Here is a 57671-nt window from a genome sequence, read left to right on the forward strand (position 1 = left end):
CAGAAGTGAAACGCAATAGCGCCGATGGTAGTGTGGGGTCTCCCCATGTGAGAGTAGGTCATTTCCAGGCGCCTAATAAACGATAAAGCCCGTTGCTAACGCAACGGGCTTTTTTCGTTTTTAGCCTGGAAAGATGACCACTCGAACATGGGGAAAGTAAATAGCGCATGCGAAGCATGCCACATATCCATTTGATAGTAGGGCGAATATCGCGGTAGCGATGTGCTTATGAGCGCGAAGCTTTAGCGTAGCTGACCATGACAGGCGCCTTCGCTTTTATCTATTAAACAACTAAAGCTGTATGACCGATAATTGCTTCACGGCTATGGCCCACTGCTTTGACCTACCTCGTATATCCATTCCATTCTGCGTTATTGTTATTAACTACCTATGATATTCAGGATATACACACGTCCTAATTCTTAGTTGCCGCGGGGGATACAAGCTTCGCGGGTGAAGCACGCTCCTACAGAGGACAACACATTATCGTCATACATTGGGGGAAGGCATTGTTCGCTTCTGTAGGACCGGCTTTAGTCGGGAATGGCTCATTTGTAATATAAGCATCGCGGCTAAAGCGCGCTCCTACACAGGAGAGGGGCATTTCCGCCATCTGATGTTTAGGATTAACAAATGCCTTGATGGCATGGTCAATGATGTTCCCCACATCATAATGACATTTATCACATACCTATGGATCTGATGCTGAAGAAAGGCCATGGCGGTCAGGGACTATATCTTCCACCAATATTCTAAGCCGATCATGACAGGTGTCTCCGTTGCAGGTCACAAGCTAAGCAGAACATGAACTTGGCCTTGGGTATGATTTTGTTGTACAGCTTGTTGAAGTACTCTGACAGGTTAGGAAACTATATCACTCATATGCTGTTACTGCGGAAGCGTGTTTTATATCGTGCTATAGCTGAAACAGAGTGAGGTTAGTTTAAAAAATGTTGGTTAAGATCAGTTAGTAGGTGGAAGAGCCTAAGTCAGTTTAACATTAGGCTCTTAATGGAGTCATAGAGATAGAAGTCTATCGATAATCGGTGTGTTGGCGGCAGGAAACTCATATTGTTGCAGGGTATTTAACTCTGCCCACAATACTTCTTGTCCTTCCAGGCCCTCAGCATCACCTGCAAAGCTTTTTACAGTATGGATATCTAAGAGTACTTCTTTATCTGGATAGTCATGTGAGATTGCCATTAAGGGGCTTGTATCGAAAACTGTCAGGTTCACTTCCTCTTTCAGTTCTCTTCTTAAAGCCTGTGAAGTTGTTTCACCAGTTTCAACCTTGCCACCGGGAAACTCCCACTTTCCACCTTGGTGTAAGTGAGAAGGTCGTTTTGCTAATAAAACTTGATTACTATCGTTAAGGATAACGCCTACGGCGACATGTATCCGTTTCATTGATCATTGATCCTTAAAGAAGTCAGCTTCATCGTAGCCTAAATCATCGAGTGTCTCCGGATCGAGCTCTGGCTTTACAGGGATGGCGTGTTTTTCTGCGGCCCAATCTCCCAGATCAATAAGCTTGCATCTTTCGCAACAGAATGGTTTAAATTTGGATTCGCTGTTCCAAATGACCTCTTTTTGACAGGTTGGACATTTTACTATTGTTGTCATCTTTACTTCTCTTGAACCGAATCAGCGACTCGCTATGTCGACTCTTTTTAATTCCAGTAGATATGACAATAATACTGACTTTAAGAACAGGTGGCTAATTGGAATTCGATACTTTTATCAGAATGCTTTTGCTGGTCAAATTGTACGAAATGGATAGCATAGCGGTTTTTATGACCGCTGATTGTAGGATAGCAGCCTTGCTGTGAGTCAATCTTCACCCTTATCAGAGATAAAGCAAGGTTACTGTTACCCTGATAAAAGCCCGCCGTAGCGACGGCATCGGTATATTCAGTAGTATCTCTTGTTAATTCAAGCAGTAATTTTATCGGGGTAAGTAAAGCGCTGAAGTGGGCGATCCACTGTGAGTATTCCTGCTGGCGAGTTTCCCAGGGCTTGGCAAGCCAATAGTGGAGCTGAGGAAGATCAAAGTTACAGCAGGCCCCTGGCATATTAAATCTTTGCCTTATTGCTGCTAAAAATCGATTAAGTTTAAGTTGACTACCGGGTCTTTCACAAGAGCCAAGGGCTTCCCGCGCCTGAGTTAGCTGGGATATGTAACTGCCTATTTGTGCTTTATCTATATGGGGGAGGTCTTGCCAGGAGGAGAGTTGCTGTAGCTGTTTATCTATATCTTTTAGTACTTCACCACGATAATCACAGCGCTCGGTTAACTCACAGAGTGAAAAAAGCGGGTAGAAACATCTATGCTGATGATCATGAGCTAAATTTGTCTGGAGTTGCTGATCGAGATATTCCAGTCGCAAATAGCTTCTTGTTTTCTCGTTCAAAGGCTGTTCATAAATTAGTTCAGTCATGGCGTTATTCAAGCATTATTGGCTAATTTTAAATAATTATTATGTAAGCTAATTACCTTCCCTTTCAGTGCCGATATCTTTCCATGATTGTCTATAACATCATCAGCTTTCGATAGCCTTTCTGCCCTGGGGACTTGGCTATCTATTATGTTTTTTATCTGTTCAGAAGAAACCTGATCTCTGGTGATTGTTCTATCTAGCTGTTGTTCAGGCGAAATATCAACCAAAAGAGTTAAGTTTACTAACCTATCTAAACCGTTCTCAAATAGCAAGGGAGCGACTAAAATTGCGTAGGGTGAAGTTGCGGAATTGAGACGTTTGTGGATCTCACTTCTGATCATTGGGTGCATTAAGTTGTTCAACCACTCTCTTTTGTCGGGCTGGCTAAAGATGATCTCACGCAGTTTCGACCTGTTTAAACTTTGATCTTTGTTTAAAATACTTTTGCCAAAGTGAGCCGTGATTTTGTTTAATCCCTCGGAGCCAACCTCCACCACCTCTCGCGCAATGATATCTGCATCGACAAGTTGTATTCCCAGCTCTGCAAAAATATTCGCGACGGTTGTTTTACCGCTGCCGATTCCACCTGTCAGGCCAACAATAAACTTAGACATTATATCTATCCTATGTTCTACACTTTTAATTTCAGGAAGGAGGCTATAGTGTAGATAGATACCAACTGGTGATATCGCTGCCCCAGATCATCGCTATCCAGCCGGCAGCTGCAATATAGGGCCCAAACGGAATGGGATTGGTTTGGTCAATTTTTTTAGTCACAATCATGAACACTCCAACGAGTGCACCCACCAGGGAGGAGAGCAGGATGATCAGAGGTAACATCTGCCAGCCAAACCAGGCACCGAAAACGGCTAACAGTTTAAAATCGCCATAGCCCATCCCCTCCTTGCCGGTTAGTAGTTTGAAGGCCCAGAAGACGCTCCATAGGCTCAGATAACCGGCGGCAGCCCCTATCACAGCATCGGTAGGGCTGGTGAAAGTACTATTGAGGTTGAGCAGTAAACCTATCCAGAGCAGTGGCAGGGTCAACTGATCCGGCAGTAACATCTCATCGAGATCTATCCCAGTTAAGGCAATCAAAACAAAAGTCAGGCCTGTCGCGAATATAAACTCCCAACTTGGGCCATAATGATAGGCAAGCAGGGCAACAGCAAGACCGGTAAGAAGCTCAATAACCGGGTATCTTGCCGAAATACTCGTACCACATGTGGCGCACTTCCCTTTGAGCATCAGCCAGCCGACTATAGGTAGATTATGCCAGGGTTTGATGTTGGTTTTACACTTGGGGCAGGCGGAGGCCGGAACGATTAAATTGTATTTTTCGGGGTAGTCATCTATTGGCTCGTTAAGTTGCTTCGAGATAGGGGCTATCAGCTCTTGATGGTACTCGTTAAGATACTGATTACATTCCTGTTGCCACTCCCGCTTTAGCATCACTGGAAAACGGTGTATCACAACGTTTAAAAAGCTCCCTATGACAGCGGCAAATATAAAACTGATGATGCTGAAGAGCCAAAGGTTCAGGCTCAGTAGTGAGATAAATTCTGCCATTATTTTTATTCTTAAATGCTAAATATGAGTATAGAAAGAGTTCGTTAGCCTACCACGTTACCCATTTCGAAAATAGGCAGGTACATGCCGACAATCAAACCACCGACCACGGTGCCGATAACCACCATCATTATGGGCTCGATAAGGCTTGATAGGCCATCGACGGCATCGTCGACCTGCATCTCATAGATGTTGGCGACTTTGTTGAGCATATTATCCAGCGAGCCTGACTCCTCACCGATCATCACCATCTGGATAAGCATATCAGGGAAAAGACCTGTGGTGCGCATGGCCACATTCATCTGCATCCCCGCCATCACCTCAGTTCTTACCTTAGTCAGCGCTTTGCGGTAGACGGCGTTGCCCGATGCCCCGGCGGCGGACTCAAGACCATCGATCAGAGGGACACCCGCGGCAAATGTCGTGGCTAAGGTTCTGGCGAATCTTGCCATGGCACCTTTATGGAGAATGTCACCTATGGCTGGGATTTTTAACACAAATTCATCGACTCGGTCGCGAAAAATTTGTGAGTTGAGATGGGCTCGTTTAAAGCTCCATACGGCGACGATGATGGCGATAACAAAGATATACCAGGAGGCCTGCAGCCAGCGAGAGATAGTAATAATCAGCTGAGTGAAAGCGGGAAGCTCTGCGCCGAAACCGTTGAAGATATCTTCAAATTGAGGGACTACAAATAGCAGTAGTAGTGCTGTAACCAGTACCGCAACAATAACAACCGCAGTGGGATAGAACATCGCCTTCTTTATTTTCGATTTAAGGGCCTCGGCTTTCTCCTTATAGAGGGCGATACGATCGAATACCGCATCCAGTGAGCCGGAGTGCTCACCCGCCGCGACAAGATCTACATAGAGGTCGTCGAAGTATTGCCTGTGGGGGCGGATGGAGTCAGAAAGCGGGATACCCGCCTGAACGTCGGCGACTATTACCCCGAGCAATTCCCTCATTTTAGGTTTTTCATGGCCGCGCCCAAGCATCTCCAGGGTGGTCACTATGGGGACACCCGCCATCAACATAGTGGCTATCTGTCGGGTGACCATGGCGATATCCATGGCAGTTATTTTCTTATCACTCTTGAATAAAGACTGGGCCTTTTTCTTGACTAGCTTAGGGTTGATTCCCTGAGACTTCAGCTGACTTTTTATTTCTGCAATTGTTTGCCCTCTCAGCTCGCCGGAGGTCTTCTTGCCGTCGCGGTTAACGCCTTTCCACTCGAAGGTGAAGACCTTGGGCTGTGGCTTGGCATTGGTCTTCTTGGATTTCTTGCTTTTATTCGCTGTTGCCGTTGCCATAGCCGTTTTCCTTTATCTTAATTTTTTGCTTTGAATACAGTAACTATAGGTGATTAAACAGCCTATATAGCAATTAGAAACTGGTGACCCGGTTGATCTCTGCGATGCTGGTCACGCCCTGGACCACCTTAAGTAAGCCTGAGTCTCTCAGATCACGCATCCCTTGTTCCTTTGCCTGATTGGCTATCTGTAAAGAGTTTCCTCCCTCCATGATAGTACGGGCAATCTCATCTGACATCTTCATCACCTCATAGATGCCCACACGGCCCTTGTAGCCGCCGGAGCAGAGTTCACACCCAGTTGGTTTATAGACAGTGATGCCGGCCTCGATATCTGCAGGATTGAACCCCAGTTTTTTCAGTTCGTGTTCAGGCACCTCTTCGGGCTGTTTACATTCGCTGCAGAGGCGACGCGCGAGACGCTGAGCGATGATCAGGTTGACCGAGCTGGCAATGTTGTAGCCGGGTACCCCCATGTTGATGAGACGTGTGAGGGTTTCAGCTGCCGAGTTAGTGTGCAGAGTCGAGAGTACCAGGTGGCCCGTTTGCGCCGCCTTGATGGCGATCTCTGCCGTTTCAAGGTCTCGGATCTCACCTACCATGACCACATCGGGGTCCTGGCGAAGGAAGGAGCGCAGGGCCGACGCAAAGGTGAGGCCGGCCTTGAGGTTGATATGGACCTGGTTAACCCCCTCCAGGTTGATTTCTACCGGATCCTCGGCGGTGGAGATATTGCGCTCTTCGGTGTTGAGGATGTTGAGTCCGGTATAGAGAGATACAGTCTTACCGGAACCCGTGGGGCCGGTGACCAGAATCATCCCCTGTGGTTTTGCCAACATCTCCTCGTAAAGCTCTCGTTGGTCATCTTCGTAACCTAGCTTCTCGATGCCCAGTTGTGCCGATGAGGAGTCGAGGATACGCATCACTATCTTCTCGCCCCAGATGGTGGGGAGGGTGCTGACACGAAAATCGATTGACTTGGTGCGGGAGAGCTTCATCTTGATACGACCGTCCTGAGGGACGCGGCGTTCGGCGATATCCAGCTTTGACATCACCTTGAGGCGCGCCGAGATACGGCCGGAGAGGTTTACCGGCGGTTCTGATACTTCGTGCAAGATACCATCGATACGAAAACGTATCCGGTAGCGCTTTTCATAGGGCTCAAAGTGGAGATCCGATGCGCCTTTACGTATCGCATCGGTCAGAATCTTATTGATATAGATGACGATCGGTGCGTCATCGTTGCCGTCACCGTTCTGCTCTTCCTCTCGCTTGCTGGTGTCTTCGACCTCAATGCCAGCTAATGATTCCTCATCTATGCTGCCGATATCCAGCGCTGAGATATCCTCCTCCAGCACCTTCTCCAGCGCCCTGGTCAGCTTATCGTCTTCCACCAGTATGGCTTCGGCGTGCAGGCCTGCGCTGAACTGAAAGTCCTCAAGCGCTGCGATATTTGTTGGATCTGAGGTGCCGATATAGAGGCGGTTACCACGCTTAAAGAGTGGCAGACACTTGTGCTTCTCGATCAGCTTCTTATTGAGAAAGCTCTCAGGGATGCTGGCAACATCGAACTCATCGAGATCCAGCAGCGGCGTACCATACTCCTCGTAACAGAGCTCGGCTATCTCGCGGGCGGAGATCATCTGCTCGCTGACTATGGTGGAGACGAGAGACTGCTTGGATTGACGGGACTTAGTGATTGCCGATGCGATCTGCTCTTCGCTGAGCAGCTGCTTACGAATGAAGAGGGTAGATAAACCTAGATGTAGACCCGTTGTAGGCATATAGATGAAACCTATGGTTTAAACTAATCACTCTAACAGTAAAACCCAGAAGCGTAAAACGCCTCTGGGTTTTTTTAATTTAAATATTTACTTACACCAGCCTTTAGCTACGCAAGTACCAGTAGTGGCCCAAGTGAGAACACCCGTTGTAGCATTTGCTGTTGGAGTGAGAGTCATTGTTACGCCATCTACTTCTGTTGTAGAGCCTACAGCTTTAATATCTGCCGCAGTAGTTGTTAGACTGGCTAAAACACCAGTTCCGCCTGATACATCTGCAGGTATTCCACGGTAGCCACCTATACAGTTAGTCAGAGCTCCTTCCTCCTGGAAACAGATAGTAACGGCACTTCTTGCTGCACCAACAGCTGTTACAACTTCAGCAAATTTCGCTTTTTTCGTGTAATCCTGATAAGCAGGCAGTGCAATTGCGGCGAGAATACCGATGATTGCAACAACGATCATTAATTCAATAAGGGTGAAACCCTTAGCTTTATTCATACTTTTATTTAAGTTAAGACCTTTCATTTTCTATCTCCAGTGGCACCGCTTACTTTAGTTTAGTCCATGTTACTTAGCCGTGTTGCTCCTGCGCTAGCTAATCTGTCCGTAATTAAATCTTGTTACTAAATCTCTTCGTTGCTGTCTAGTTATGGCAACGATGAAGGGGTAACTAAATTTGTAACTTATGTAGCTTATGTTGCTTAATGTAACAATAGCTAAAGCTAATCTAAAATATGCCTGTTTCTGCCATTATGCTAAATGTTAAAAGTGTGTATCTGTCCATTGTTGTTTCGGCAAACCGCACCCTGTGATCTCCTCCTACTCTTTGCTAAGAATTTATTAGCTTCGAAAGGTTGATCGTCTACCTACTGGTGAGGTTGGCCGAAATGGCCATCTCGCCTAAGTCCAAAGTTAGTACAAAGTTAAGGGAATTGGAACTGCAAATTACAACAAAGTACTAATTTGACGATGAATTCGTCTAATGAATGTTTTTTTATGTTAAAAAAGTTCTAACATTTTTTTGGCCCTGTATCGAAAACTGGCGCTTTGGTGGCTTGTGTCAATTTTTAGGCGTTTTTAGATTCGAAAATTCTGTCGATTTTATCGCCTGTAGTTTTTTGTTTTGTTCAGATGTTGCGCAGATGTTTTGGGGGAGAGGGTGTACGCTATAGAAGTGTCAGGGATGGTGCTTCGGATAATGGTTATTCGAAGCACCAGCTAATTTATATGAAGTGATTATTATGGATAGCTAATCGTTTTTAAGTCGAAGTGACAGATCCAGAGCCCTGACGTGCTTGGTCAAGGCCCCGACTGAGATGTAATCGACTCCGGTTTTGGCATAGCTTGCTATGGTCTGCAGAGTGACATCACCCGAGACCTCGAGTTTAGTCTTATTGCCCGCATGAGTATCACCTAGCTGAGCATAAAAGCGGTTATTCAGCTCTACCGCCTCAAGCATCATGGTGACGTCGAAGTTATCCAGCATGACGATGTCAGATCTGGCCTCCAGTGCCTGTTGAAGCTCCTTGATATTTTCAACTTCGACCTCTACCGGTTTACCCGGAGCAAGCTCTCTGGCCGCTGAGATCGCTTTGGGGATACTGCCGCAGGCCATGATGTGATTCTCTTTAATAAGAAAAGCGTCAAACAGGCCTATACGATGGTTTTTCCCCCCACCGCAGGTGACAGCATACTTCTGCGCGGTACGAAGACCGGGAATCGTCTTGCGGGTATCGAGCAGCTTAGTGTTTGTTCCTGCAATCTTGTCTATGTAATGTTTAGTGTGGGTCGCAACGCCGGAAAGTGTCTGAATGAAGTTCATTGCGGTGCGCTCGCCTGTGAGTATGGCTCTGGCGGGGCCTGATAGTTCACACAATAACTGGTTGGCTACGACGAGATCTCCATCGTCAACATGCCAGTGGAGCGCGACCTCTCCACCTAACTGGTTGAATACCTGTTCGGCCCAGGCTTTACCACAGAACACGCCCTCTTCACGGGTAATCAATGTTGCTTGTGCATATCTATCGGCGGGAATCAGCTGGGCCGTAATGTCAGCGCATGCCTTATCTTGCCCGGAGCCTGCTGCATTATCATGATAACCTAGATCCTCTTCGAGGGCGCTTTTGACAGATAGTCTAATGTCATTTTCCAACATATTGGTGTCCTTAATCGACTACAGCTGATTCACTGGGTGTATTTATGTAGAAATTTAGCTGTTTGATATAATTATACTATCAAACTTAATTTCGAAAGTAGAGAATTAGGCTGGACGAAAGCTATAGTTTGTAACGGGTTAGGGTGGATGTTTTATATACCTTGCTAGTCAGGAAATGTCACTTCTCTGCCGCTAAACGCCCTCCGGCTCTACTTGGTTTATGGTCGGCTTTTCACTGTAAGAGTGAACTGATAGAGTGTATTTAGTTCATGTAATCATTAATTTAATATCTGAGATATCTCTGTTATGTCTTCACGCACAAATGCACCGCTCATTCACACTGAGTTATTACAAGAGAGCCAGGCCGGTGCTCAGAAGGCTGAAAAGCGCTGTATTAACGGTTGGGTAAGCGGTGCGCGGCGCTGTGATTCTCCACACTTTAACCTTCGCCCCCACAACGAGGTCAGCCTGCTGGTTATCCATAATATCAGCTTACCTGCCGGTTGTTTCGGGCTGCCCTATATTGAGCAGCTGTTTATGGGGTGTCTGAATACCGATGCGGAGCCTGATTTCTCGGATCTTAAGGGGCTTGAGGTCTCTGCTCATTTCCTGATCCGGCGCGATGGTGAGCTGGTACAATATGTTTCATGTGATCGGCGTGCCTGGCATGCGGGTATCTCCAGCTTCGAAGAGCGGGATGGCTGTAATGACTTTGCTATCGGCATTGAGCTGGAGGGGACCGACAGTCAGGCTTATACCGAACTCCAATACCGGGAATTAAAAGCGCTTACTCTTGCCTTGTTTGAGGCATATCCTATGCTAAATGTTGACAGGGTCGTTGGCCATTGTGATATCGCACCAGGCCGTAAAACAGATCCGGGTGAAAGCTTTGATTGGAAAAGATTTAAAAAAGATTTAGGCTAAATAATCGCACATTTTCAGGCAGACCACTGCAAAGAGATAGTGGATAAATTGAGCTTGGTATATAGTGAACTAGTGTCGAAGTTGTGAGCGTTAATTGAAGAGCTTTTAAGCTGACCCCACCTTATGAAAGGATACTCAAATGGCATTGTTTTCTTTGTTAGTGGCTATCATCGTTGAGCGATTAAAACTGTTACCTAATAGTTGGCAGCTTGAGTCTTTTCTGAGAGTGTACTCAGATAACCTTTTTGGCAAGAAACAGCTTAAGTCCGAGACTATGATGGCTTTGGCTCTTGTATTACCGGCTGTAGCCGTACAGGTTGCTACATGGGCCGTTTCCGGTGTGTTTTGGGGCTTACTTAGCCTGCTGCTTTGGGTTGGGATCTCGATTCTCTGCTTCAGCCATCTGAAGCAGAGGCAGACATTTAAACGTTACATGCAAGCCGCGTGTCGGGGGGATTCTCAGGCATGCTATCACTTTGCCGATGAACTGGATTGCAACAAGCCTATAGAGGCGGTTTCAGAGGGAGATCTCGGGGCTAAGGTCGGACAGAGTGTTGCCTGGCTTAATTATCGTTTCTATGGTGCCGTTGCGCTCTATCTTATCTTCTTCGGCCCAGCCGGAGCCGTATTTTACTGCACGGTTCGTTACTTTTCAGATGAGAACCTTCAACAATCTCTGCAACATCCCCTGGTTAGTCAGGTGCTGACGCTGCTCGACTGGTTACCGAGTCGTATCTTTTCGTTTGGTTACGTACTGAGTGGGCAATTTTCTCAAGCCTTTTCCAGTTGGATGGAGTTCGGCTTTAGCCTGAAGTACAGTGCCAGAGAGATTGTCACTCAGGTTGCCTTGGCGGCAGAGCCGGCTCCCGAACCTCTGGCAAAGCCGATTTGTGTGCAGGCTACACTGGCACTGCTACAATTGAGCAAGCGTAACTTTATACTCCTGCTTACGACTTTGTCTCTGTTGACGATATTCGGTGTCGTGGCATAGAGAAAGTATGTCGGTATTGATAATGGTCTGACCCCTTAGGTCGGTTTTTTCGTTATGCTCACAGTTCGGGAGCATACATGATGTAGATCACAAGCTGGACATTCAAAATGTGATTTGATAAAGTGCGCTCAGTCGACTAAATTGGTAAGACCAATTTACAATAGGAGCTGAGGGCCATATGGCTTATAGCAAAATAAACCAGCCAAAAATTTCTGATGTCATCATGGGGCAGTTGGAACAGATGATTCTGGAAGGGAGTCTCCAACCGGGTCAGAAACTTCCCCCTGAACGCGAACTTGCACAGCAGTTCGAAGTCTCCCGTCCCTCACTGCGTGAAGCCATTCAAAAGCTCGAAGCTAAAGGGCTGCTCTTGCGTCGCCAAGGTGGTGGTACCTATGTCAAGGAGCAGCTATGGCAGAGCCTGGCTGATCCCATTGTCGAACTGATGCATAGCGACTCTGAGAGTCAGTACGATCTACTGGAGTTTCGTCATGCGACTGAAGGGATGATGGCATATTTTGCTGCGCTACGTGGTACCGACGCCGATATGCAAAATATCAAGCGCACGATCATGGCGGTTGAGGCGGCAACTGAAATTGAGCAGCAAGCGGAAGCTATTGTACGTTTCTATCGCGCCGTAGCAGAGGCCTCTCATAACGTGGCCATGCTACATCTTGTCCTAAGTTTATCCCCTGTGCTGCATAAAAACGTGGCACAGAACCTGGAGCTTCTGAATCGAAGAGAGGAAGCCTCTAAAATGGCAAACGATCACAGGCTGGCTCTGCTTGCCGCCATCGTTCGCCGAGATCCCGAAGCAGCAAGAGAAGCCTCTAATGAACACTTGAGTTACATTGAGGAAGTCATGCTGTCTGTTAGGGAAGAAGATAGCCGGTTGCAGCGTAGCCTGCGCCGTTTAAAGAGCGGTGTGTAAAGCCGGGGCTTTACACCAGAAAATATTCTGTAATTGAACATTTTCATGATGACTATTATTACTACGTATGGGGAAGGACTGCGAAATGTCTGAACATATGCTACAAGACTTAGATCCACTGGAGACCCAAGAGTGGGTCGATTCACTGCAGGCTGTACTCGAGCAAGAGGGTCCTGAGCGCGCACATTACCTTCTGGAAAAGTTAATCGACAAAGCACGCCGTAATGGTACGCATCTGCCTTATAAGGCAACAACAGCTTATCTCAATACTATTCCGGCCGGACAAGAGCCTCATATGCCGGGTAACCAGGAGATGGAACGCAGAATCCGTGCCATCGTTCGCTGGAATGCGCTGGCCATGGTTCTTCGCGGTTCCAAGAAAGATCTTGAGTTGGGTGGTCATATCTCAAGTTTCGCGTCCAGCGCCACTATTTACGATGTCTGCTTTAACCACTTCTTCCGTGCGCCAAACGAAAAAGATGGTGGCGACCTGGTTTATTTCCAGGGGCATATCGCTCCGGGGATCTACTCGCGTTCCTTCCTTGAGGGACGCTTGACAGAAGAGCAGATGAACAACTTCCGTCAGGAGGTCGATGGTAAAGGCCTGCCTTCATATCCGCACCCTAAGTTGATGCCTGACTACTGGCAGTTCCCTACGGTATCCATGGGTCTTGGCCCGATTCAGGCTATCTATCAGGCTCGTTTCCTCAAGTATCTTACCGATCGTGGCTTGAAAGATTGCTCTGAGCAAACGGTATATTGTTTCTTAGGTGACGGTGAGTGTGATGAGCCGGAAACTCTGGGTGCCATCGGCCTTGCGGCACGTGAAGAGCTGGATAATCTGGTCTTCATCGTGAACTGTAACCTACAGCGTCTTGACGGTCCTGTACGTGGTAATGGCAAGATAATTCAAGAGCTTGAAGGCGAGTTCCGCGGTGCAGGTTGGGAAGCGGTTAAAGTTATCTGGGGTCGTTACTGGGATCCATTATTGGCTCGTGACACAAGCGGTAAATTACTTCAGTTGATGGAAGAGACCGTCGATGGTGAGTATCAGAACTGTAAGGCTAAAGGTGGCGCCTATACCCGTGAGCACTTCTTCGGTAAGTATCCTGAAACTGCCGAGATGGTTGCTAACATGTCTGATGATGACATCTGGCGTCTGAACCGTGGTGGACACGATCCAGTTAAGATATTTGCTGCACTTCAGCATGCTAAGAATACGAAAGGTCGCCCGACGGTTATCCTGGCAAAAACCGTGAAAGGTTATGGTATGGGTGATGCCGGTGAAGGGAAGAACATCGCTCACAACGTGAAGAAGATGGGGGTCGATTCGCTGAGGTACTTCCGCGATCGTTTCAATATCCCTATCTCTGATGAAGAGTTAGAAGATATTCCTTTCTACCACCCGGGTGCAGACTCTGAAGAGGTTAAATACCTTAAAGAGCGTCGCGAGGCACTACATGGCGCCATGCCTGCCCGTCGTGAAAACAGTTCACAAGAGCTTGAAGTTCCACCGCTCAAGACATTTGATGCTGTGCTAAAGGGCTCTAATGGCCGTGAAATTTCAAGTACCATGGCATTTGTTCGCATACTCACGGCACTGCTTAAAGATAAGAAGATAGGTAAAAACATAGTGCCTATCATTCCTGATGAGGCGCGTACTTTCGGTATGGAAGGGCTGTTCCGTCAGGTGGGTATCTATGCTCACGAAGGGCAGAAATATGTTCCACAAGATTCTGATCAGGTTGCCTATTATCGTGAAGATAAATCTGGTCAGGTATTGCAGGAAGGGATTAACGAGTTAGGTGCTATGTCATCCTGGGTGTCGGCAGCGACCAGTTATTCAGTTAACGACACACCAATGATCCCGTTCTACATCTACTACTCAATGTTTGGTTTCCAGCGTATCGGTGATATGGCATGGGCTGCAGGCGATATGCGGGCACGTGGTTTCATGGTGGGCGGTACAGCAGGACGCACCACGCTAAACGGTGAAGGCCTGCAGCATCAGGATGGTCACAGTCATGTACTGGCTAACACCATCCCAAGCTGTATTACCTATGACCCGACTTATGGCTATGAGATTGCCGTTATCGTTCAAGATGGTATTCGTCGTATGTATGGCGAACAGGAAGATGTTTTCTATTACCTGACGACAATGAACGAAAACTATGTTCAGCCGGCGATGCCAGAGGGTGCCGAAGAGGGTATCGTTAAAGGTATATACAAGCTTGAGAGTGTCGAAGGCTCCGGCAAGGGTAAGGTTCAGTTGATGGGTTGTGGCACCATCCTTGAGCAGGTACGCAAGGCTGCTCAGGCATTGGCTAAAGACTTTGGTATCTCATCTGATGTATTCAGTGTGACCAGCTTCAACGAGCTGACTCGTGATGGACAGGCGGCAGAACGTTACAACATGCTGCACCCAACGGAAACTCCAAAAGAGGCTTACATCAGCCAAGTCATCTCCAGCGAGTCTCCGGCTATTGTCGCTACCGACTATATGAAGATATATGGTGAGCAACTTCGTGCTTATATACCTACAGATTACAAGGTATTAGGTACCGATGGTTTCGGTCGCTCTGACAGCCGTGACAACTTACGTCATCACTTTGAGGTTGATGCGAAATTTATTGTGATTGCATCACTTAAGTCACTTGTTGATCGTAATGAACTACCCGTCGATGTGCTAACCAAGGCCATTAGCGAGTATGGTATCGATGTCGACAAGATCAACCCGCAGTACGCGTAAGAGGGAAATAAAATGTCTGAATTAAAAGAAGTTTTAGTCCCCGATATTGGTGGTGACGAAGTTCAGGTAATTGAGATCTGTGCAGCGGTTGGTGACCAACTTGCAGCCGAAGAGTCAATTATCACCGTTGAAAGTGACAAGGCGACCATGGATATTCCGGCGCCTTTTGCCGGAAAGTTATCCGAGTTGAAAGTTGCTGTCGGCGACACTGTCTCAGAAGGTACCTTGATCGCTATGATGTCTGCGCAAGATGCCGCAGATGAAGCCGTACCACAGGCTCCTGTTCAAGAGGCTGCTCCGGCCTCGGCTGCAACACCTGCTAGCCCGGCTCCAGCCCCGGTATCAACCGGAACTGAAGTCATCGAGGTCAAGGTTCCCGATATCGGTGATGCGGCCGATGTCGATATCATCGAAGTGCTGGTGGCCGTAGGTGACAGCATTGATGTGGATACCGGGTTGATCACTCTTGAGACAGATAAAGCCACCATGGAGGTGCCAGCACCTGCTGTCGGTGTGGTGAAAGAGTTAAGTGTTGCTGTCGGCGATAAAGTTTCTGAAGGTTCACTTGTACTTTTATTGGAAGTCGGTGCCTCAGCGGTAGCTGAAACCTCTACTCCTGTCGAAGCGCCGGTTGCAGCACCTGCACCTGTGAGTGTAAGCGAAGTTAAAGAGGTCGCCGTTCCCGATATCGGTGATGCGTCTGATGTCGATGTGATTGAAGTTCTGGTTGCTGTGGGTGACACGGTTGAGGCCGATCAAGGTCTGATCACCTTAGAGACTGACAAAGCGACAATGGAAGTACCGGCCCCATTTGCAGGTAAGCTTGTTTCGCTATCGATTAATGTTGGTGACAAGGTTTCTCAGGGAACGTTAATTGCGACCATAGAGACTCAGTCTGCCGCTCCGGTTATCACCGAGGCTGTGCAAGCTGCTCCAGTTGCTGCGGCTGTACCGTCGCCAACTCCGGCTGCGGCGGCAAGCAAGCCTCCGGTTCCGCACCATCCAAGTGCAGGCAGTAAGCCTAGCACCGGCGCGGTACACGCTTCACCCGCGGTACGTCGTATGGCTCGGGAGTTTGGTGCTGATTTGGCCTTAGTTAAAGGGACAGGCCGTAAAGGCCGTATTCTTAAGGAAGATGTGCAGGCATACATCAAGTATGAGCTGTCTCGTCCTAAGGCTACTGCAGCAAGCAGTGTTGGTGCAGGAGAGGGAGGGTTGCAGGTCATCGCCGCACCTAAAGTTGATTTTGCCAAGTTTGGTGAAATTGAAGAGGTGCCGTTAACACGCATTCAGAAGATCTCAGGTCCAAACCTTCACCGCAACTGGGTCACTATTCCTCATGTGACACAGTTCGATGAAGCCGACATCACTGAGATGGAGGCTTTTCGTAAGCAGCAAAATGAGCTTGAAGCTAAGCGTAAGTCAGGTATTAAGATCACGCCGCTTGTGTTTATGATGAAAGCAGTGGCCAAGACTCTGCAGGCATTCCCGGTATTTAATGCAAGCCTGAGTGCCGATGGTGAGTCTTTAATTAAGAAGAAGTACTACCATATTGGTGTTGCGGTCGATACGCCAAATGGCCTGGTGGTTCCGGTTGTTCGTGATGTGGACAAGAAAGGTATCCACGAACTAACTCAGGAGCTGGCAGAGATCTCTGTTAAGGCGCGTGAGGGTAAGCTGAAATCTGCAGATATGCAGGGAAGCTGTTTCACCATCTCCAGCCTGGGCGGAATCGGTGGTACGGCATTTACACCTATCGTAAATTACCCGGATGTGGCAATTTTAGGTGTATCTAAGTCAGAGATTAAGCCTAAGTGGAATGGTAAAGATTTCGAGCCTAAGCTGATGTTGCCGTTATCTTTATCTTATGATCACAGGGTGATCGATGGTGCTATGGCTGCCCGCTTTAGCGTGACACTGTCAAGTATGCTGTCCGATATACGTACGCTTATTTTGTAATGATGAAGGCTACTCATGTTGAGTAGCCTTTTGTTTATTCCAATTGAGGGTTAAAATGCGGCCACCTTACAGAATAAAATTCGATAGCTGGCGTCATTTACCGTTTCGCGAAATATTCGCCAACGGAATGAAATAAAAAGAATAGAGGAAAACATGAGTAAAGAAATCAAAACTCAGGTATTGGTATTAGGCGCAGGTCCTGCTGGTTATTCGGCGGCCTTTCGTGCGGCTGACTTAGGTCTGGAAACCGTCATCGTTGAGCGTTTCAACACCCTTGGTGGTGTTTGTTTGAATGTTGGCTGTATCCCTTCGAAAGCGCTGCTTCACGTATCTAAAGTGATCGAAGAGGCGAAAGCCGTCGCGAGCCATGGTGTTGTTTTTGGTGAGCCACAAATTGATCTGGATAAGCTTCGTGGCTTCAAAGAGACTGTGATCAGCCAGCTCACTACCGGCTTAGGCGGAATGTCTAAGATGCGTAAGGTTGATGTGGTAAATGGCTTTGGTAAGTTTACCAGCCCGAATACCATAGAAGTTACCGGTGAAGATGGCGTAACCGTGATTCACTTCGAACATGCGATCATTGCCGCGGGTTCACGCCCTATTCAGCTGCCATTTATCCCCCATGAAGATCCACGTATCTGGGATTCTACCGATGCACTGGAACTGAAAGAGGTGCCAGGAAAGCTGCTTGTTATGGGCGGTGGTATTATCGGTCTGGAAATGGGTACCGTATACTCGTCGCTGGGCAGCGAGATCGATGTAGTTGAGATGTTCGACCAGGTTATTCCTGCGGCCGATAAAGATATCGTTCGCGTTTACACTAAGAAGATTAAGAAGAAATTCAATCTGATTCTACAGACTAAAGTTACCGCCGTTGAAGCTAAAGAGGATGGTATCTATGTGTCTATGGAAGGCAAAAAAGCGCCAACCGAACCTGTACGTTACGATGCGGTGCTTGTGGCGATCGGTCGTACGCCAAATGGTAAGTTAATTGATGCAGAAAAAGCGGGCGTTAATATCGATGAGCGTGGCTTTATCAATGTTGATAAGCAGATGCGCACTAATGTACCAAACATCTTTGCGATTGGTGATATTGTTGGTCAGCCGATGCTGGCACACAAAGGTGTGCATGAAGGCCATGTTGCTGCAGAAGTTATCTCTGGCCTTAAGCACTTCTTCGATCCTAAGGTTATCCCTTCAATTGCTTACACAGACCCGGAAGTCGCATGGGTTGGTTTGACAGAGAAGGAAGCGAAAGAGCAGGGTGTTGCTTATGAAACTGCGACCTTCCCTTGGGCTGCAAGTGGCCGTGCTATCGCGTCTGACTGTAGTGAAGGCATGACTAAGCTTATCTTTGACAAAGAGACTCATCGTGTGATCGGTGGTGCTATCGTTGGTGTTAATGGTGGTGAGCTCTTGGGTGAGATCGGTCTTGCTATCGAGATGGGTTGTGATGCTGAAGACTTAGCGCTCACGATTCATGCTCATCCTACTCTGCATGAATCGGTAGGTCTGGCAGCCGAAGTCTATGAAGGTTCGATTACTGACCTGCCCAACCCAAAGGCAAAAAAGAAGAAGTAATCTTTAACAGATTAAAAAAAGCGCTCTTTTGAGCGCTTTTTTTTATTTGCGTTATAAATTTGTAAATAAGCGGGTGAATTTGATTCGACGAACTGCTACATTCGAAGTAAGCCTACAAGATGTCTATTGAATGCAGATCGCTTACTTAAAAAAATTACTTTTTCCAATCCTGTTACTCCTCTGTTGCCAAGCCTCCGTCATGGCGGGTGATCTGGTGGCGCGTGTTTTTAATGAGCGGGAAGGTCTGACAAACTCCCAGATCAATGATATCAGCTTCGATGAATATGGTTTCGTGTGGCTGGCTACAGATGAAGGCCTCTATAGGTTAAGTAACTCTAAAGTCAGACGGATCGATAAAGTCGAATTTGACCTGCGACTCTCCGATGAATATGTGAATGTTGTCGAGTCTCTGAGTAAAAAACATCTGCTTGTCAGTAACTACTCCGATAACTACCTCTATGACATTCTGGATAACCGGTTTGTTAAGTTCGGCAGTGAGGAGCTGTTTCCTGAGTTTAAGGGCGGAAGCATAGTCGCTCAGACTACACGAGACGATGGTAGCTATCTCTTTCTAACCCGGGAGGGGGAGCTGCTGCAGTATACTTACCAGCCATCTTCATTAGAGAGGATCGTCTTCCTGCCGACGAATGACGATACTCTATGGCATAACCTGGTAGCTCTCGATGATGGTCGCATCATGGTGGGGACCGAGTATGAGCTGCAGTTGAGAGATAGTGATGGTCGGCGGTTGGCGGTTTTTCCCTGGGAGGAGAAAAATGGCCTGATGAAATGGTTGTTTAAAGATGCTAAGGGAAGAGTCTGGTTAAGCTCGACCAATGGTGTCTTTAGGGTCGATGTCGATAACTTGAAGGTAAGTCTGGTGGAGACGCTACCCTACTATACCACCAAAATTGCGGAGGATAATGACGGTAATCTTTGGATCTCGGGTCATGTTGGTTTAATCAAGTGGCGGCCCGGTACTACAGATCATAAGATATTTAAAGAGCAGCTGAAGCAGAGTGCAGATATCGATTATATCAACGATATTGCGGTAGATAACACGGGAATCATCTGGGTTGGCGGCTCGGGGGACGGTTTGGCAGTTCTGGCCGATGATCCCGCTTTCCTTATCGATAAATTTAACAAGTCTGAGCCCTATAACATCAGTAATGAGATGGTATGGGGCGTGTTTGCCGAGGGGGATAATCTTTGGCTGGGGACGGATAATGGCCTCATAGTTATCGATAAAAAGACAAAGCGCTCTAAGACTTTAGTTCCGCAAGGTATCGAGCTGAACGATAGTATCTATAAGATAGATCCCTTGGCACCCGACCTGCTGCTACTTTCAACAACTAATGGTCTGTTCGTGGTAGATAAGGTTAACTTTACAGCCCAACGCTTTGCTCAGTGGACCGGCGGAGCATATTCCCTGGAGCAAAAGATTGTTTATACCAGCTATAAAGATCCCTTGATTGAGGGGCGCTGGTGGTTTCTTACCATGACAGGTCTCTACTTCTGGGAGCCGGGTTTAGCCGAACCGCAGGAAGTGTTAATTGACGCTGTCAAGAGCCGCTCCAGCATGCGGGATCTTAGGGCGCTATTTCGTGATGAGTCGGGTCGGTTATGGGTCGGTGGAGGAAGCTTTTTTGGCTATTTGGATAGTGACGGTAAATTTCATTCAAAGATCGATATTTTCAGCGATGAGGATACCGATGTTGAAGTCAACTACATAAACCTGGTCGAACCGGGTGTACTTTGGCTTGGCACATCTCCCAAGGGACTCATCGAATACACGCCCGCCACGGGTAAGGTTAAATCATTGGATCAGGAGTGGCTGGTAGATTGTTCATCTGTGTTTTTCATTCACCAGGATGATGACTATCGGGTCGTCGGTTGTCCCTATACGATAATCAGGCAGGATATTGAGAATAAAGATATTTTGGTTATCGGTGAAAATGATGGGCTCATCGGAGATGAGTTAAATGACGGTGCCTTTTTCTTTGACCCGGATTATGGCCTCTATCTGGGAAGCCCCGATGGTGCAATGGCATTGGAGATAGATGCACTGACAAATCGCATCCAAAGAGACAATATTTTTCTGGAAGCTGTGTCGGTGCTGTATGACGATGAGACTCAAGTCGATCTCATTCCTCAGGTGGATATGGTTATTCACCCCGGTGCCAGAATGATAAGTTTTCAGATCACAAGTCTTGATTACCTTGACGACACCCCTTTGACATTGCAGTACAGACTTCGTCGTGAGGGGGATAGTGCCGAGAGTCATTACCTCTTGCTGGAGGGACAGTCGCAGCTCAATATCACAGGCTTGAGATCCGGAAATTACCAACTGGACATCTTAAGCCAGGAGAATGGGATCTGGACAACGCAGCCCCATACGTTTGAGTTTAAAGTAAAGCAATATTGGTGGCAGGCTCAGTGGTTTCAGGGACTGATCCTATTCACGGCTCTGTGTATTTTTATTAGTGTCATCGTTTATCGTCAAAGGCAAGTTAAAGCCTTTAAGCGGGTCAATAGCGCATTGGTTGAAAGTGAGGACAGATTACGTCAGTCCCTTAAGGGAAGCGACTCTGAGCTATGGGAGTGGCGGCATGACACCCAGATGTTCAGTCTGGAAAACCGGGGAGCTAAACGAAAAGAGGATCGAAAGAATAAACTGTTAGCTTTGGATGATTTCCCCATTCATCGAGATGAAAAAGATCGTGTTATGGCATCCTGGAACAGTATGATCCATGGTAACAGTGACAGGTTTGATGTCGAATATCGCTATCGTCGAGATGATAAGACATGGGGATGGATCCGTGTACGGGGTCGGGCTGTAGAGCAAGAGCCTGAATCTGGGAAAATCCTGCGTGTAGCGGGAATTTACTCAGATATCACGGCACAACGTAAACTCGAAGATGATGTGAAACTCTTGGCGCAAGCATTTGGTAACACCTCTGAAGGGGTGTTGATTCTGGATGCTAACGAACGAATTAAAGTATCAAATAAAGCGGCTCAGACCATCTTAGGTTCAGATGCGAGAGTCTTAACCCACAAGTACTTTTCCGATCTTGTTGTGGCTAAAGAGGGGCGTTCGGACGAGATCGCGTACCTCCTGGAACAGGGAGTATCCTGGACCGGAGAGCGGGAGTTTGTATGCGCCGATGGTAGTAGCTGTCCGGTTTGGCTTAATGTATCGACCATGCTTGGCGGAAAAGGGGACGTTACCCACTATGTCGCTGTATTTTCAGATATCACTGAGCGAAAGCGCACAGAGGCGGATCTGCGTAGGTTGGCTAATTACGATGTGTTAACGGGCCTTCCCAATCGTACTCTGTTTTCTACGCGTTTAGCGCAATCCATTCATCGCGCAGAGCAAAGCGGTGAGAAGTTAGCACTTATCTTTCTCGATCTGGATAGATTTAAGCATGTTAATGACTCATATGGTCACAGCATGGGGGATGCACTGCTCGTCGAGGCTGCCAGCAGACTGCAGTCATGTATTTCGGAAGAACACACCCTCTGCCGGTTCGGCGGCGATGAGTTTGTACTATTGATCAGAGATGCCGGTAATGTCGACGTTATCAACCATATTTGCAGTGAGTTGCTGGTGCAGATAGAGGCGCCGTTTGAGCTGTATGGAAGGGAGTTCTTTATCTCCACCAGTATCGGTGTCAGCCTGTGGCCTGATGATACCAGACAACCTGAGGTGTTAATTAAAAATGCCGATCAGGCGATGTACCATGCTAAGGAGGAGGGAAGAGGTAACTTCCAATACTTCTCCTCCGATCGTAATGCTGAAGCGCTTTATCATCTACGCCTGGAGGGGGAGTTGCGTAAAGCGATCGAACGGGATGAGTTTGAGCTCCATTACCAACCTCAGGTGGATATCCTCAGGGGGGATAAGTTAATCGGGATGGAGGCTCTACTGCGCTGGCGGCATCATAAGGATGGGTTGATCCGTACCGATATCTTTATCAAGGTGGCAGAGTCATGCGGATTGATTATCGATATCGATCGTTGGGTGTTACGCCAGGCATGTATACAGGGAGCTAAATGGGCTGAGAGTTACAAGGATACCTTTAAGTTATCTGTGAATATTTCAGCGGTTCACTTCCGTCAGCCCGATTTTATCGATGGTGTTAAGGCGATCCTGAAAGAGACCAAGATCCCGACTTCAGCTTTAGGCTTTGAGATCACCGAGGGGGTGTTGATGAAGGAGCTGCACATCGCCAAAGACCACTTGAGGGATCTACGGGAGCTTGGAATTGATGTTGCTATCGATGATTTTGGTACCGGCTACTCTTCACTCGCTTATCTGCGTCATTTCGATGTGGATACATTAAAGATCGATCGCTCCTTCCTCATCGATATTGCTACCAATGAAAATGATCAGGCTATTGCGAGTAGTATCATCGAGCTTGCCAGAAACTTGAAACTCAATGTGGTGGCAGAAGGAGTTGAAACTAAAGAGCAACTCGAGCAGGTGTTCAGTCGTGGTTGCTATGTTATTCAGGGGTACTATTTTTCCAAGCCTTTGACGGTGGATGATATGGAGTCATATATGGGGATATCACCAGCAGGTTGATACCCTGCTTCCCCATGTTTCTATTCATATTTACTCCCTATATATGTTTTAACTATGTTATGTTTATTTTGTTAGAATATGCCCGCCCTGTATCAATTAATAATTAAGAACCATTACCCTATGATACGTAATCTCATTTTTTTACTGGTGATCATTTTCACCTCACTCCCCGTGATGGCCGAAGTCAGGCCGAAAGTTGGTTTGGTTCTCAGTGGCGGTGGCGCGAAAGGTGCGGCTCATGTCGGTGTATTAAAGGTGCTCGAAGAGAACAAGATCCCTGTCGATTACATAGCCGGAACCAGTATCGGAGCCTATGTGGCCGGTATGTATGCCCTTGGATACAGTGCAACTGAGATTGAAAAGGTCATGATGACCGAGTCATGGTCTGATGGGTACTCGGATACGATTCCAAGGGAGTCATTGAGCTATCGCAATAAGCAGCAGAGGGACAGGTTTAATATCCCTGTTAATATGGGCTATAGCGATGATGAAGTGAAAGTGCCTAATGGGCTGTTGCGTGGGCAGACCATGTCTACACTTCTTCAGCGCTCTACCGGGTTGGTCCATCAGTTTGGCCATTTCGATGAGTTAGCCATTCCCTACCGTGCCGTGGCAACGGATCTCGAAACAAGCCAGGCCGTAATTATCAACAATGGTAGTGTCGTTAAGGCCATGCAGGCTTCGGCAACCGTTCCCGGTGCGCTTCAGCCGGTTGAATATGAAGGTAAGCTTCTGGTCGATGGTGGAATCGCAAATAACATGCCGATCGATGTGGTGATGGGGATGGGGGCAGACATCATCATTGCCGTCGATATTGGTTCATCTCTGGTAAAGAAAGCGGAGTTGAACAGTACCGTTGCGGTACTGAATCAGCTATCGACAATGTTGACTAATGCCAGCTCAGAGAGGCAGAAACTCCTTCTTGGTGATGGTGATATTCTTATTCGCCCGGATGTTGGCGAGATGAGCACTACTGATTTCTCAATTATGCCTCAGGCCTATGCCCTCGGAGAGGCTTCCGCACTTGAACATATCGCTCTACTTAAGAAGCTGAGTCTCACCGAGTCCCAATACGCAGATTACCTGCAAGGGAAAAAATCCAGAAGCAGAGCTTGGGTGGATGAGTTTGATCGCCCCTTAGTCGATATTGTTTTTAACAATGAATCGCAAGTGGGTGACTCACTGCTAAGGGAAGCTTTCGGAATTTACCCCGGGGAGGTCGTTACTACAGAACGGCTGGAGAGAGGCATAGCTAACGTATATGCCCTGGATAAGTTTGAACAGGTAAATGCCGAGTTTTCCGATACAGAACAGGGGCGTGTGCTCACATTAAATACCAAGGCTAAATCATGGGGCCCAAATTACTTTCAGCTCGGTTTCAGCTGGGAGGATGATTTCTCTCTGGACTCGGTGGTATCACTGGATCTGGCCTACACACTGACGGATATCACAGATACCGGTGGAGAGTGGCGTAATGAGCTGAGGTTGGGGTTTGAAAAGTTGATCTCTACCGAGTTTTATCAGCCTCTTGATTATGATCAGGAGTTCTTTAGCCGCGCCAAGCTTGCTTATGAGCTAAAAGATTGGGACTTCTATGAGCAGAATGCTAAAACCTTTCAGTTGTCCCAAACTCAATACAGGGCAGATATCGGTATCGGATATAACTATGTTAAAGAGGGGATGGTTGAGCTTGGTATTACCGGAGAAAAGGGGCTCTTAGAGAATAAGGCTTTCTTTGAAGAACTTAAATATGAAACCTACGGCGCTTACTTCAAGTTCGGCTATGACGACCTCAATAGCATCAACTTCCCCACCTCAGGTAATCGATTTACCTTGAACCTCTATTATAGAAACGAGTCGGCCCCCGATCTGTTAGGTTTTCAAAATACCGAAAACTCTTTCCAGATAGAGGCGGATTGGCGCGGGGCATTAAGTGTCGGTAACCATGCATTCGTAGGGATAGCCTCACTGGCTACCGTCGACAAAGATGAGAGTTTCAGCGTACATGTCTCTGAACTCGGTGGCTTCCTCAATCTGTCGGGCTACCACAAAAATGCACTGGTTGGTGCTCATAAGCTGTTTGGTGCCTTCGTCTATCAATATGATCTGGGACGAGACGTGCTGGGGATGACGGATTACCCTCTATACCTTGGTACGAGCATCGAGGCCGGTAATGTCTGGGACTACAGAGATGGGGTGGATCTGGACGATCTCATCTATTCCGGCAGCCTCTATTTTGGAACCGACACATCCATGGGGCCTGCCGCACTCGGTTTTGGTTGGGCCGATGACGGTGAGATGACCCTGTTTATATTCATAGGAAAGAATTGGTAAGCCTGTTTTACAGCCTTAATTCATACAAAGTTACAAAAACTTACTGTAGACCTTTATGGCGCAGTGATAGTGTGTGAGCTCAAAAATTTATAGACAGCTCCACCATAGTGAGACTCTAAAAGGATAGATCGGGGGATGAAAATGAACAGAGTAAGTAAACTGGCGATAGGTATCGCACTAAGCTTAGGCCTGGCCGCCTGTAGCAGCAATGAGCCGACGATAGGTGCCGCTCAGGAGGTGGCTAAGGTATCAGGCGTCGAAAAAGAGAATTTCGATCATAGTGTACGCCATCAGGATGACTTTTATTACAGTGTGAACGGTCACTGGCTGGCAAATACCCCAATTCCTGCCGATAAATCTAACTATGGTGCCTTCTCTGTGCTCTATGAACAGAGCCAGGATGCGTTGAAAAAAATTATCGATGAGGCCGCTGCCAAGCAAGATAAGGTTGAGGGATCCAACGAGCAAAAAGTGGGTGATTTCTATGCCAGCTATATGAACACAGATATCATCGAAAAGTTGGGTATCGAGCCGTTGAGTGGACAATTATCTGCTATCGCTTCCACAAAGAGCCATGAAGATATCGCTGGCATGATGGGCAGCCTGCTGGTGAGCGGCGTTCAGATGCCGTTTGGTTTTTATGTCAATAACGATGCGAAAAACTCAAGTCAATATGCGGTATATCTCTACCAGTCAGGCTTAACACTGCCCGATCGTGATTACTACCTGAAAGATGATGAGAAATTTGTAGCTAACCGGGCTGCATTAAAGAGTTATGTCACAGACCTCATGACACAAGCCGGTAGCAAAGATCCTAAGCGGGTGGCTGCCAGTGTCGCTAAAATTGAGCACTTTATCGCACAGAGTCAATGGAGCCGTGTCGAATCACGTGATGCCAATAAGAGCTACAACAAGATGGACAGGGCCGAACTTCAGGCAACTGTGAGTGACTTTGATTTCGGGCTATTTGCCGACAGTGCCAACATGAGCTCGGTAAACGAAGCTATCGTGCGTCAGCCCTCCTATTTTGAAAAATTTGGTGCCCAGTTTAATAAGTTTACCGTGAGCGAGTGGCAGGATTACCTCTCTTTCCATCTACTTGACAGCTATGGTGAGCTCCTGAGTAAGAACTTTGTCGACCTCCATTTTGCCTTCCATAGCAAGACCCTGATGGGTATCGAAGAGCAGAAGCCACGCTGGAAGAAGGCGGTCGATGCTGCAGATCAGGTCATCGGTGAGCTTGTCGGTAAGGAGTATGTGAAACAACACTTCAAGCCGGAAGCAAAGGAGAAGATGGAAGCGCTGATTCAAAACCTTATCAAAGGCTTTGAGGTGAGCATCAATGAACTGGAATGGATGACACCTGAGACTAAGATTGCGGCTCAAGAGAAGCTCTCTAAGTTTACCTATAAGATAGGCTACCCCGATAAGTGGAGGGATTACACGGATCTTACGATCAAAGCGGATCAACTTGTGGGTAACTATAAGCGTTATGCGAAATTCGAGTATGACACCATGCTGAATAAGCTGGGTAAGCCTATCGATCGCACCGAGTGGCATATGACGCCACAAACGGTTAATGCGTATTACAGCCCAGTAATGAACGAGATCGTATTCCCGGCCGCTATTCTTCAGCCTCCCTTCTTTAATATGGATGCCGATGACGCAGTAAACTATGGTGGTATCGGTGCCGTTATCGGTCATGAGATTAGCCATGGTTTCGATGATCAGGGCGCCAAATATGATGGTGATGGTAATCTTCGTGACTGGTGGACAGATAAAGACCGCGAAGAGTTTAAGAAGCGTGGTGCTCAACTGTCTGCGCAGTACTCATCTTATGAGGCCCTACCGGGGAAATATGTCAACGGTGATCTGACCTTAGGTGAGAATATCGGTGACTTAGGGGGGCTGACTGTTGCGGCCCGTTCCTATCATTTGAGTCTTAATGGTAAAGAGTCGCCAGTTATCGATGGTCTAACCGGTGAGCAGCGTCTGTTTATCGGTTGGTCACAGGTATGGCGTCGTAACTACCGTGATGAGGAGTTGGGGCGTCGTTTGATGACTGATCCACACTCGCCAAGCCATTTCCGCGCCATGGGTACCCCAAGAAACATCCCGGCATTCTATCAGGCATTTGACTTGAAAGAGGGCGATAAGATGTTCCTGGCACCAGAGGATCGCGTTAAGATCTGGTAAATATTTTTACCGGCCAGATAGAGAAAGCCCACCTATATAGGTGGGCTTTTCATTAGGGAGTTTACGAATAAAGTGATAAAACTTAAAACTTTATTTTCCCCTCTAAATACTCCGGAAGCTCGGTGAGGTCATCGAGTTGCTGGTGGGCGATAACCCATTTCGTGTCGAGGCGTTGCTCCTGTGCGGGAATAGCTAAAGCCTGCATATTGGCCGCACGAGCCGCGACGAGCCCGTTAAATGAATCTTCAACGGCTATGCATTCAGTTGGACAAACCACTAACTCCTTGGCGCAGTTAAGGTACACCTCTGGGTGTGGCTTTCCATAAGCTAAGTGCTCGGCAGATTGAACCGAGTCGAAGTAGTGTTTGATATCCAGCTTTTGCAACACGGCATCGACTATTGCATGGGATGATGAGGTAGCCAAACCTATTTTCAACTCCCTTTCCCGGCAGTAATTGAGCGCATCGATCACCCCTGGCATAGGCGCTCCCTCTTTCAGTATATAGCTGGCTACCTGTTCAACTATCTGACCGGCAATGAGGTTATTGTCATAATTATCCCAGGGAAAACGTTGATACCAGTAGCTCACCACCTGGTCGATTCTAAGACCGGTAGTTTGAAGTGTATCTTCAAAACTTATCTCTAACCCCAGATCTCTCATGGTCTGATATTCGGCTTTTTGCCAGGTCGGTTCAGAGTCGATAAGTATGCCATCCATATCGAAAATGATGGCAGAGAGTCGTGAGGCGGTCATAGGGCTCCGGTATGTTCAATATAACTATGGTGAATAGTACTACTAATTATCATCATTTTTACATGATATTGGGAGGGGACAAGTGATTTTATTTTGATTTTTGCCGCCAATTACGGTCCTGCTATAGGCAGTGTTATTTTGCTTAAGGTATTGTTTTTAAGTGTGATTATCAGTTTTTAAAACTATTGTCTAATTTCATTTCTCAGGGGTAACGATTAAATTACAGATCGCTCCTAACAGACAAGTGGATTTATCACCTGTTTATGACTCATAAGAGTGTGATCTGATTCAAACTTTTGTAAACCTGTTGTATAATGCCGAGCAGAAATAAGGGTCGAGCCTGCAGGACTGTGAGCTTCATTTATGAAGACGTGCAGTTTCGTTGTTAGAACGCCAAACAAAGAGGAATGTTGCCGTGCTAGAAGCATACCGTAAACACGTCGAAGAGCGTGCTTCAGAGGGCGTAGTCCCTAAGCCACTAGATGCCCACCAAGTTGCCGAACTCGTTGAGCTGGTTAAAAACCCACCTGCAGGAGAAGAGGAGTTTATCCTGGACCTGCTTGAAAACAGAATTCCACCAGGAGTTGATGAAGCCGCTTATGTTAAAGCGGGTTTTCTCGATGCCGTCGCCAAAGGTGAAGCCAAATCATCTATCCTCTCATCTGCTCGTGCAGTTGAGCTATTGGGAACCATGCAGGGCGGTTACAATATTCAACCGCTTATTGCTCAGTTAGATAATGCCGAGCAAGCGCCACTTGCCGTTGCAGCATTATCGAAGACGCTGTTGATGTTTGACTCTTTCCACGATGTGGTTGAGAAGATGCAGGCGGGCAATGAGTTTGCCAAGCAGGTTGTTGAATCCTGGGCCGAAGCCGAGTGGTTCCTTAACCGTCCTAAGCTTGCTGAAAAAGTGACTCTGACCGTATTTAAGGTGCCGGGTGAGACAAATACAGATGACCTGTCTCCGGCTCCCGATGCCTGGTCACGCCCTGATATCCCACTGCATGCTTTAGCTATGCTGAAGAATGCCCGTGAAGGTATCGTGCCCGATGAGGCCGGTGTGATTGGTCCAATCAAAGAGATCGAGCAGCTTAAGACTAAAGGCTTCCCACTCGTTTATGTGGGTGATGTTGTCGGTACAGGATCTTCACGTAAATCGGCGACTAACTCTGTGCTTTGGTTCATGGGGGATGATATTCCTAATGTGCCTAATAAGCGCGGTGGTGGTTTCTGCCTGGGTGGTAAGATAGCGCCTATCTTCTTTAATACAATGGAAGATGCCGGTGCATTGCCTATCGAGCTGGATGTCAGCAAGATGGCCATGGGCGATGTAATTGATATCTACCCATACCAAGGTGTCGTTAAGCGCCACGATAGTGACGAGGTTATCTCCGAATTCACACTTAAGACAGATGTCTTAATGGATGAGGTGCGAGCCGGTGGACGTATTCCACTGATCATCGGTCGTGGTCTGACTGCCCGTGCCCGTGAAGTGTTAAAACTCGAGCCATCGACTGTGTTCGTACTTCCACAAGATGTAGCCGATACCGGAAAAGGTTATACCCTTGCTCAGAAGATGGTAGGTAAGGCTTGTGGTGTTAAAGGTATTCGTCCGGGGCAATATTGTGAACCTAAGATGACTTCGGTTGGTTCACAAGATACAACCGGTCCTATGACACGCGATGAGCTGAAAGACCTAGCTTGTCTTGGCTTCAGTGCCGATCTGACGATGCAGTCTTTCTGTCACACCGCAGCTTATCCAAAGCCCGTCGATGTGAATACACATCATACACTTCCCGATTTCATCATGAACCGTGGCGGTGTTTCTCTGCGTCCGGGTGATGGTGTTATTCACTCCTGGTTAAACCGAATGCTACTGCCGGATACTGTAGGTACAGGTGGTGACTCACATACTCGCTTCCCGCTGGGTATTTCTTTCCCGGCCGGCTCCGGTCTGGTTGCTTTTGCCGCAGCTACCGGGGTTATGCCTCTGGATATGCCTGAATCTGTGCTGGTTCGCTTTAAAGGTGAGATGCAGCCTGGTATTACGCTTCGTGACCTTGTGCATGCCATTCCCCATAAAGCCATTGAGATGGGTCTGCTAACCGTTGAGAAACAAGGTAAGGTTAACTTCTTCTCTGGCCGGGTACTGGAGATCGAAGGCTTAGAAAGCCTGAAGGTAGAGCAGGCATTTGAACTGTCAGATGCGTCGGCAGAGCGTAGTGCCGCCGGCTGTAGTATCAAGCTGGATAAAGAGCCAGTGATCGAATACCTTAACTCTAATATCGTCATGTTGAAGTGGATGATTGCCGAGGGCTATGGCGATCGCCGTACCATAGAGCGTCGTATCAAGGCTATGGAAGAGTGGCTGGAAAATCCAGAGTTGATGGAGGCCGATAGCGATGCTGAATATGCCGCAGTTATCGAAATCGATCTGAATGAGATTAAAGAGCCCATTCTTTGTGCCCCTAATGATCCTGATGATGCTGTACTGCTATCGGATGTTAAAGACACTAAGATTGACGAAGTCTTCGTTGGTTCCTGTATGACTAACATAGGTCATTTCCGCGCAACCGGTAAGATGCTGGATAAGTTTGCCACGACACTGCCTACACGTCTGTGGATCACGCCTCCAACTAAGATGGATCGTGATCAGTTAACCGAAGAGGGTTATTACGCCATCTTCGGACGAGTCGGCGCTCGTGTAGAGATCCCGGGCTGCTCTCTGTGTATGGGTAACCAGGCGCGTGTTGCCGATGGCGCAACCGTTGTCTCCACCTCGACACGTAACTTCCCTAACCGTCTGGGGACCGGTGCGAATGTTTATCTGGCATCGGCAGAGCTTGCCGCAGTTGCTGCACTTCTCGGTCGCCTGCCAAGTTCAGACGAGTATCAGGAGTATGCTAAGCAGTTAGACGCAACGGCGGCCGATACGTACCGTTATCTGAACTTTGATCAGATGAGCTCTTATACCGAGAAGGCGGGAGAAGTGATCTTCCAGTCTGCGGTATAAAAATCAGAACGGGTCGGGTCCACTGAAAGAATGTGCTTAGAAGGTGGACTTGACCGTTTGCTACCAGTATTGAGAGTTGGTATTTCAGTGCTGTGAAGCAACAAAAAGGCTGGATTCATTGATATGAATCCAGCCTTTTTTTTAAACTTTTTGAACCTAGAACCTTATTATGAGTGCTTAGTATGTAGCACTTCCAGTAGTTGATCTTCTAATTCGAAGCGGGTTTCCATCGCATGGCCCAAAGAGGACAGATCCTTGTCGAGCTGATATAGCACTTTATCATCTACCAATTCGGTATACTTATCGTTGAAATCCAAGGCCGAGTCGGTAGTCTCACTGATGCGTGGAACCAGATTTTGTGCAAGTGCCTGACTCGATACCCCATGTTTTTCACAGGCTGTCACGACACGGTCATATACCTCAAAATGCCCCTCTGAAACATAGTCCATTAAAATATCACAGAACTCTTTGATCGAGGTTAACTCCGGAAGTGACTTTTCAGTCGATTCATAGGGAGGAATGCCTGCTATCTGGCAGTAGTTGACGAGGAGTTTGCGACGGTTGTTCAGCCAATGATCGATAAGTGTGTTAGAACCACCCCATTTTTGTTCGGCTTTCTCTAGTTGTCTTAGCATGATAGTTCCCCTTAAAGAGTTCTTCCCTGACTTCTAATGTAGGTGAGAAACAGGGTAATGATCAACCATTATTCGCTTATTTAGGCAGATATTATTAAATCGAAGAGATGATTATTTTGTATACAGAAATGAGGGGGCTATCAGCGAAATTTTATGGCTGAAAATAAAATGCCCAGCGATAGAATGCTACCGCTGGGCGAGTAAAGGTTTTGCGGGCTCGATGCGACGAGCTTCTTGATTGTTCTTGCTAGCGCAGACTTTTTATACCAAAGGCTGAAGATGTGTGCAACTTTTTTCTGTCATATTGGGAACATTAACACTTAATTTTTGTCAGGTTATTTACATTCTAACTTTCCGTAACTTGGGATTAAACTTGTCGGCATGAAGATGGTGAGTGAGTTATCGCAATGAGGGATTTTGGTGTGAAGAGGGGTTTGTCACATAAATGAGCTGATAGAGGTTACTTTATTCGCGCAAATGCTAAACTACTGACCCAGCGGAAATCAATAAATCTAGGAATAGAGCCACATGGCAGAATTAAAAAATGATCGTTATTTACGCGCCTTACTAAAACAGCCTGTCGACAGAACGCCTGTCTGGATGATGCGTCAAGCTGGTCGTTACCTTCCAGAGTACAAAGCGACACGTGCCGAAGCCGGTGACTTCATGTCGCTGTGTAAGAATAAGGAGCTGGCTTGTGAAGTAACACTACAGCCACTTCGTCGTTATGATCTGGATGCAGCAATCCTGTTTTCCGATATTTTGACTGTACCGGATGCAATGGGTCTGGGTTTGTATTTCGAAACCGGTGAAGGCCCGCGTTTTGAACGTCCAACAGACACGATCGATGCCATTAAGAAGCTATCTATTCCAGATCCTGAAGATGAGCTGGGTTATGTGATGAATGCGGTAAGTACCATTCGTCGCGAATTGAAAGGCGAAGTACCTTTAATCGGTTTCTCCGGTTCTCCATGGACGCTTGCGACCTATATGGTTGAAGGTGGTTCAAGCAAGACATTTGAGAAGATTAAGAAGATGGCATATGAAGAGCCTGCGACTCTTCACATGCTACTCGATAAGCTTGCTGATTCGGTGACACTATACCTGAATGCTCAGGTTGCTAACGGTGCACAGTCTCTGATGATTTTCGACTCATGGGGCGGCGCACTTTCGCATCACGCTTATCGTGAGTTCTCACTGCGCTATATGCAGAAGATTGTCGATGGCTTGACTCGTCATGCCGATGGTCGTCAGGTACCGGTTACCCTGTTCACTAAGGGCGGCGGCTTATGGCTCGAAGCTATGGCTGAAACAGGCTGTGATGCATTAGGCTTGGATTGGACTGTTGATATCGGTGATGCACGTCGTCGTGTCGGCAACAAAGTGGCCCTTCAGGGTAACATGGACCCATCGGTACTCTATGCTTCGCCTGAGCGTATCCATCAGGAAGTGGATCAGATCTTAGCGAGCTACGGTGAAGGTACCGGCCATGTGTTCAACTTAGGTCACGGTATTCACCAGCATGTCAATCCTGAACATGCCGGATCGTTTATTAAGTCTGTACACGAGCTATCGGCTCAATATCACAAGTAAGCCAATAACTTTTGATGCACTTACTGTGTTAATTAAGGCTCGCATATTGCGGGCCTTTTTATTGGGTGTCACTATTTTCAATATACCAATCAAACCCGCTTTCTACTCATAATCCGACTTAGTGTGGACGGCCGCTTGCAGTTAGCTGAGACAAAACGCTCAGTGCCAGAAAGCTCACAGCGGGAGCGTAAGGCCCCTATATCGATTTTTGTTGTGTGACCTCTATCCGTTTTTGGAGTAATACCTGTGCATCAGCAGTATTTTAATGCGCTACATCAAGGCTAATAAAACCAGATAAATGCAGGCTATTGATTACTTTAGCAACGAGTAAAACAAAACGGGTTTTATCCAGCCTTTAAATGCGTTATTTTGCACACCCATGTCGCCATTCCGATAGATAATCGACATATAGATGCTCCTCTCCGGACTTCAGTTGTGTGTTTTTTTGTCGTTGTAATTAGGGGCCGTTTAAAAGTTTACCGATGAATATGTGGCACCGGGAGTGTGCAGGGTTGCAGCATTATCGATTGTGGCGTTCAGGGACTCAACAGACCATCAATCCCCTAAATGAATAGCCTGTCGGCTCTGAGTGATAAAATGTTTACCGAAGATGGAATAAGATGCGTATAGGCAAAAAATTAGTCGTCTTTATTGTGGGCTTCTGCTTACCGGCTGTCATCTCTGTCTCATACTGTTTAAGCATGTGGTTCGATCACAGAGTAGATACGTTCAAAAGCAGTGCAATTAACATCGAGCTCAGCACGATAAAAAATCAGGTAGAAAAAGATATTAACCAACTCAGGTTATTAGCGAATGTCTACGCCCTTCCGCTTTCCAAGCTCTCCATTGAAGATAGACAACTGGTTGATGAGGCCTGGCGTGATAGCCAGATTGCCGAGCATTTAAGTCTGTTTTATCTGAATGATGGTGAACTGCAGCCATTTTCTCCCATTTATGATGACATGATGTCATTTCAATTCGATCCCGTGCCTGTTCAGTTAAAGCATGCGACTCAAGTTCAGTCCGGCATCTATATGCTGCGGGGGAAGAGTTTCATTGTGAGTTTAGTGCCGATCTCTGAGGGGCGTTCGATCATTCTGACCAGAAAGCTTACACCCGAGCACCTCTCAACTTATGGCCTTAAGGGCTTGGTTAGTCAGATCAGAGTGGTACCCGGTGAATCAACTCTGGTTGATAAGGTAAATAGTGATCAACCTATATCGAGTATTAAGGTCCAAAGCTTAGTTTTTGAACAACCGATACACCTTGAGGTTCAGTTTGCTGAAAAGGCGTTTAATCAGGTGAAATTACAATATGACCTGGTAACGTTTTCTATCGTGGGGGTGGGTCTGCTGATCCTCATCATTGGATATATCTGGCTCAAGCTTGGGCTTATTCGTCCCTTTAGAAAGTTGATGACTCAGGTAACCGATATCGATCCTACAGCCAAAACCTACACTCCGCTTGTCGGGAGCGGTTGCTCTGAGCTCGTCGTTATGGCCGACAGGGTCAATACCCTGCTAGCACGAATATTTCAGCAGAAGGAGCGTTTTAAGACGACCTTAGAATCGATAGCTGAGGCCGTTATCTTGACTGATGTGGGGGCGAAGGTCGTCTATCTGAACCCCCAGGCCGAGCGACTACTCGGTGTGAAGAGCGACAGGGCGATAGGTGTTTCGGTAGACGCACTGGTGAAAACCGATAAGAGCATCAAGGATGATCTGTTTGAGTTCATGTTCAGCCAGACTCAGCAACCTGTATTAAGTAAATTAAAGCTGACAACCGATAAGACACGAATATTGGAACGGAGTATCAGTAATTTACTTAACCAGAAGCGAGGAGTGATAGGCAGCGTTATCGTGCTTCGTGATATCACCAGGGAGGAGTTATTTAAACGGCAATTAAAACATAAGGCCAACTTCGACTCCATCACTTCACTGTTAAATCGCCGCGCTTTCGAAGAGAGATTGGATAAATTCAGTCAAGATGCCCAATCGATAGCGATCTGTTATTTCGATCTTGAGCAGTTCAAGCTTATCAATGATTCCTGCGGGCATAGCGCAGGAGACAGCATGTTGGCTATGGTTGCTAAAGCGATGCAATCGTGTTTGAGTAAAGATGAGATGTTAGCCAGGTTAGGTGGAGACGAGTTTGGCTTGGCTATCCGGGATCATAATGCCTTAGAGGTGGCTCAACTTATTAAACGGATCATCTCCAGCGTTTCTCTGCAAGTGCTGCGTGATAATGGTTGCCACTATAAAGTGGGAGTGAGTGCCGGTGTCGCCATTGCCAGGGCTCCTTACATCAGTCCCAAAGAGTTGCTTAAGGATGCCGATGTGGCCTGTATTGCAGCGAAGCGTAAAGGCAGTAATCAGGTACATTTTTATGATGATAATGATAAAGAGTCCATCTATCAGCGTAATGCTCCCATGTGGGCGGTACGAATCGCTCAGGCGATAGAGCACAATGAACTACTGCTTTACTATCAGCCAATTAAAGGGATGGGGCAGGGTGAGCACAAGCAGCGCATGGAGATCTTACTCCGAATTCAGGAGCCTTGCGGGCGTATCCTGCCGCCGGCGCAGTTTATTGAGGCCGCAGAACGTTTTAAGTTGATGAATGATGTGGATAAAGAGGTTATTCGTAAGGCATTTCTCTGGCTTTCGTTGCATGAAGAGATCTGGGATGACCACTGCATCTCGATTAACCTTTCCGGAAATAGTCTCGGTGCCGAAGGCATGGTTGAATACATTGCCGAGCAGTTTAAACGTTTCGAGATCCCGAGCCAGTGTATCTGCTTTGAGATCACTGAGACCAGTGCAATTCAGAATCGAAATCGTGCCATGGATATGCTCAACTACCTACGGAAACTCGGTTTTTTATTTGCATTAGATGACTTCGGAACAGGTTTTGCCTCCTATGGCTATCTGAAAGAGCTTCCTGTCGATTATGTGAAAATTGATGGCTGCTTCGTCAAAAACTTAGCGACCAATGCTAAAGATTTTGCCATCGTTAAATCGATTCATGATGTCTGTGATGTCATGGGGATCGAGACCGTGGCAGAGTTTGTCGAAAATCAGGATATCATCGACAGACTGGAGGGGATTGGCATTAACTATGCCCAAGGCTATGCAATAGGCCGCCCTAAGCCTCTGGATACTTATATAGAGCCTAGACGATCAAAAGGGCAGCCTTTGCAAGCAAAGCCCACACTGGAGCTTATCAGTGCCTGAAGCCTGAAAGAATGGCAAGTCCAATGAGATTCAGACATTCAACAGCTGGCTCAACCTATAAAAAGGCCTGATACTCGACGAGTATCAGGCCTTCAACTTTTATGTTGGCACCGGAGTGATGCGATATAAAACCGTTAGTCTACGGTCAGGTTGACCTTGATAAGCCACCATGCTCTGGCTTGAATATCACCCATTTCGATGACTCCTCCCGAGCGGTAGGGCTTGGCAAAGTGTACTAAGGTGATTGGTTCCTTAGATTGATAGCTGCCGGCAGAGAGGGATGCATTGAAGGCATCATTTTCATCGAAGCTAACCGTCACTTCTGAGCGTGTCGGCTGTTTGAGTCCCGGGCACTGATAAAGGATCTTTGCCCCTACAGGGTAAGCAATTTTACTGCCGTCGGGGCAATGGCTGGTGTTTTGCAGCCTGACAGTGGCTAAGGTGCAACTGTTTAAGTCTGATGGGTTCTCACAAACGGTAACAGTTTGAGTGGCATAGCCACCTGATTGTTGAGTGTCTCCCCCCAGAGCCGTCGCTTCCGAGCGGGTATCGGAGGCCGAGAAGTATGTTACATCTCCAGCGGCCACATCGATGGGAGAGGTGATAGCTAAGTCGCTTCCGTCGAATGTGAGTACGGCCTGCTCGCCGCTCCCCTCTTCGATAGGCCTGACATGAACATCATAATCGACAGAGCTTGGCAGGTAATCATCACCGCCGTCATCTGTGGCAGTTATGCGGACATAAGTGTTAGTACCGGATGAGGGGTATTTGAGTACTCTCAAGGTTCCATTTGGGTTTAACTCATATGTTTCCGGCTTTTCTGTGTGTGTGAACTTATAGCTAAGATCTCCGAATCGGTTGGCCAGTTCAGCAGGTGCCATCTCAAGCCCCGGGTAGTAACTCGCGCCGGGAACCTCTTTCGCAACGCTTAAACCGGGATGCTTAGCCTTAGCTATGTTAACGGTAAAGCTTCGTACCGTATCCTCAAAGTTGCGGCTCTCCTCGGTCACCTGTACCTGGGCCGATCCTGCTCCCTGAACTGTGAGTGCGCCGCTATTTGAGTCGGCAGTGACGACCTGTCTGTCGCCATAGTCGACGTAGTATTTGATCGAACTCTCTGCAGCATTTCCCGATACAGATGGTGAAGTAAGCAGCTTACCCTCCTCAAACACGGTATCGATGAGAGTAGAGTTAAGACTGAAATCAACATTCTCTGCAGCCTTGGCTATCGATACTCTTAACTGCACTCTGCGGGGGGCTATACCGGCATCCCCTGAATCCGTTAGGGTGTAGTGGGTTGTCCCTGCATTCTTGATGGTGACAGTACGGTCAACAATATTGATACTGGCTACGTCGTCCGGCTGGCCGTTCTCCAGCTCATAACTCAGCTCTCCAACGACTCCGGCCACCGGAATCGTGACGACCTTACCGGGAGCATAGCCAGTCGAAACGGCAGAAACCGTAAACGAACCATCGGCGAAACCGACATCGACAATGAAGTCAGTCGTTTGACTGTGGTAGTACTCGTTGCCATGATCGGTGGCGGTTAACCAGCCACGGCCGGCACCGGTCAGTGTGATGACTTTGGTCGTGGGATCCTGTGTTAATACGCCTGGTGTCGATTTAGGAGAGATCGCGTAGGTTACGACGCCCTGAGCTTCTTTGGCTGTGGGTGTATAAACCGTATTTGCCACATTACCGTGCAGATCGTCATCGACAGTAAATTTATCGTTAGTGAGCTTGTTGATCGTCACCAGGAAGTTTGTGGTTTGTGCCGTGTAGTACTGGCCACCATCATCGGTGACAATGATCTCAGCTGTACCTGGTTTGAGGACTGTCATCTGACCCGTTTGTGCATCCAGGCTTACCACATCGGTGGCGCTGCCTTTGGCGAGAGCGAAACTTAGCTTTCCTTGTCTGCTTGCGATCTGCGCCGATATCACCTTGTTTTGCTGATATGAACTTTCAAGATCTACCGAGGAGAGCGGCACCGATTGAACACGTTCGACATTTACCGTAGTAATGATCGTCTTACTCAGGTAGTTGCTGTTTCCCGAGTCTGTGATCATCACCTTAGTCTTTCCGATACCGCTGAAGCGGTATTGTCCGGTTTCATTGTTGATAAAGTTGATCACATCGGTGGACTCGCCATCGACAATCTCAAAGGTGAGTGCTCCCTGTGCCCCGCTTGTTTGTAGTCTTGGCTCATCATCGAACCCGTATGGGATCGTTATATCAGGCGCTTTAAACCTGGTGTTAGCGGCTTTATTTATGCTGACCTTGAAGGTCTGTGTGGCGATATCCTGATGATTATCTTCGGCCGTTTGGGTGACGACGATTTCTGTTTCGCCGGCTCCCTTAATGTTCATTACACCTGTGGCTGGGTGTATCTGTACCACATCCTGATTGGCATTTTCGGCGATAGCGAAGCTTATCTCGCTGCTCGGTGAGCCTGAATATTCCGGAAGCAAGGTGCCACCAATAACCAGTGGTTTATTGGTAATGTCCTGATAAGTGGCAAACTGAGAGTTTGCGGCTTCGACCGTGATTGAAAATTGGCTCTCACTGGCTTGATAGTTACGTCCGCCATCGTCTTTGACAGTGACTTGAGTTTGTCCCTCTCCCCATACAATCAAGGAGCCTGCTATGTCGATTTTGACAACATCAGCGGGATAACCCGGCGTGAGCTCATAAAGCAATTGACCTTTGACGCCGCCGACGCTGACTTTGTGAGTCGCACCAGAGACATAAGGGTAGGAGTAGTTGTTAGTCAGCAGAGGATCACGGCTGGCTCTGTCGACGGTCACATCAAATGAACTGCTCGTTGATTTATACTGCTTGTTACCACTATCGGTAACGATTAGCTTGGTTTTACCGGCATTTAATATGGTCAGGCTGTTTTGATTGATTTGCACAACGTCATTAGCCGCGCCATCGGCTAAGCTGAAACTGATACTTCCAATAGCGTCATTGATTGATGGGGTCAGGCTGCCACCGGGTGAGTATTCAATTCGGATATCAGATAAAGAGAGCCCCGGGTGCGTCATTTTCTCTTGTGGTGTTGTGCTTGCTTCATCACCTCCACCGCCGCACGCGGTAATAAACAAGGTGATTATTAATAACAGGTATCTCATCAGGCCCCCCAGCCAAATTTTTAAAGAGCTGGAGTGTACACAGATGAAAACACTGCAACAATGATGTTTTACAGTGTTTATAGTTTGTTGTATTGGAGAATATTTAATTTTTGCGATGATTATTCATTTTGAAGAGGTATTTGTTCTGCTGCTTTTCTTGAGCCCTTAAAAAATAAAGCACCTGATAAGAGTAAGGTTATCAGGTGCTTTTTTATGCACTAAGTGTGCATGAGAGAATGAGTGTGATCTCAGTCTTATTTTTTATCGGTTATCACTTTATAGGTATCAGCTCTCTCGTGAAATAGCCCGGTAAGCGATATCGGTACGGAAGTAGATATCATCCCAGTGGAGTTTATCGACGAGCCCGTATGCGATCCTTTGTGCCTCGGTGACATTACAGCCCAGAGCGGTAGCGCACAGAACACGACCACCGTTGGTAACCACATGGCCGTCTTTCATGCATGTGCCCGCATGGAAGACCTTTGCATCACTGTTACCCAGATCTAAACCTTCAATCACATCGTGCTTGCGGTATGATTCAGGGTATCCACCGGCTGCGAGCACAACACCTACCGCCGCGCGTCCATCGAACTCTGCTGTGACCTTATCTAATTCGCCACGGGTGGCGGCCAGACAAAGCTCAACTAAGTCAGATTTCAGGCGCATCATTATAGGTTGAGTCTCAGGGTCGCCGAAACGGCAGTTATACTCTAAAACCTTAGCGCTACCATCGGCGGCGATCATGAGACCGGCATAGAGAAAGCCAGTATATACATTGCCCTCTGCCGCCATACCGTCGACCGTCGGGCGGATAACGTTATCGATAGTCCAATCATGGACAGCCTGAGTAACTACCGGTGCCGGTGAATAGGCACCCATTCCGCCGGTGTTAGGGCCATTATCGCCGTTATCGCGTGCCTTATGATCTTGGCTGGTGGCCATAGCGAGAATATTCTTACCGTCGACCATGACGATAAAGCTGGCTTCTTCCCCCTTGAGGAACTCCTCGATTACGACACGAGAGCCCGCTTCGCCAAACTTGTTGCCGGCAAGCATATCTTCAATTGCGGCATCGGCCTGAGCCTGATCTTCCGCGATGATAACGCCCTTGCCCGCCGCTAAACCATCGGCTTTAATCACAATCGGAAAACCGGTGGTTGCTGTGACTTTGGCGACATAGGCCTTAGCCGGTTCAATCTCGACGAAGTTTGAGTAAGCCGCCGTCGGGATATCATGACGGGCCAGGAAATCTTTGGTGAAGGCCTTTGAAGACTCCAGCTGTGCAGCTCCCTGGGTAGGGCCAAAGATAGGTAGACCCGCTTCATTGAAGGCATCGACAACACCGAGGGCCAATGGTACTTCAGGGCCAACAATAGTTAGTTCGATATCTTGCTCTTTGGCGAAGGAGACCAACGCCGAGATCTCTTCGACGTTAATGGCTACGTTTTCCAGTTTAGGCTCTAACGATGTGCCGGCATTACCGGGGGCTACAAAGACTTTTTCGACCTGTGCAGACTGCGCCGCCTTCCAGGCCAAAGCATGTTCACGACCGCCGCCACCTATGACTAATACATTCATTTTTTTTAATCCTTTATAGCTTCTCCATAACCCTTGTACTGCGTCAAACATACTCATTTACTAGCGTACTTACTTGCCAAAAAAAGCGTGTGTTTTCCTTGTTCAAGGGCTGATGGCTTTGCTCTAAGTGTCAAAAACTTTATTCTGATCGAGGTTCGAACCCCGAACCTCGAACTAATTAATGGCGGAAGTGACGCATTCCGGTAAATACCATCGCCATGCCGTGCTCATCTGCCGCGGCAATGATCTCCTCATCGCGAATCGAACCACCAGGCTGGATGATACAGCTGATGCCGGCAGCTGCCGCAGCATCGATACCATCACGGAACGGGAAGAAGGCATCGGATGCCATGACAGAGTCCTGCACCTCTAATCCTTCGTCGGCAGCCTTAATGCCTGCAACCTTAGCACTGTATACCCGGCTCATCTGGCCAGCGCCCACACCGATAGTCATGCTGTTTTTAGCGTAAACGATGGCGTTAGACTTAACGAACTTGGCCACTTTCCAGCAGAACATCAGATCTTTCATTTCGGCTTCGGTTGGTTGACGCTTAGAGACGACTTTTACCTCATCCGGACCTACCATCCCCTGATCTCTGTCTTGCAACAGAAGTCCACCGTTAACGCGCTTGTAGTCCATGCTGGTGGTCTTAGCGCCCCACTCGCCGCACTCGAGCAGACGCACGTTTGCTTTAGCCGCGACAACTTCGCGTGCTTCCTGACTCACCTTAGGGGCGATAATCACTTCGACAAATTGACGCTCAACAATCGCCGTAGCGGTTGCCGCATCAAGTTCTGCGTTGAAGGCGATGATGCCACCGAAGGCCGATGTGGGGTCGGTTTGGAACGCGCGGTTATAGGCTTCCAGCAAGTTCTCACCAATCGCCACACCGCAAGGGTTGGCATGTTTAACGATGACACATGCAGGCTCACTGAACTCTTTCACACACTCGAGTGCAGAGTCAGTATCGGCGATATTGTTATAAGAGAGCGCCTTGCCCTGCAGTTGAGTCGCTGTAGCAACAGAAGCCTCATCGATATTGGTATCAACATAGAAAGCCGCACTCTGGTGGCTGTTCTCGCCATAGCGAAGATCTTGCTTCTTAACCAGTTGAGTATTGTAGGTGCGCGGAAACTTAGAGCCTTCAGCGCATAAAGCGTTCTCATGACACTCATCTTTACTGTGGGCAGGAACCTTAGTGCCGAAGTAGTTGGCGATCATGCCATCGTATGCCGCGGTGTGCTCGAAGGCTGCGATAGCGAGATCGAAACGAGTCTCCAGTGTCGTGCTGCCTTCGTTGGCATTCATCTCGGCAATGACGCGCCCGTAATCGCTAGCGTTAACTATGATGGTGGTGTCTTTATGGTTTTTCGCAGTAGAACGAACCATAGTCGGACCGCCGATATCAATATTCTCGACGGCATCGGCCAAGGTACAACCCTCTTTAGCTACCGTTTCAGCAAATGGGTACAGATTGACGGCAACCAGATCGATAGGTTTGATGTTGTTTTGTTCCATGACGAGTTCGTCGATACCGCGGCGCGCTAAGATACCGCCATGCACTTTAGGGTGCAGGGTCTTAACTCGACCATCCATAATTTCAGGATGTCCGGTATGATCCGATACTTCAATGACAGGCACACCGTTATCAGCCAAAAGGCGGGCGGTGCCACCAGTAGATAGCAGTTCAACACCTTGGGCATGTAGTGATTTTGCAAACTCAAGGATTCCGGTTTTATCTGAAACGCTTAACAGCGCGCGACGAATGGGTCTGGCATTATTCATTTGGGTACAGGGTCCAGTAGTTATTTTTAAGGATCTTTCGGAAAACAGAACAGCACCATAGATTTTTAACGCTTAACCGCTTTCCAAAAGCCCCTCAATTCTAGCTTTTTCAGTAGCTCCCGTTTCGTAGCGCGCGTATTTTACCGTAAAAAGTATCTTCAGGCTGTTTTTTTCTGCGCGATTTCACAATACGCGTAGGAGAACAAGCATAGATGCATAAAGTGACGCACAATAACCCTTGACCTTAGATTTAACTCCAAGGTTTATACTCTTAAGTATTCAGTACTCGTTATGATCATAGGTAAGGGCGATATATGTATCGAATCGGTGAGCTGTCTAAGTTGTGTGAAGTCAAAGCCGACACATTGAGGTTTTATGAGAAGCATGGGCTGTTATCGCCTTCGTCGCGCAGCGACTCAGGCTATCGCTTGTACAATGAGAATGATGCCGACAGGCTGCGATTCATTTTAAGGGCTAAAGCCGTCGGTTTTACCCTGGCCGAGATCACAGAGCTTCTCTCCATCGAGTTAGATAAGTCTAACTGGGCGTGTGCAGATGTTAAGGGCTTAGTGGATAGCAAGCTGACTCAGGTGAATGAAAAAATTTCTGAGTTAAACCATTTTCAGGTCTCACTCCAGCGCCTGTCTGATGCCTGCTGCGGGGGCCCGGAGAGTGCAGAACATTGCTCTATCTTAGAAGCATTAGAGTCGAATACCGATAATATCAAGTGTGAAAATCACGCTCATCATCATGATAAATCACAGTATACAAAAAATTGTCAAAGTAAGGGTTAGGTATGTTGTTAGCAAATTTTATTGACCTGTTTTTAGATTCGGCCCCTTGGTTATTATTGGGCCTGCTATTGGCAGGCATGCTGAAGATGTTTGTTCCTATGGTATGGATGCAGAAACAGCTGGGTGGCCACGGCGTTAAGACTACGGTAAAAGCGGCAGTACTCGGTGCTCCTTTGCCTCTGTGTTCCTGTGGTGTGATCCCCGCGGCGGTAGGCCTGAGACGCTCCGGTGCATCTAAAGCGGCTACGACCTCTTTCCTGGTATCGACACCCGAGACAGGTGTCGATTCGGTGACCGTATCTTATGTGTTGCTAGGTCCATTCATGGCGGTAGTCAGGCCTATTGCGGCGGTCACCAGCGCCATAGTTGCAGGCCTGCTGGTTGGAAGAGATGATGATATTCCTGCAGAAACGCAGCCCAAAGTAAAACAGAGCGATGAAGGTATCCCCTCCTGCTGTAGCAGCAAGAGTGAATCGAGCAGGAAAGCAGTGAGCATGACACCCATGGCTGCAACTGAGCCATTACTAACTAGCGCAAAGCCTGTGTCTACATCTTGCTGTAGCGGGGAGAAAGCTGAGGAGCCAGAAGTTTCATCTTGTTGTAGTAGCAAGGCAAAAGCTGCGGAGCCAGAAGTTTCATCTTGCTGTAGCAGCAAGGCAAAAGTTGAAGCACGCAAATCTTCATGCTGTAGTACGCAAGAGAGTGAAGCTGGTGATAAGAGTGAAAGCTGCTGCGAATCGACCAAAGATGTGGCTACAGAGCTGAAGGGCACTTCGGTTGTCGGCCGTATCGGTAAGGGGTTACATTTTGCTGCAACGGATCTGGTACGTGACACTACGGTTTGGTTATTGATCGGACTCTTCTTCGCTGCTTTGGTACAAACTTATGTGCCGGGGGATTTCATGGCTAAATGGGGAGATGGCATTTTAGCCATGCTGGTGATGGTACTCATCTCTATCCCTATGTATATCTGTGCCACTGCGTCGACCCCTATAGCGGCTGGGTTACTCCTGGCTGGCGTTTCCCCGGGGGCTGTGCTGGTATTTATGCTCGCTGGACCTGCAACGAATATTGCAACATTAGGTGTCGTCACCAAGGAGCTGGGAAAGCGTGCTCTGTTCGGTTATCTCGGTGGGGTGTTAGGTGTTGCTCTGTTATCAGGTGTTCTGGTGAACTATCTGGTAGAAACATATGGTTTCGTGGTGATGCCTCAGATAGGTGAACAGCATAATCTGTTGCCATCTGCCGTGGTGTATACATCTGGTGTTGTGCTGGCGATACTCATGCTTAAGGTACTGCTTGAGAAGTTACCTAAGAACTGGTGGAGAAGGGATTGCTGCTCTTAGGCTTACCCCCAACCTTTTATATTGATTTAGTTTAAACAGGGCCTTCGAAAGGTCCTTTTTTTTTGCCTGATAATCATTATCGGAACGCTTTAAAGGGTGTGGCTTGATACTTGTTAAAAGGCGGCTTGCCAAATGATTTGAACTGGTGAACTTCAACTTATCGTGTTTGATTGTTGCAATTTCCGTTTGTGTGTAACGCAGAGCCTGATGATGTGATGCTAATGCCGGATGATGACTAAGGCACTATTATTCAATCTGTTACCGTTTTTTGTTTGGCCAAATTAATCCTGTTTTCAGTGTACATTAACTGAAACATCTGTGTTTAATGTTGCTCAGCCTTCTCCTTATTGTTTGCTTGTTTTATCGACACTGTTTATGTTCTTGGCGCTGCTCTTTACTGTTTAGTTATCACTCTGATTTTTTCTCTCTACTCCTTTGACTCGGCTCAATAATTCGCCCTCTTTTGGAAAAAATTATCCCTGCAAACGTTAATGTATTTACCGGGGGCGAGAGGATTGCAATCAAAAAATAGTAAAAATCGGGAGTGGCGATGAAAGTATTGAATAAACGTTATCTGGCTTTGGTAGTGGCTGGAGCAGTGGGCGTAACTGCCTGTGGAAGTGATGGCAAAGACGGCGAAGACGGCACGACTCCGCCTCCTCCAACGGTAGGGGGCTCCTTGGTTACCAATGTTGAGGTGCTGTCTCACAGCCTTGAAGAGGGGTTGGTTCGATTCGAATTTGAGATCACCAATGAAGAGGGGGTTTTGATCACCGGACTCGAGCAGGCGAGTGCGGAGGTAGCAGAGTTGACCGAGAAGGGGATTCAGCGTAGCCGTGACGGCTCTGTCGGTGGTAGTGCCAATGTTTCTACCGAAGGTGCCAGCCTTACTATGACTCAAGACGGCCGCTATGAGTTTATCGCTCCCATGGCCGCGGTAAACGCGGGCACCGAAGGCCTTATTCGTCTGGTTGTTGGTGGTGGCGACAATATTGCTAAGTCACGTTATATTGTGGTCGATAAAACCGAGAATATTCATACAACATCTACGGCGACATGCCAGAGCTGCCACGTGGATTTCCTGGCTTCCTCCATCAAGCACTCGAGTTACACGGCGATTAATGCCGAAGGTGAAACCGATCTGGTGGCTGGATGTCTGACCTGTCATAACCATGTCCCGCGCGATGTTGATGATAGCGGCAGCTCATTGAATACCGGTGGCTATGCCAAGAATAGCCTGCAGAAGATTGGTCACATCAATCATCAGAAGTTTGAAAAAGATTTCGCTCCCTCTAACTGTTATACCTGTCACGCAGAACCGATTGAGACGGTTTATTCACAGCAGACATGTATCGATTGTCATGATACTGCAAGTGTTGAAACTTCAAATTTAGCGGCCACCTTCAATGCCTTTAATGAAGGAAGCGATATGCGGTTGTTCCATAAAAAGGTAGGAGAGAAGAAAGCGGTTCATGAACAGCATAGTCTGGCCACCTCTCAGGTTTACAACAATGAGTCTGGTGAGTTCTGTACCGATATCTCTCTGTTCAAGGGGGAGCAGCAGTTAGATCTGCAGAGCTTAACATCGGATGGAACCATCTCTTATATCGGTGCTTATCTGCACGGTTACGAGAATGCGTCAATTGTGGGTCGTGCGGCCCGCTCATATAGCACTACCTTCGATGCTTCCGGCTCAGCAACATTATGTTTTTCATCGCTCGATGAGGTATTCCTGGAGATCATCGCCAGCTCACGTGTGACCTTCAACTTCGGGGAGGATGCGGGATACGATGGCGTAACGCTTCACGGATACTCCGATGCTCTATCCGGTACAGAGTATGCGCGTCGACACTCTGTCACGGCGGACAGTTGTACAACATGTCACACCAATGGTAGCAACTATCACAAAAACGGTAGCTATAACGATGGTGGCTTAGGTTGTATCGCTTGCCATAACAATGGCCAGGACCGCAACGCTAAGGGCTCTGCACCAGGCTTCGGTCCAATGGTTCACAGCATGCACTGGGGAGTCGGTAACACGGCGACAGATCCCGATGGTGAAGCAAATTCTGCTGCTAAGTTAAATGCAGAAAACTGTGTTGCCTGTCATGCCGAAGGTATCGATATCAATTCTATTCCTAATCAATATATCCTGTCGAAAGCCTATAACGGTGGGGAATCGGGTGTGATGACCAGTCCGGTAACCGCTAACTGCTTTGCTTGTCATAATGATGAATCGGCTAAGAATCACATGTTGCAGCAAGGTGGTGAAATCAATGTTGAAAAGCTTGAAGACTGGTATACATTGCCAACTTCGGAGTCGTGTGCAACTTGCCACGCCGAAGGTAAGTCATATGGTATTGAGAAGTTCCACGTGTTTAAACGTTAAGTTAAATGGACTTTCATCTGAGTATGATCTTCGTGAACCAGTGAATTGCTACCCGGTTCCCTGCAGACCGTCGTTTTAAGAGACTGTATAGCGATGTGACAGACCAGATGGAGCTTCAGTTAGCCAAGGGCCCTGAGGGGCCCTTTTTGTTGCCTGACGTTTACACTTGCGGGTGGAAAGGGCGCTACATTGAGCCGACAATTCGCCTTTGTGTTCATTTTCCTCTAGGTTATACCCATCTTAATAAACCTTGGTTGAGAACTGTCAGGGTTAATTATGGTGTGAAGTTTATGGATTTTTGACTAACCAAATATTTGGGATAATTAAAGAGGGAAATATGAAAACGTCTCTTCACCTTAGTGCGATAGCGCTCGCCGTAACCTTAGGTTTAGGTCTTACCGGGTGTTCAAACTCAGCTAAAAACTCTAATGAGCACGCGGTTAGTGACCCGACTGCCGTGCAGGCAAGTGTGCAGAAATATGATGCCAAGACCTTCTTCGAAACTACGACCTATTTTGGTTCCTCCTTTTCGGCGGATGGTCGCTCCATCCTGATGGGATCCGACGAGAGCGGGATCTTTAATCTTTATAAGATGGATGTTGCTTCCGGCAATAAGGTGGCTCTGACCAACTTTAAAGATACCACCTACCCGGTATCCTGGTTTCCTAACGATGATCGTGTACTGCTGACTCAGGATGAGGGGGGCAATGAACTCTATCATCTGTTTGTACGTGAGGTCGACGGGACTATCAAAGATCTGACAAACAGTGAAAATACCCGTGCTAATTTTGTGAATTTTACCAATGACGGCGAGTTCTTCTATGCCACCACTAACGAGCGAGATCCTAAGTTTATGGATCTTTATCGTTACGATGCAAAAACCTATAAGCGTACCTTAGTCTTTAAAAATGAACAGGGTTTTGATATTTCGGAAGTGTCGCCGGATGGGCACCTCCTCTCATTGGCTAAAACACATACCAACAGGGATAGTGACACATATCTGCTGGATCTCAGAACCCGGACTCTTAAGCCAACATTGATCAGCGAGCACAAGGAGCCTGCTAATTACAGCCCGATGACCTTCTCATCCGACAGTAAATCCCTCTATTACAGCACCGATGCCAAGGGAGAGTTTTCACAGGTTTGGCAATACGAGATTGCTACTGGCGAGCATGCTTTAGCGGTGAAAGATGAGTGGAATGTTAGCTTTGTCTACTTCTCTGAGTCGGGCAGATATCGTGTCAGTGGTGTCAATGCCGATGCCAGCACCCGGATCACCATTTTAGATACCGAGTCGGGAGGGGAGGTGAGCCTGCCTCAGCTACCCGCCGGCGATCTGCGAAGTGTGAACTTCTCTAAAGATGAGAGCACCTTATCATTTTATATCAACTCAGATACCTCACCTTCTAACCTCTTTGTCTGGAAGATGGATAGCGGCGCGGCAAGACAGCTAACTCAGGCACTGAATCCTAAGATTAACCCCAGTGACCTGGTGGCGAGTGAAGTGGTGCGCTTCAAGAGTTTCGATGGGTTAGAGGTGCCGGGCTTACTGTTTAAGCCTAAGGGGGCGAGTGCTGAAAATAAGCGCCCTGCGGTGGTGTTTGTTCATGGCGGACCGGGTGGCCAAAGCCGCACCGGATACAGTGCGATGCGTCAGCATCTGATCAATCATGGCTATGCCGTATTTGCGGTCAATAACCGTGGCAGCTCTGGTTATGGTAAGACCTTCTTCCATCTCGATGATAAGAATCATGGTGAAAACGATCTGCAGGATATTGTCTATGGAAAGAGATACCTTCAAGGCCTGAATTGGGTCGATGCCGATAAGATTGGGATCATGGGGGGGAGCTATGGCGGATACATGACAGCCGCCGCGTTAGCCTTCCAGCCGGAGGAGTTTAAGGTGGGCATCGATATCTTTGGTGTCACCAACTGGGTACGAACCTTAGAGTCGATTCCACCCTGGTGGGAGTCGTTTAAGAAAGCGCTCTACGACGAGATGGGCGATCCGGCTACAGATGCAGAGCGTCACAGAGCCATTTCGCCTCTGTTCCATGCTCAAAATATCACTAAACCTCTGATGGTCATACAGGGAGCGAACGATCCCCGGGTGCTTAAGATCGAGAGTGATGAGTTGGTGGAAAAGGTGAAGCAAAACGGCGTACCGGTGGAGTATGTGGTGTTTGATGATGAGGGGCATGGTTTTAGCAAGAAAAACAACCGTATTACAGCATCGGAAGCCTACGTAAAGTTTCTGGATACCTATCTTAAAGGCGATGGGCTGAAAAATCCGGGGGAACGGGTCGCAACCAAGTAGGGTAGATACGCTCTTATAAATAGCATAAGGCACTCAATCGAGTGCCTTATTTATTATTTAATTCAGCGCTGGCTTATAGCTGTTATTAAGCTTCCGGCACAAACGCCTCAGGGAAGTGACGTTCTGTCGTTTCACCAAGTGTAACCTCGACGGTTTGCTCGTCGATATGGATGAAGAAGGCTGGTGTGCTCTCCAGGTTATCGGCATTATCGGGGTCATCATTTTGGGAGACGCAGGTATAGCCAAGGCTGTAGGTGCCCGCATCGAGGAAACCAAACTCATACCCATGACCTATCTCGACCTCCTCCTCATTCAGGATTGGGTTCACTCTTGTTGAAGCCATTGGCGCGACCTCGGTCAGCAGGTAAGGCTCATTTTCTGCCCTGAAGTCGGCCATGTCTGTGAGCAAGGTGTCGATAGGATAGAGGTAAACGGCGGGACTATATTCATCGGCTAACCCCAGATCGACAGCCGCAGTTTCACAGCTAGCCATGGTTTCGGGGCTGATCTGACCCGAAATTGCACCTATCTCGGCGGCATTGACCAGCTGAACCGATGTAGGTTTCAATGTCCAGTAATCTTTATTGCCATGGGGCGACTGTAGGCCCTTGGCCAGATTGAACTCGGCAACGAAGGTATTGCTTCCCTCTTCGATGGTGAAGGTTTTATTCAAGAACAGACGCCCGGTATCTTCATCTTCGGCGCCAATGCCTCCGCAGGAGCCGTTACTGTTGGTGGTTAGCCCGGCGATACCATCGGCAGTCTGAACATAGGAGCTGTTTTCATCTGCCGTTTCGCTCTTTTGCATGTAGATACACATCTGATATTCGCCAACAGGGACCGTCTCACCGCTGACGAGCGTCGCGACCTCGGCTCCCTGTACGGTTAGCAGATCGATATGTTTAAGTTCGCCATCTTCGGAGACGTCGAAAGAGATAGAGCCTTCATCGTTCTTAAGTACGACCTGCTTAAATGCGATGTTAACGATCTCGGCATCGGCAGGGTTATCCGAAACTCCCAGGCTGAATGTTCCTGACTCCGGCAGAGGTGGGGTCGAGTCATCATCGCTGCCACCACAAGCTGTAAGCAAACTCGTCAGGGTGATAGCGAGTATTGTCTTAGTGTATTTCATAAGTTACCTATTGGGTTTTAGAGCATTAAAAGTTGCAGAGCGGTTGCTGTTATTATTGATGTCTGCAAATCGATAGTCTCATCCATGAGCATGATAAATTCCACTCATCTAATGATAGGAATACTGAGTGAAAAGTCCATCGAATGCCTGTCTTTTAGCCCCGATGTTAGTGATGACATGAGGTGGAGTGCCGGGCGATAAAAACTATTTAACCTGATTAAAGATTATTTTCACAATGTATCCAGCCGTCAGGGCTGAATTTTGTGGTGTTATCTCGTGTTGGTTGAAGCATTAAGGGCAGATAAAACGCAATAAAAAGGCTCAGCATCTTAATGATTACTGAGCCTTAAAAAAAGCTGATTTAGTTATTAATCTTCGGGAAGCTCTGCATTGTGGTAGACGTTCTGCACATCATCACAGTTCTCGAGGGCCGCCAGGAACTTCTCTAACTGTTCGATCACTTCTGGATCGTCAATTTCAGTCATGGTCTGAGGCACGAAGGTGATCTCTTCTACAACGAAGTTCACCTCTGGCATAGCATCGGTCAATGCCGTCTTAGTCTTGTAAAACTCGGTATTAGGGGCATAGACACTGATCATGCCATCTTCGACTTCGACATCGGTAACGTCTACATCTGCCATCATCAGGATCTCAAGGATCTCCTCCTCATCTTCGCCGGCAAAGACGAAAACGGCTTGATGGTCGAACATGTGACCAACTGTGCCCGGGCCACCCAGCTTAGCATCATTTTTTACGAATGCCTGACGTACTTCGGTGAAGGTACGCTTCCCGTTGTCGGTTAAGCAGTCGACGATGACCATGCACCCACCTGGGCCAAACCCTTCGTAACGTGCAGTTTCATAGTCTTCACCACCGCCACCCTTAGCTTTTTCGATGGCACGCTCGATAACATGAGCCGGTACCTGATCTTTCTTAGCCTTGGCGATCATCTGACGGAGTGGAAGGTTGCCTTCAGGATCGAAACCACCATTTTTTGCGCAAACGTATATCTCTTTACCGTATCTGGAGTAAAGTCTGGTTTTCTGGCCAGCAGTTTTAGCCATGGACTCTTTGCGGTTTTGGTATGCTCTTCCCATCTTGCCTTATCTCATTAAGCTTAAAAAATTGCCTGCAATGTTAGCAGCTTTATCCCTCTTTTTGCAGGGATGCGCTTTTTAATTTAAGAATCTTTGATTTTAAGCCAGGAAAATCTCACTTTAACGAGACGAAGTCGGGGATCTCCAGCAGATGGTTATCGGGGTTTTCGCTCATCGTCCTGTAGATAAACTCAATAAAGGCACGATACTTTCCGGGCAGGTAGGCACGCTGTGGCAGGCTCATGGTTATTTTTGTCTGTGCCATAGGGAAGTCTTCCAGCAGTGGAATCAGCTGGTGTTCATCTATGGCTTGCCGGGCTATCAGGGTGGGCACCGAGGTGATCCCCAGCCCCTCTATCGCCGCCTCTCTGGCCAGAGTGACATTATTCACGACCAGCTGAGCCTCGGGCTCTACTGTGATCCACTCTTTTCCGTCGAACAGTGTCCAGCTGCCATCGATATGAGCCGACTCTAACTTGACCGCCCTATGCTTATTGAGTGCTTGCGGGGTAAGTGGTGTGCCGTATTGTGCAAGATACTCAGGGCTGGCCATTAGGGTCTTAGTGGTATTGAGCAGTGAATAGGTTTGCAAGCGGCTATCGGAGCTGCTGGTTATCTGAAACAGAACATCTACTCCCTCCTCTATCACATCTACCTTACGGTTACTCAACTCCGCTTCGATGGATATGTCAGGGTATGCCTTTAAAAATCTGGCAAAGATCTTGCCGAAAAAAAGCTGTCCCATCTCGATGGGGCAGACTATTTTAAGCTTTCCCTTGATCTGTTGTTGGCTGGCGCTGAGCTGATCTTCGGCATTTTTCAGATCGATAAGAATATGTTGAACCCGATTGTAATAGGCTGAACCTGCTTCGGTGAGTTTTAGCGACCTGGTGGTACGAAAAAGGAGTTGTACACCGGCGTCGGCTTCCAGCTCGGCAATTTTTCGGCTGACAGTGGCCTTAGTTAATCCTAAGGCTTTTGCTGCCCCGGTAAAACTGCCCTGTTCGACGACCTGAGCAAACATCTGCACGCGATTAAGATCCATGATTGTTACACCTGTGAAACAGTCGGTTGATTTTTAACTATCTAATAAACTAATAAAGACAGTAGTAGACTATAGGGCACTAATCAAGGAGTCATATATGTCCAAGAGTAAATTATTCATTGCAGTGCCACTGATATTTGCAGCCTTTGCTGGTGGTGCTTATTACTGGTGGACGCAAGTTCGATTTATCGAGTCGACCAATAATGCCTATGTGGAAGCGGATATCTCGCATATCAGCGTCAAGGTTCCCGGTTATGTAGTGATGACAGAGATTACCGATAACCAGCATGTTAAAGCCGGTCAGTTGTTGGCTCAACTGGAAGATAACCAGTATGAAGCTAAGCTAGCCCAGAGTCAGGCTGAGCTGGATAGTTCGCAGGCCGAGTTGCAAACCCTCTCGGCACAAGTCGAGCTGCAACATGCATTGATTTCTCAGGCACAGGCTGGAGTCGCTGCGGCAGAGTCGGACAGGTTAAGGGCGGAGCAACAGCTGAACCGTTCTAAGAAGTTAAAGGTGAAGAATTATAGTTCCCAGGATGATGTAGATCAGATGCAGGCGAGTTTCGAGTCTTCAGTAGCGCATCTTGACGAAGCAAATGCGGCTTTGGTTGCTAAGCAAAGGGAGCTTGCCGTATTTAATGCGCAACTGTTACAGGCCGATGCGAATGTCGTAAAGGCGAGGGCAGGGTTAGAACTGGCCAAAATCCAGTTAGCAGATACACAAGTGAGGGCGCCGTTTTCAGGCGTGATAGGCAAGCGTGGCGCCATGAAGGGGCAATACGTTCAGCCAGGACAAGCACTTTACAGTTTGGTACCGGATGGGGCTGTTTGGATCACGGCTAATTTCAAAGAGACCCAGATCCAACATATGCAGCCCGGCCAGTCGGTTCAGGTCAATCTCGATGCGTTTCCCGACAAAACCTTTACAGGTATCATCGATAGTCTATCGCCGGCGTCCGGTGCCAAATTTAGTCTGCTACCCGCCGAGAATGCGACGGGGAACTTTACCAAGATCGTTCAGCGCATTCCGGTTAGGATCCGATTGGATCTCGGTGATGAGCGGGAGAGAGTCGTACCTGGTCTGAGTGCCATCGTTAAGGTCGATACAAGTGCGTTACCGCTCGATAGTGCAATTGCCGCCAACCGTGGTCACTAACAGATGAGTACCATTGTTACTCATGAGGTTGGCTACGGCTCTCAAAGCATGATTGAGCCTAAGGTTCTGCCACAGGGTTATGAGCGCGGTAGTCGCAGATCCTGGATCGCGGTATTTGGCGGGCTGATCGGTGCATTTATGGCGATCCTGGATATTCAGATCACCAATGCATCGATGAAAGAGATCCAGGGGAGTTTAGGCGCTACCCTGGAGGAGGGCTCATGGATAGCGACCGCTTACCTGGTTGCCGAGATGATAGCGATTCCACTGTCCGGTTGGTTGAGTCAGGGCTTGTCGGTGCGCCGTTACCTGCTATGGACCACATCGGCCTTTATCTTAGCTTCATTGTTATGTTCGATCTCATGGAACTTAGAGTCGATGATCGCGTTTCGGGCGATGCAGGGTTTCTTCGGGGGCGCACTTATCCCCCTGGCATTTCGCTTGATACTCGAGTTTCTTCCCGACGATAAACGCGGCGTGGGCATGGCCCTTTTTGGGGTCACGGCCACTTTCGCTCCCTCTATCGGTCCCACGTTAGGAGGTTGGTTAACCGAGCAGTTTAGTTGGCATTATCTGTTTTATATCAATGTGCCTCCGGGGCTTATCGTGATGGCGATGCTCGCCTATGGCCTGGAGAGCAAGGGGATCATCTGGGACAAGTTAAAGAGTGTGGATCTCTCCGGTATCATCACCATGGCCATCGGAATGGGCTGCTTAGAGGTGGTGTTGGAGGAGGGCAACCGCAAAGATTGGTTCGGGTCCGAGCTCATTCAGTATCTCTCGGTTATTGCCGTGATCAACATAGCCCTGTTTATCTATATTCAGCTTAAGAAGAGTGCTCCCCTTGTTAACCTGAGGCTGCTGGGACAGAGAGATTTCGCTATCTCGACGGTGGCATATTTTCTGTTAGGGATGGCGCTTTTTGGTGCTATCTATTTGATCCCTCTCTATCTGTCGCAGATCCATGACTATAGTCCGCTGGAGATTGGTGAGGTGATCATGTGGATGGGGTTTCCGCAGTTACTGGTGTTGCCCCTTGTGCCGAAACTGGTTGAGCGTTTCGATGGGCGTTATCTGGCGGCATTTGGTTTTCTGATGTTCTCTTTGAGTTACTATATGAACAGCCATATGACCATAGATTATGCCGGCGATCAGATGATCGCTTCGCAGATAGTGCGTGCCTTGGGTCAGCCCTTTATCCTGGTGCCTATCGGTATCATTGCGACCATGCATATCAAGCCCCATGAAAACGCTTCAGCCTCGACTGTGCTCAATGTGATGCGTAATTTAGGCGGGGCATTTGGTATTGCCTTAGTGTCTACGCTGACCGATAACCTCTCCAGAGAGCACCTGGCACATATTAAAGAGACCTTGCCCGCCGTGAGTCCTATGGCTAATGGTTATCTGATGCAGACGGCAGATGCATTGACTCTGGCGGGATCAGATCCGGTTACCGCTTCGGCGCAGGCCAATGCGATGCTGGGGCAATTGATGACGCAACAGGCTTATATCAGTGCCTATAATGATGTCTTTCTTATCATCTCGGCCCTGTTACTTATCGCCGTTGTGGCTGTGCTCTCGATAAGGAGGGGCAGCGATTAACAGACTGGTTATTCCCAGTGACATCGCGGGTTATTTTATTTGAAATAACCCGCGATGCCTCTTTGACCTTAGTGATGTTACACTGATTTTTTAATTTCTGTCATCGTTCAAAAAGAGGAGATGATATGCAGTGGAGCGTTCTGACATTTAATGAGCTTTCGGTAGACGAGCTGTATGAGTTACTGAAACTTAGGGTAGATATTTTTGTGGTTGAGCAAAACTGCCCCTACCCAGAATTAGATGAGAAGGATCGCCATATTGAAACCCGTCATCTGCTGGGACGAAATGATGCCGGAGAGATTGTGGCTTATGCACGATTACTCGCGCCCGGAGTCAGTTATACAGACGCCAGTATCGGGCGGGTTGTCGTTGCCGAGCAGGCAAGAGGGGGCGGTGTGGCGTATGCATTGATGACAGAAGCCATCAGGTTGACAGAGAGTTATTGGGCCGGGAAAAATATCCAGCTTGGTGGCCAGGAGTATCTCAAGGATTTCTATCAAAAGCTTGGTTTTGAGCCGGTCTCTGAAGTCTATCTTGAAGATGGGATCCCACATCTTGATATGCTATTCCGAACGGTATAAAAGTGCTCTCGCTCGGCGAGAGTAGAGCACCTTCTTAATACGCCATTTCGTCACACTCTGAACATCATAATAAAAAAAGGAGCACCCTTGGGTGCTCCTTTTTGAGAAATTCCCCGACAAATTGTTGAGGTTTAGTCTCGTAGTTGGATATCTGTTCTGTAATCCACTTCACCATGGGCACTTATCGTTGCCAGATGATTTTGTTGAGAGATCACAGCCAGAGGTCCGGAGTGCAGATGGCGGACAAACAACAGCCGATAACCAAATCGGTGCAGGTTATATAGGGCTATTTTTTGTTCTGCGGTCATAGCGTCCCAATGAACGTCATGATGCAGTTCTGCCCCTCTTCTGTCTTGCAATTGTTGTGCTATTTGCATATTTCTTATCTTCACGCATGCAGGCCCGATGCGCCTGTCTTTTCATGATTTTCCCAAATGAGAAATGGTGAGTTTGCAAAAAAAGTCATGCAAACTGAAAACTCATGCATGTTAACAAAAAGTTTCAGGGCAAAAATTGAACTAGGTCAATAGATACCTATTTTTAAGTAGCTAATGCTTAAACATGGGACTTCGCTCACACTTCATCGTATTTTTCTATATTAGTGGGTGGTAATATTCAATGCTTCAGAGGCGGCAAAAAAAACATCTGCAATGTTGTAAGTATTTGATGTGGAGTTTGTTTGTTGCTCTTTTCGCGTGTGAGCAGCTTTGACTCGAGTCCCTAGCCAGCTGTTTGTGGAAATCGGGTATGGATTGTGGATCTAAGGATAGCTATTCATTTATGATTTATTGATTATTCCTGTCATCGGAGAGCTCCTCTTGAACTATATCGAGCCTTTGTTTCGTCCGCCATCGGAGTGGAAGTCACTCATTTTGCAGGTGACTAACGGTTGTAGCTGGAATCGTTGCAGCTTTTGCGACATGTATACCGCTCCTCAGAAGCGATTCAGGGCGCAGAAGCTGGATAAGATTGAAGCCG

Annotated in this window: 38 protein-coding genes (1 of these 38 running past the window's edge); 20 read left to right on the forward strand and 18 right to left on the reverse strand. The window is 47.7% G+C overall.

Features of this window, described 5'->3' with window-relative positions:
- Positions 1 to 1017: 1017 nt before the first annotated feature.
- The 9 genes from mutT to nadC all read right to left on the reverse strand — a co-directional run bounded on the left by mutT (position 1018) and on the right by nadC (position 9255).
- On the reverse strand, positions 1018 to 1407 hold the full coding sequence (gene mutT / locus Q1B47_RS05580; protein WP_299789919.1) for an 8-oxo-dGTP diphosphatase MutT: 390 nt from the start codon (positions 1405 to 1407) through the stop codon (positions 1018 to 1020).
- A gap of 3 nt (positions 1408 to 1410) precedes the next feature.
- Positions 1411 to 1623: a DNA gyrase inhibitor YacG gene (yacG, locus tag Q1B47_RS05585; RefSeq protein ID WP_299789921.1), complete on the reverse strand. Its 213-nt coding sequence runs from the start codon at positions 1621 to 1623 to the stop codon at positions 1411 to 1413.
- Positions 1624 to 1703: 80 nt separating this feature from the next.
- Complete coding sequence (zapD, locus tag Q1B47_RS05590) at positions 1704 to 2438, reverse strand: cell division protein ZapD (protein ID WP_299789924.1); 735 nt, start codon at positions 2436 to 2438, stop codon at positions 1704 to 1706.
- Positions 2439 to 2446: 8 nt separating this feature from the next.
- Entirely contained in the window at positions 2447 to 3052 is a 606-nt protein-coding gene (gene coaE, locus Q1B47_RS05595) for a dephospho-CoA kinase (protein WP_299789926.1), read from the reverse strand.
- 43 nt (positions 3053 to 3095) lie between these two features.
- Positions 3096 to 4007: an A24 family peptidase gene (locus Q1B47_RS05600; RefSeq protein ID WP_299789929.1), complete on the reverse strand. Its 912-nt coding sequence runs from the start codon at positions 4005 to 4007 to the stop codon at positions 3096 to 3098.
- A 44-nt stretch (positions 4008 to 4051) separates the two neighbouring features.
- The gene (locus Q1B47_RS05605) at positions 4052 to 5317 is read right to left on the reverse strand and encodes a type II secretion system F family protein (protein WP_299789932.1); all 1266 of its coding nucleotides are present in this window, start codon (positions 5315 to 5317) and stop codon (positions 4052 to 4054) included.
- 73 nt (positions 5318 to 5390) lie between these two features.
- The gene (gene pilB, locus Q1B47_RS05610; RefSeq protein WP_299789935.1) at positions 5391 to 7100 is read right to left on the reverse strand and encodes a type IV-A pilus assembly ATPase PilB; all 1710 of its coding nucleotides are present in this window, start codon (positions 7098 to 7100) and stop codon (positions 5391 to 5393) included.
- 87 nt (positions 7101 to 7187) lie between these two features.
- Positions 7188 to 7625 (reverse strand): prepilin-type N-terminal cleavage/methylation domain-containing protein, encoded by a 438-nt coding sequence (locus Q1B47_RS05615; RefSeq protein ID WP_299789938.1) that lies wholly within the window; start codon positions 7623 to 7625, stop codon positions 7188 to 7190.
- Between the two features lie 724 nt (positions 7626 to 8349).
- Positions 8350 to 9255: a carboxylating nicotinate-nucleotide diphosphorylase gene (gene nadC, locus Q1B47_RS05620; protein ID WP_299789941.1), complete on the reverse strand. Its 906-nt coding sequence runs from the start codon at positions 9253 to 9255 to the stop codon at positions 8350 to 8352.
- A 306-nt stretch (positions 9256 to 9561) separates the two neighbouring features.
- On the opposite strand from nadC, the gene ampD reads away from it, so the two are divergent.
- The 9 genes from ampD to Q1B47_RS05665 all read left to right on the forward strand — a co-directional run bounded on the left by ampD (position 9562) and on the right by Q1B47_RS05665 (position 27508).
- The gene (gene ampD, locus Q1B47_RS05625; protein ID WP_299789944.1) at positions 9562 to 10179 is read left to right on the forward strand and encodes a 1,6-anhydro-N-acetylmuramyl-L-alanine amidase AmpD; all 618 of its coding nucleotides are present in this window, start codon (positions 9562 to 9564) and stop codon (positions 10177 to 10179) included.
- Between the two features lie 139 nt (positions 10180 to 10318).
- Positions 10319 to 11170 (forward strand): beta-lactamase regulator AmpE, encoded by an 852-nt coding sequence (gene ampE, locus Q1B47_RS05630; protein WP_299789947.1) that lies wholly within the window; start codon positions 10319 to 10321, stop codon positions 11168 to 11170.
- A 178-nt stretch (positions 11171 to 11348) separates the two neighbouring features.
- The gene (gene pdhR / locus Q1B47_RS05635) at positions 11349 to 12101 is read left to right on the forward strand and encodes a pyruvate dehydrogenase complex transcriptional repressor PdhR (protein ID WP_299789950.1); all 753 of its coding nucleotides are present in this window, start codon (positions 11349 to 11351) and stop codon (positions 12099 to 12101) included.
- Positions 12102 to 12186: 85 nt separating this feature from the next.
- Positions 12187 to 14850, forward strand: a complete 2664-nt coding sequence (gene aceE, locus Q1B47_RS05640; protein ID WP_299789952.1) for a pyruvate dehydrogenase (acetyl-transferring), homodimeric type — start codon at positions 12187 to 12189, stop codon at positions 14848 to 14850.
- Positions 14851 to 14862: 12 nt separating this feature from the next.
- Positions 14863 to 16809 (forward strand): pyruvate dehydrogenase complex dihydrolipoyllysine-residue acetyltransferase, encoded by a 1947-nt coding sequence (gene aceF / locus Q1B47_RS05645; protein WP_299789955.1) that lies wholly within the window; start codon positions 14863 to 14865, stop codon positions 16807 to 16809.
- Between the two features lie 153 nt (positions 16810 to 16962).
- Entirely contained in the window at positions 16963 to 18390 is a 1428-nt protein-coding gene (gene lpdA, locus Q1B47_RS05650) for a dihydrolipoyl dehydrogenase (protein ID WP_299789958.1), read from the forward strand.
- Between the two features lie 130 nt (positions 18391 to 18520).
- Positions 18521 to 22978 carry an EAL domain-containing protein gene (locus Q1B47_RS05655; protein WP_299789961.1) on the forward strand — a complete coding sequence of 1486 codons (4458 nt, stop codon included), beginning with the start codon at positions 18521 to 18523 and terminating at the stop codon, positions 22976 to 22978.
- 120 nt (positions 22979 to 23098) lie between these two features.
- On the forward strand, positions 23099 to 25312 hold the full coding sequence (locus Q1B47_RS05660) for a patatin-like phospholipase family protein (protein ID WP_299789964.1): 2214 nt from the start codon (positions 23099 to 23101) through the stop codon (positions 25310 to 25312).
- Between the two features lie 141 nt (positions 25313 to 25453).
- Positions 25454 to 27508: a M13-type metalloendopeptidase gene (locus Q1B47_RS05665; RefSeq protein WP_299789967.1), complete on the forward strand. Its 2055-nt coding sequence runs from the start codon at positions 25454 to 25456 to the stop codon at positions 27506 to 27508.
- 82 nt (positions 27509 to 27590) lie between these two features.
- Here Q1B47_RS05665 and hxpB read toward each other — a convergent pair whose 3' ends face one another.
- On the reverse strand, positions 27591 to 28262 hold the full coding sequence (hxpB, locus tag Q1B47_RS05670; protein ID WP_299789970.1) for a hexitol phosphatase HxpB: 672 nt from the start codon (positions 28260 to 28262) through the stop codon (positions 27591 to 27593).
- A gap of 415 nt (positions 28263 to 28677) precedes the next feature.
- On the opposite strand from hxpB, the gene acnB reads away from it, so the two are divergent.
- Positions 28678 to 31275 (forward strand): bifunctional aconitate hydratase 2/2-methylisocitrate dehydratase, encoded by a 2598-nt coding sequence (gene acnB / locus Q1B47_RS05675; protein ID WP_299789973.1) that lies wholly within the window; start codon positions 28678 to 28680, stop codon positions 31273 to 31275.
- A gap of 167 nt (positions 31276 to 31442) precedes the next feature.
- Here acnB and rsd read toward each other — a convergent pair whose 3' ends face one another.
- Complete coding sequence (gene rsd, locus Q1B47_RS05680; RefSeq protein ID WP_299789976.1) at positions 31443 to 31910, reverse strand: sigma D regulator; 468 nt, start codon at positions 31908 to 31910, stop codon at positions 31443 to 31445.
- A 528-nt stretch (positions 31911 to 32438) separates the two neighbouring features.
- Between rsd and hemE the strand changes: the two genes are divergently transcribed.
- Together hemE and Q1B47_RS05690 are read left to right on the forward strand one after the other, a co-directional pair.
- Positions 32439 to 33503, forward strand: coding sequence for a uroporphyrinogen decarboxylase (hemE, locus tag Q1B47_RS05685; RefSeq protein WP_299789979.1), 1065 nt, complete (start codon positions 32439 to 32441; stop codon positions 33501 to 33503).
- Positions 33504 to 34123: 620 nt separating this feature from the next.
- The gene (locus tag Q1B47_RS05690; RefSeq protein WP_299789982.1) at positions 34124 to 36736 is read left to right on the forward strand and encodes an EAL domain-containing protein; all 2613 of its coding nucleotides are present in this window, start codon (positions 34124 to 34126) and stop codon (positions 36734 to 36736) included.
- Positions 36737 to 36870: 134 nt separating this feature from the next.
- Here the strand turns inward: Q1B47_RS05690 and Q1B47_RS05695 are convergent, their stop codons facing one another.
- The 3 genes from Q1B47_RS05695 to purH all read right to left on the reverse strand — a co-directional run bounded on the left by Q1B47_RS05695 (position 36871) and on the right by purH (position 43234).
- Complete coding sequence (locus Q1B47_RS05695) at positions 36871 to 39870, reverse strand: hypothetical protein (RefSeq protein ID WP_299789985.1); 3000 nt, start codon at positions 39868 to 39870, stop codon at positions 36871 to 36873.
- A gap of 285 nt (positions 39871 to 40155) precedes the next feature.
- Complete coding sequence (purD, locus tag Q1B47_RS05700; RefSeq protein ID WP_299789988.1) at positions 40156 to 41448, reverse strand: phosphoribosylamine--glycine ligase; 1293 nt, start codon at positions 41446 to 41448, stop codon at positions 40156 to 40158.
- A 178-nt stretch (positions 41449 to 41626) separates the two neighbouring features.
- The gene (purH, locus tag Q1B47_RS05705) at positions 41627 to 43234 is read right to left on the reverse strand and encodes a bifunctional phosphoribosylaminoimidazolecarboxamide formyltransferase/IMP cyclohydrolase (RefSeq protein WP_299789991.1); all 1608 of its coding nucleotides are present in this window, start codon (positions 43232 to 43234) and stop codon (positions 41627 to 41629) included.
- Between the two features lie 314 nt (positions 43235 to 43548).
- Here purH and zntR point away from each other — a divergent pair, with 314 nt between their 5' ends.
- The 4 genes from zntR (at position 43549) to Q1B47_RS05725 (ending at position 50080) form a co-directional block, all read left to right on the forward strand.
- Positions 43549 to 44028 (forward strand): Zn(2+)-responsive transcriptional regulator, encoded by a 480-nt coding sequence (gene zntR, locus Q1B47_RS05710; RefSeq protein ID WP_299789994.1) that lies wholly within the window; start codon positions 43549 to 43551, stop codon positions 44026 to 44028.
- Between the two features lie 2 nt (positions 44029 to 44030).
- The gene (locus Q1B47_RS05715; protein WP_299789997.1) at positions 44031 to 45374 is read left to right on the forward strand and encodes an SO_0444 family Cu/Zn efflux transporter; all 1344 of its coding nucleotides are present in this window, start codon (positions 44031 to 44033) and stop codon (positions 45372 to 45374) included.
- A gap of 550 nt (positions 45375 to 45924) precedes the next feature.
- A complete protein-coding gene (locus Q1B47_RS05720; protein WP_299790000.1) occupies positions 45925 to 47763 on the forward strand; it encodes a cytochrome c3 family protein in 1839 nt (612 codons plus the stop codon).
- A 337-nt stretch (positions 47764 to 48100) separates the two neighbouring features.
- Positions 48101 to 50080 carry a S9 family peptidase gene (locus Q1B47_RS05725; RefSeq protein WP_299790003.1) on the forward strand — a complete coding sequence of 660 codons (1980 nt, stop codon included), beginning with the start codon at positions 48101 to 48103 and terminating at the stop codon, positions 50078 to 50080.
- 85 nt (positions 50081 to 50165) lie between these two features.
- Here Q1B47_RS05725 and Q1B47_RS05730 read toward each other — a convergent pair whose 3' ends face one another.
- The 3 genes from Q1B47_RS05730 to Q1B47_RS05740 all read right to left on the reverse strand — a co-directional run bounded on the left by Q1B47_RS05730 (position 50166) and on the right by Q1B47_RS05740 (position 53354).
- Entirely contained in the window at positions 50166 to 51212 is a 1047-nt protein-coding gene (locus Q1B47_RS05730) for a DUF4382 domain-containing protein (RefSeq protein ID WP_299790006.1), read from the reverse strand.
- A 368-nt stretch (positions 51213 to 51580) separates the two neighbouring features.
- Positions 51581 to 52309, reverse strand: coding sequence for a YebC/PmpR family DNA-binding transcriptional regulator (locus Q1B47_RS05735; RefSeq protein ID WP_299790009.1), 729 nt, complete (start codon positions 52307 to 52309; stop codon positions 51581 to 51583).
- Between the two features lie 115 nt (positions 52310 to 52424).
- Entirely contained in the window at positions 52425 to 53354 is a 930-nt protein-coding gene (locus Q1B47_RS05740; protein WP_299790012.1) for a LysR family transcriptional regulator, read from the reverse strand.
- Positions 53355 to 53451: 97 nt separating this feature from the next.
- On the opposite strand from Q1B47_RS05740, the gene Q1B47_RS05745 reads away from it, so the two are divergent.
- The 3 genes from Q1B47_RS05745 (at position 53452) to Q1B47_RS05755 (ending at position 56693) form a co-directional block, all read left to right on the forward strand.
- Entirely contained in the window at positions 53452 to 54510 is a 1059-nt protein-coding gene (locus Q1B47_RS05745) for an HlyD family secretion protein (RefSeq protein WP_299790014.1), read from the forward strand.
- Between the two features lie 48 nt (positions 54511 to 54558).
- Complete coding sequence (locus Q1B47_RS05750; protein WP_299790969.1) at positions 54559 to 56112, forward strand: DHA2 family efflux MFS transporter permease subunit; 1554 nt, start codon at positions 54559 to 54561, stop codon at positions 56110 to 56112.
- A gap of 125 nt (positions 56113 to 56237) precedes the next feature.
- Positions 56238 to 56693 (forward strand): GNAT family N-acetyltransferase, encoded by a 456-nt coding sequence (locus Q1B47_RS05755; RefSeq protein WP_299790017.1) that lies wholly within the window; start codon positions 56238 to 56240, stop codon positions 56691 to 56693.
- A gap of 131 nt (positions 56694 to 56824) precedes the next feature.
- Here Q1B47_RS05755 and Q1B47_RS05760 read toward each other — a convergent pair whose 3' ends face one another.
- Positions 56825 to 57070, reverse strand: a complete 246-nt coding sequence (locus Q1B47_RS05760; protein WP_299790020.1) for a hypothetical protein — start codon at positions 57068 to 57070, stop codon at positions 56825 to 56827.
- 441 nt (positions 57071 to 57511) lie between these two features.
- Here Q1B47_RS05760 and Q1B47_RS05765 point away from each other — a divergent pair, with 441 nt between their 5' ends.
- Positions 57512 to 57671 carry the beginning of a radical SAM protein gene (locus Q1B47_RS05765; RefSeq protein WP_299790023.1) on the forward strand. The gene runs 722 nt beyond the window's last position, so only the first 160 of its 882 coding nucleotides appear in the window; its start codon is at positions 57512 to 57514; the stop codon falls past the right edge of the window.

This window comes from uncultured Shewanella sp., assembly GCF_947501225.1.
Classification (GTDB): Bacteria; Pseudomonadota; Gammaproteobacteria; order Enterobacterales; family Shewanellaceae; genus Shewanella.

Excerpts from the sequence above, each read along its gene's own strand:
- mutT (WP_299789919.1), bottom strand. The coding sequence starts at position 1,407 with ATGAAACGGATACATGTCGCCGTAGGCGTTATCCTTAACGATAGTAAT.
- yacG (WP_299789921.1), bottom strand. The coding sequence starts at position 1,623 with ATGACAACAATAGTAAAATGTCCAACCTGTCAAAAAGAGGTCATTTGG.
- zapD (WP_299789924.1), bottom strand. The coding sequence starts at position 2,438 with ATGACTGAACTAATTTATGAACAGCCTTTGAACGAGAAAACAAGAAGC.
- coaE (WP_299789926.1), bottom strand. The coding sequence starts at position 3,052 with ATGTCTAAGTTTATTGTTGGCCTGACAGGTGGAATCGGCAGCGGTAAA.
- Q1B47_RS05600 (WP_299789929.1), bottom strand. The coding sequence starts at position 4,007 with ATGGCAGAATTTATCTCACTACTGAGCCTGAACCTTTGGCTCTTCAGC.
- Q1B47_RS05605 (WP_299789932.1), bottom strand. The coding sequence starts at position 5,317 with ATGGCAACGGCAACAGCGAATAAAAGCAAGAAATCCAAGAAGACCAAT.
- pilB (WP_299789935.1), bottom strand. The coding sequence starts at position 7,100 with ATGCCTACAACGGGTCTACATCTAGGTTTATCTACCCTCTTCATTCGT.
- Q1B47_RS05615 (WP_299789938.1), bottom strand. The coding sequence starts at position 7,625 with ATGAAAGGTCTTAACTTAAATAAAAGTATGAATAAAGCTAAGGGTTTC.
- nadC (WP_299789941.1), bottom strand. The coding sequence starts at position 9,255 with ATGTTGGAAAATGACATTAGACTATCTGTCAAAAGCGCCCTCGAAGAG.
- ampD (WP_299789944.1), top strand. The coding sequence starts at position 9,562 with ATGTCTTCACGCACAAATGCACCGCTCATTCACACTGAGTTATTACAA.
- ampE (WP_299789947.1), top strand. The coding sequence starts at position 10,319 with ATGGCATTGTTTTCTTTGTTAGTGGCTATCATCGTTGAGCGATTAAAA.
- pdhR (WP_299789950.1), top strand. The coding sequence starts at position 11,349 with ATGGCTTATAGCAAAATAAACCAGCCAAAAATTTCTGATGTCATCATG.
- aceE (WP_299789952.1), top strand. The coding sequence starts at position 12,187 with ATGTCTGAACATATGCTACAAGACTTAGATCCACTGGAGACCCAAGAG.
- aceF (WP_299789955.1), top strand. The coding sequence starts at position 14,863 with ATGTCTGAATTAAAAGAAGTTTTAGTCCCCGATATTGGTGGTGACGAA.
- lpdA (WP_299789958.1), top strand. The coding sequence starts at position 16,963 with ATGAGTAAAGAAATCAAAACTCAGGTATTGGTATTAGGCGCAGGTCCT.
- Q1B47_RS05655 (WP_299789961.1), top strand. The coding sequence starts at position 18,521 with ATGCAGATCGCTTACTTAAAAAAATTACTTTTTCCAATCCTGTTACTC.
- Q1B47_RS05660 (WP_299789964.1), top strand. The coding sequence starts at position 23,099 with ATGATACGTAATCTCATTTTTTTACTGGTGATCATTTTCACCTCACTC.
- Q1B47_RS05665 (WP_299789967.1), top strand. The coding sequence starts at position 25,454 with ATGAACAGAGTAAGTAAACTGGCGATAGGTATCGCACTAAGCTTAGGC.
- hxpB (WP_299789970.1), bottom strand. The coding sequence starts at position 28,262 with ATGACCGCCTCACGACTCTCTGCCATCATTTTCGATATGGATGGCATA.
- rsd (WP_299789976.1), bottom strand. The coding sequence starts at position 31,910 with ATGCTAAGACAACTAGAGAAAGCCGAACAAAAATGGGGTGGTTCTAAC.
- hemE (WP_299789979.1), top strand. The coding sequence starts at position 32,439 with ATGGCAGAATTAAAAAATGATCGTTATTTACGCGCCTTACTAAAACAG.
- Q1B47_RS05690 (WP_299789982.1), top strand. The coding sequence starts at position 34,124 with ATGCGTATAGGCAAAAAATTAGTCGTCTTTATTGTGGGCTTCTGCTTA.
- Q1B47_RS05695 (WP_299789985.1), bottom strand. The coding sequence starts at position 39,870 with ATGAGATACCTGTTATTAATAATCACCTTGTTTATTACCGCGTGCGGC.
- purD (WP_299789988.1), bottom strand. The coding sequence starts at position 41,448 with ATGAATGTATTAGTCATAGGTGGCGGCGGTCGTGAACATGCTTTGGCC.
- purH (WP_299789991.1), bottom strand. The coding sequence starts at position 43,234 with ATGAATAATGCCAGACCCATTCGTCGCGCGCTGTTAAGCGTTTCAGAT.
- zntR (WP_299789994.1), top strand. The coding sequence starts at position 43,549 with ATGTATCGAATCGGTGAGCTGTCTAAGTTGTGTGAAGTCAAAGCCGAC.
- Q1B47_RS05715 (WP_299789997.1), top strand. The coding sequence starts at position 44,031 with ATGTTGTTAGCAAATTTTATTGACCTGTTTTTAGATTCGGCCCCTTGG.
- Q1B47_RS05720 (WP_299790000.1), top strand. The coding sequence starts at position 45,925 with ATGAAAGTATTGAATAAACGTTATCTGGCTTTGGTAGTGGCTGGAGCA.
- Q1B47_RS05725 (WP_299790003.1), top strand. The coding sequence starts at position 48,101 with ATGAAAACGTCTCTTCACCTTAGTGCGATAGCGCTCGCCGTAACCTTA.
- Q1B47_RS05730 (WP_299790006.1), bottom strand. The coding sequence starts at position 51,212 with ATGAAATACACTAAGACAATACTCGCTATCACCCTGACGAGTTTGCTT.
- Q1B47_RS05735 (WP_299790009.1), bottom strand. The coding sequence starts at position 52,309 with ATGGGAAGAGCATACCAAAACCGCAAAGAGTCCATGGCTAAAACTGCT.
- Q1B47_RS05740 (WP_299790012.1), bottom strand. The coding sequence starts at position 53,354 with ATGGATCTTAATCGCGTGCAGATGTTTGCTCAGGTCGTCGAACAGGGC.
- Q1B47_RS05745 (WP_299790014.1), top strand. The coding sequence starts at position 53,452 with ATGTCCAAGAGTAAATTATTCATTGCAGTGCCACTGATATTTGCAGCC.
- Q1B47_RS05750 (WP_299790969.1), top strand. The coding sequence starts at position 54,559 with ATGATTGAGCCTAAGGTTCTGCCACAGGGTTATGAGCGCGGTAGTCGC.
- Q1B47_RS05755 (WP_299790017.1), top strand. The coding sequence starts at position 56,238 with ATGCAGTGGAGCGTTCTGACATTTAATGAGCTTTCGGTAGACGAGCTG.
- Q1B47_RS05760 (WP_299790020.1), bottom strand. The coding sequence starts at position 57,070 with ATGCAAATAGCACAACAATTGCAAGACAGAAGAGGGGCAGAACTGCAT.